This is a genomic window from Halopseudomonas salegens (assembly GCF_900105655.1).
In the GTDB taxonomy this organism is placed as follows: domain Bacteria; phylum Pseudomonadota; class Gammaproteobacteria; order Pseudomonadales; family Pseudomonadaceae; genus Halopseudomonas; species Halopseudomonas salegens.
Window position 1 is genome coordinate 3,275,574 of record NZ_LT629787.1, and the last position, 56,262, is coordinate 3,331,835.

General features: G+C 55.6%; 60 protein-coding genes and 2 pseudogenes (2 of these 62 running past the window's edge). 44 read left to right on the plus strand and 18 right to left on the minus strand.

The genetic code is table 11. The annotated features are described in order from the left end of the window. From istB (BLU07_RS15105) to BLU07_RS15115, 3 genes are all read left to right on the plus strand, one after another. Positions 1-655: the 3' portion of an IS21-like element helper ATPase IstB gene (gene istB / locus BLU07_RS15105; protein ID WP_092385635.1), read on the plus strand. Its footprint begins 143 nt before the window's first position; 655 of the gene's 798 nt are visible here — the last part of the coding sequence; its start codon lies off the left edge, out of view; its stop codon occupies positions 653-655. An 82-nt stretch (positions 656-737) separates the two neighbouring features. Then, positions 738-1,853 (plus strand): IS91 family transposase, encoded by a 1,116-nt coding sequence (locus BLU07_RS15110; RefSeq protein WP_407920115.1) that lies wholly within the window; start codon positions 738-740, stop codon positions 1,851-1,853. Positions 1,854-1,923: 70 nt separating this feature from the next. Further along, entirely contained in the window at positions 1,924-2,475 is a 552-nt protein-coding gene (locus BLU07_RS15115) for a hypothetical protein (protein ID WP_092388581.1), read from the plus strand. Here BLU07_RS15115 and BLU07_RS15120 read toward each other — a convergent pair. Then, positions 2,422-3,627, minus strand: a complete 1,206-nt coding sequence (locus BLU07_RS15120) for an IS256 family transposase (protein ID WP_092382989.1) — start codon at positions 3,625-3,627, stop codon at positions 2,422-2,424. The genes BLU07_RS15115 and BLU07_RS15120 overlap by 54 nt on opposite strands. 163 nt (positions 3,628-3,790) lie before the next feature. On the opposite strand from BLU07_RS15120, the gene BLU07_RS15125 reads away from it, so the two are divergent. From BLU07_RS15125 to BLU07_RS15160, 8 genes and pseudogenes are all read left to right on the plus strand, one after another. Next, positions 3,791-4,015, plus strand: coding sequence for a hypothetical protein (locus tag BLU07_RS15125; protein ID WP_157719216.1), 225 nt, complete (start codon positions 3,791-3,793; stop codon positions 4,013-4,015). An 81-nt stretch (positions 4,016-4,096) separates the two neighbouring features. Next, positions 4,097-4,480: a hypothetical protein gene (locus tag BLU07_RS15130; RefSeq protein ID WP_092388586.1), complete on the plus strand. Its 384-nt coding sequence runs from the start codon at positions 4,097-4,099 to the stop codon at positions 4,478-4,480. 358 nt (positions 4,481-4,838) lie between these two features. Beyond that, positions 4,839-6,044 (plus strand): IS256 family transposase, encoded by a 1,206-nt coding sequence (locus tag BLU07_RS15135; RefSeq protein WP_092382989.1) that lies wholly within the window; start codon positions 4,839-4,841, stop codon positions 6,042-6,044. Between the two features lie 34 nt (positions 6,045-6,078). Then, positions 6,079-6,747, plus strand: a pseudogene (locus BLU07_RS15140) (IS256 family transposase); the annotation flags it as partial. A gap of 129 nt (positions 6,748-6,876) precedes the next feature. After that, the gene (gene istA, locus BLU07_RS15145; protein WP_092383324.1) at positions 6,877-8,397 is read left to right on the plus strand and encodes an IS21 family transposase; all 1,521 of its coding nucleotides are present in this window, start codon (positions 6,877-6,879) and stop codon (positions 8,395-8,397) included. Next, positions 8,394-9,134 (plus strand): IS21-like element helper ATPase IstB, encoded by a 741-nt coding sequence (gene istB / locus BLU07_RS15150; protein ID WP_092383322.1) that lies wholly within the window; start codon positions 8,394-8,396, stop codon positions 9,132-9,134. Before istA ends, istB (BLU07_RS15150) begins: the two co-directional genes overlap by 4 nt. A gap of 502 nt (positions 9,135-9,636) precedes the next feature. Next, entirely contained in the window at positions 9,637-9,993 is a 357-nt protein-coding gene (locus tag BLU07_RS17645; RefSeq protein ID WP_157719218.1) for a hypothetical protein, read from the plus strand. Between the two features lie 135 nt (positions 9,994-10,128). After that, a complete protein-coding gene (locus BLU07_RS15160) occupies positions 10,129-10,533 on the plus strand; it encodes an MAPEG family protein (protein WP_092388592.1) in 405 nt (134 codons plus the stop codon). 120 nt (positions 10,534-10,653) lie between these two features. On the opposite strand, the gene BLU07_RS15165 is transcribed toward BLU07_RS15160, so the two are convergent. Both BLU07_RS15165 and BLU07_RS15170 read right to left on the minus strand, forming a co-directional pair. Beyond that, positions 10,654-10,908, minus strand: coding sequence for a Txe/YoeB family addiction module toxin (locus BLU07_RS15165; RefSeq protein ID WP_092388595.1), 255 nt, complete (start codon positions 10,906-10,908; stop codon positions 10,654-10,656). Then, positions 10,905-11,156, minus strand: coding sequence for a type II toxin-antitoxin system Phd/YefM family antitoxin (locus BLU07_RS15170; protein WP_012137510.1), 252 nt, complete (start codon positions 11,154-11,156; stop codon positions 10,905-10,907). Before BLU07_RS15170 ends, BLU07_RS15165 begins: the two co-directional genes overlap by 4 nt. A gap of 326 nt (positions 11,157-11,482) precedes the next feature. On the opposite strand from BLU07_RS15170, the gene BLU07_RS15175 reads away from it, so the two are divergent. The 17 genes from BLU07_RS15175 to BLU07_RS15255 all read left to right on the plus strand — a co-directional run bounded on the left by BLU07_RS15175 (position 11,483) and on the right by BLU07_RS15255 (position 22,271). Then, a complete protein-coding gene (locus BLU07_RS15175) occupies positions 11,483-11,800 on the plus strand; it encodes a hypothetical protein (protein WP_092388598.1) in 318 nt (105 codons plus the stop codon). Positions 11,801-11,875: 75 nt separating this feature from the next. Continuing rightward, on the plus strand, positions 11,876-12,193 hold the full coding sequence (locus tag BLU07_RS17650; RefSeq protein WP_157719219.1) for a hypothetical protein: 318 nt from the start codon (positions 11,876-11,878) through the stop codon (positions 12,191-12,193). Between the two features lie 84 nt (positions 12,194-12,277). Beyond that, a complete protein-coding gene (locus BLU07_RS15180; RefSeq protein WP_157719220.1) occupies positions 12,278-12,859 on the plus strand; it encodes a hypothetical protein in 582 nt (193 codons plus the stop codon). A 570-nt stretch (positions 12,860-13,429) separates the two neighbouring features. Beyond that, positions 13,430-13,732 (plus strand): hypothetical protein, encoded by a 303-nt coding sequence (locus tag BLU07_RS15185; protein ID WP_172830122.1) that lies wholly within the window; start codon positions 13,430-13,432, stop codon positions 13,730-13,732. Between the two features lie 136 nt (positions 13,733-13,868). Further along, positions 13,869-14,126, plus strand: coding sequence for a type II toxin-antitoxin system Phd/YefM family antitoxin (locus tag BLU07_RS15190; RefSeq protein ID WP_022990189.1), 258 nt, complete (start codon positions 13,869-13,871; stop codon positions 14,124-14,126). Then, positions 14,114-14,416 (plus strand): type II toxin-antitoxin system RelE/ParE family toxin, encoded by a 303-nt coding sequence (locus BLU07_RS15195; RefSeq protein WP_092388608.1) that lies wholly within the window; start codon positions 14,114-14,116, stop codon positions 14,414-14,416. The genes BLU07_RS15190 and BLU07_RS15195 overlap by 13 nt, the downstream gene beginning before the upstream one ends. An 82-nt stretch (positions 14,417-14,498) precedes the next feature. Then, positions 14,499-14,849, plus strand: a complete 351-nt coding sequence (locus BLU07_RS15200) for a DUF6869 domain-containing protein (protein ID WP_092388611.1) — start codon at positions 14,499-14,501, stop codon at positions 14,847-14,849. Between the two features lie 81 nt (positions 14,850-14,930). Then, positions 14,931-15,647, plus strand: a complete 717-nt coding sequence (locus BLU07_RS15205) for an alpha/beta fold hydrolase domain-containing protein (RefSeq protein WP_157719221.1) — start codon at positions 14,931-14,933, stop codon at positions 15,645-15,647. Positions 15,648-15,666: 19 nt separating this feature from the next. Next, positions 15,667-16,044, plus strand: a complete 378-nt coding sequence (locus BLU07_RS15210; RefSeq protein WP_092388617.1) for a hypothetical protein — start codon at positions 15,667-15,669, stop codon at positions 16,042-16,044. A 476-nt stretch (positions 16,045-16,520) separates the two neighbouring features. Then, on the plus strand, positions 16,521-16,907 hold the full coding sequence (locus BLU07_RS15220; protein WP_092388623.1) for a tautomerase family protein: 387 nt from the start codon (positions 16,521-16,523) through the stop codon (positions 16,905-16,907). 86 nt (positions 16,908-16,993) lie between these two features. Then, a complete protein-coding gene (locus BLU07_RS15225; protein WP_092388627.1) occupies positions 16,994-17,548 on the plus strand; it encodes a cysteine hydrolase family protein in 555 nt (184 codons plus the stop codon). Between the two features lie 108 nt (positions 17,549-17,656). Continuing rightward, positions 17,657-18,136 (plus strand): GNAT family N-acetyltransferase, encoded by a 480-nt coding sequence (locus tag BLU07_RS15230; RefSeq protein ID WP_197675025.1) that lies wholly within the window; start codon positions 17,657-17,659, stop codon positions 18,134-18,136. Between the two features lie 192 nt (positions 18,137-18,328). After that, positions 18,329-18,568: a hypothetical protein gene (locus BLU07_RS15235; RefSeq protein WP_092388630.1), complete on the plus strand. Its 240-nt coding sequence runs from the start codon at positions 18,329-18,331 to the stop codon at positions 18,566-18,568. Positions 18,569-18,597: 29 nt separating this feature from the next. Next, the gene (locus BLU07_RS15240) at positions 18,598-19,344 is read left to right on the plus strand and encodes an SDR family oxidoreductase (RefSeq protein WP_092388633.1); all 747 of its coding nucleotides are present in this window, start codon (positions 18,598-18,600) and stop codon (positions 19,342-19,344) included. Further along, on the plus strand, positions 19,341-20,204 hold the full coding sequence (gene bla, locus BLU07_RS15245; RefSeq protein WP_092388635.1) for a class A beta-lactamase: 864 nt from the start codon (positions 19,341-19,343) through the stop codon (positions 20,202-20,204). Before BLU07_RS15240 ends, bla begins: the two co-directional genes overlap by 4 nt. A 241-nt stretch (positions 20,205-20,445) precedes the next feature. Further along, on the plus strand, positions 20,446-21,162 hold the full coding sequence (locus tag BLU07_RS15250) for a hypothetical protein (protein ID WP_092388637.1): 717 nt from the start codon (positions 20,446-20,448) through the stop codon (positions 21,160-21,162). Between the two features lie 8 nt (positions 21,163-21,170). Beyond that, positions 21,171-22,271: a collagen-like triple helix repeat-containing protein gene (locus tag BLU07_RS15255; protein WP_092388639.1), complete on the plus strand. Its 1,101-nt coding sequence runs from the start codon at positions 21,171-21,173 to the stop codon at positions 22,269-22,271. Between the two features lie 67 nt (positions 22,272-22,338). Here the strand turns inward: BLU07_RS15255 and BLU07_RS15260 are convergent, their stop codons facing one another. The 10 genes and pseudogenes from BLU07_RS15260 to BLU07_RS15305 all read right to left on the minus strand — a co-directional run bounded on the left by BLU07_RS15260 (position 22,339) and on the right by BLU07_RS15305 (position 32,621). Next, complete coding sequence (locus BLU07_RS15260) at positions 22,339-23,463, minus strand: aminotransferase class V-fold PLP-dependent enzyme (protein WP_092388641.1); 1,125 nt, start codon at positions 23,461-23,463, stop codon at positions 22,339-22,341. 140 nt (positions 23,464-23,603) lie between these two features. Beyond that, a complete protein-coding gene (locus BLU07_RS15265) occupies positions 23,604-24,113 on the minus strand; it encodes a DUF4334 domain-containing protein (RefSeq protein WP_197675026.1) in 510 nt (169 codons plus the stop codon). A gap of 47 nt (positions 24,114-24,160) precedes the next feature. Beyond that, complete coding sequence (locus tag BLU07_RS15270; protein WP_092388643.1) at positions 24,161-24,766, minus strand: TetR/AcrR family transcriptional regulator; 606 nt, start codon at positions 24,764-24,766, stop codon at positions 24,161-24,163. 246 nt (positions 24,767-25,012) lie between these two features. After that, positions 25,013-25,816 (minus strand): annotated as a pseudogene (locus BLU07_RS15275) (ABC transporter permease subunit); the annotation flags it as partial. After that, positions 25,813-26,718, minus strand: a complete 906-nt coding sequence (locus BLU07_RS15280; RefSeq protein WP_092388650.1) for an ABC transporter permease subunit — start codon at positions 26,716-26,718, stop codon at positions 25,813-25,815. The pseudogene BLU07_RS15275 and the gene BLU07_RS15280, both read right to left, overlap by 4 nt. Continuing rightward, the gene (locus tag BLU07_RS15285; protein ID WP_092388652.1) at positions 26,715-27,851 is read right to left on the minus strand and encodes an ABC transporter ATP-binding protein; all 1,137 of its coding nucleotides are present in this window, start codon (positions 27,849-27,851) and stop codon (positions 26,715-26,717) included. Before BLU07_RS15285 ends, BLU07_RS15280 begins: the two co-directional genes overlap by 4 nt. A gap of 63 nt (positions 27,852-27,914) precedes the next feature. Next, complete coding sequence (locus BLU07_RS15290) at positions 27,915-29,018, minus strand: polyamine ABC transporter substrate-binding protein (protein ID WP_092388654.1); 1,104 nt, start codon at positions 29,016-29,018, stop codon at positions 27,915-27,917. A 99-nt stretch (positions 29,019-29,117) separates the two neighbouring features. After that, complete coding sequence (locus BLU07_RS15295) at positions 29,118-30,491, minus strand: aspartate aminotransferase family protein (RefSeq protein WP_092388656.1); 1,374 nt, start codon at positions 30,489-30,491, stop codon at positions 29,118-29,120. Between the two features lie 22 nt (positions 30,492-30,513). Then, on the minus strand, positions 30,514-31,860 hold the full coding sequence (locus BLU07_RS15300) for a glutamine synthetase family protein (RefSeq protein WP_092388658.1): 1,347 nt from the start codon (positions 31,858-31,860) through the stop codon (positions 30,514-30,516). Next, complete coding sequence (locus BLU07_RS15305) at positions 31,857-32,621, minus strand: gamma-glutamyl-gamma-aminobutyrate hydrolase family protein (RefSeq protein ID WP_092388660.1); 765 nt, start codon at positions 32,619-32,621, stop codon at positions 31,857-31,859. Before BLU07_RS15305 ends, BLU07_RS15300 begins: the two co-directional genes overlap by 4 nt. Before the next feature lie 497 nt (positions 32,622-33,118). On the opposite strand from BLU07_RS15305, the gene BLU07_RS15310 reads away from it, so the two are divergent. The 3 genes from BLU07_RS15310 to aguA all read left to right on the plus strand — a co-directional run bounded on the left by BLU07_RS15310 (position 33,119) and on the right by aguA (position 36,491). Continuing rightward, on the plus strand, positions 33,119-34,405 hold the full coding sequence (locus tag BLU07_RS15310; RefSeq protein WP_231701754.1) for a glutamine synthetase family protein: 1,287 nt from the start codon (positions 33,119-33,121) through the stop codon (positions 34,403-34,405). A 110-nt stretch (positions 34,406-34,515) separates the two neighbouring features. Beyond that, positions 34,516-35,394: an N-carbamoylputrescine amidase gene (aguB, locus tag BLU07_RS15315; RefSeq protein ID WP_092388662.1), complete on the plus strand. Its 879-nt coding sequence runs from the start codon at positions 34,516-34,518 to the stop codon at positions 35,392-35,394. Between the two features lie 2 nt (positions 35,395-35,396). Beyond that, positions 35,397-36,491, plus strand: a complete 1,095-nt coding sequence (gene aguA, locus BLU07_RS15320) for an agmatine deiminase (protein WP_092388664.1) — start codon at positions 35,397-35,399, stop codon at positions 36,489-36,491. Here aguA and BLU07_RS15325 read toward each other — a convergent pair whose 3' ends face one another. Beyond that, complete coding sequence (locus BLU07_RS15325) at positions 36,492-37,793, minus strand: NAD(P)/FAD-dependent oxidoreductase (protein ID WP_092388666.1); 1,302 nt, start codon at positions 37,791-37,793, stop codon at positions 36,492-36,494. A 168-nt stretch (positions 37,794-37,961) separates the two neighbouring features. Here BLU07_RS15325 and alr point away from each other — a divergent pair, with 168 nt between their 5' ends. Together alr and BLU07_RS15335 are read left to right on the plus strand one after the other, a co-directional pair. Then, positions 37,962-39,029: an alanine racemase gene (alr, locus tag BLU07_RS15330; protein WP_092388668.1), complete on the plus strand. Its 1,068-nt coding sequence runs from the start codon at positions 37,962-37,964 to the stop codon at positions 39,027-39,029. Between the two features lie 178 nt (positions 39,030-39,207). Beyond that, entirely contained in the window at positions 39,208-41,049 is a 1,842-nt protein-coding gene (locus tag BLU07_RS15335) for a DUF6531 domain-containing protein (RefSeq protein WP_092388670.1), read from the plus strand. On the opposite strand, the gene BLU07_RS17905 is transcribed toward BLU07_RS15335, so the two are convergent. Then, on the minus strand, positions 41,025-41,249 hold the full coding sequence (locus BLU07_RS17905) for a hypothetical protein (protein ID WP_231701650.1): 225 nt from the start codon (positions 41,247-41,249) through the stop codon (positions 41,025-41,027). The two genes, BLU07_RS15335 and BLU07_RS17905, sit on opposite strands and share 25 nt — an antisense overlap. Between BLU07_RS17905 and BLU07_RS15345 the strand changes: the two genes are divergently transcribed. From BLU07_RS15345 to BLU07_RS15370, 5 genes are all read left to right on the plus strand, one after another. Continuing rightward, positions 41,235-43,238 carry an RHS repeat-associated core domain-containing protein gene (locus tag BLU07_RS15345; RefSeq protein ID WP_092388672.1) on the plus strand — a complete coding sequence of 668 codons (2,004 nt, stop codon included), beginning with the start codon at positions 41,235-41,237 and terminating at the stop codon, positions 43,236-43,238. The two genes, BLU07_RS17905 and BLU07_RS15345, sit on opposite strands and share 15 nt — an antisense overlap. Positions 43,239-44,507: 1,269 nt before the next feature. Then, positions 44,508-44,975, plus strand: a complete 468-nt coding sequence (locus BLU07_RS15355) for a hypothetical protein (RefSeq protein ID WP_092388675.1) — start codon at positions 44,508-44,510, stop codon at positions 44,973-44,975. Between the two features lie 249 nt (positions 44,976-45,224). Further along, positions 45,225-45,554, plus strand: a complete 330-nt coding sequence (locus tag BLU07_RS15360) for a hypothetical protein (RefSeq protein ID WP_092388677.1) — start codon at positions 45,225-45,227, stop codon at positions 45,552-45,554. Positions 45,555-45,628: 74 nt separating this feature from the next. Then, entirely contained in the window at positions 45,629-46,834 is a 1,206-nt protein-coding gene (locus BLU07_RS15365; protein WP_092382989.1) for an IS256 family transposase, read from the plus strand. Positions 46,835-47,023: 189 nt separating this feature from the next. Continuing rightward, entirely contained in the window at positions 47,024-47,716 is a 693-nt protein-coding gene (locus tag BLU07_RS15370; protein WP_157719222.1) for a hypothetical protein, read from the plus strand. 60 nt (positions 47,717-47,776) lie between these two features. On the opposite strand, the gene BLU07_RS15375 is transcribed toward BLU07_RS15370, so the two are convergent. Continuing rightward, entirely contained in the window at positions 47,777-49,324 is a 1,548-nt protein-coding gene (locus BLU07_RS15375; RefSeq protein WP_092388681.1) for a carbon-nitrogen hydrolase family protein, read from the minus strand. Between the two features lie 162 nt (positions 49,325-49,486). Here BLU07_RS15375 and BLU07_RS15380 point away from each other — a divergent pair, with 162 nt between their 5' ends. Beyond that, a complete protein-coding gene (locus BLU07_RS15380) occupies positions 49,487-50,035 on the plus strand; it encodes a cupin domain-containing protein (protein ID WP_092388683.1) in 549 nt (182 codons plus the stop codon). 72 nt (positions 50,036-50,107) lie between these two features. Further along, on the plus strand, positions 50,108-51,517 hold the full coding sequence (locus tag BLU07_RS15385; protein WP_092388684.1) for a dihydrolipoyl dehydrogenase: 1,410 nt from the start codon (positions 50,108-50,110) through the stop codon (positions 51,515-51,517). On the opposite strand, the gene BLU07_RS15390 is transcribed toward BLU07_RS15385, so the two are convergent. After that, a complete protein-coding gene (locus tag BLU07_RS15390) occupies positions 51,518-52,084 on the minus strand; it encodes a DUF4136 domain-containing protein (protein ID WP_092388686.1) in 567 nt (188 codons plus the stop codon). Between the two features lie 120 nt (positions 52,085-52,204). Here BLU07_RS15390 and BLU07_RS15395 point away from each other — a divergent pair, with 120 nt between their 5' ends. The 4 genes from BLU07_RS15395 to BLU07_RS15410 all read left to right on the plus strand — a co-directional run bounded on the left by BLU07_RS15395 (position 52,205) and on the right by BLU07_RS15410 (position 55,619). Next, positions 52,205-52,957, plus strand: a complete 753-nt coding sequence (locus BLU07_RS15395; RefSeq protein ID WP_092389923.1) for a 5-oxoprolinase subunit PxpA — start codon at positions 52,205-52,207, stop codon at positions 52,955-52,957. Next, complete coding sequence (pxpB, locus tag BLU07_RS15400; protein ID WP_092388688.1) at positions 52,954-53,658, plus strand: 5-oxoprolinase subunit PxpB; 705 nt, start codon at positions 52,954-52,956, stop codon at positions 53,656-53,658. Before BLU07_RS15395 ends, pxpB begins: the two co-directional genes overlap by 4 nt. Next, positions 53,655-54,581, plus strand: coding sequence for a 5-oxoprolinase subunit C family protein (locus tag BLU07_RS15405; RefSeq protein ID WP_092388690.1), 927 nt, complete (start codon positions 53,655-53,657; stop codon positions 54,579-54,581). Before pxpB ends, BLU07_RS15405 begins: the two co-directional genes overlap by 4 nt. A 114-nt stretch (positions 54,582-54,695) precedes the next feature. Then, positions 54,696-55,619 (plus strand): hypothetical protein, encoded by a 924-nt coding sequence (locus BLU07_RS15410; RefSeq protein ID WP_157719223.1) that lies wholly within the window; start codon positions 54,696-54,698, stop codon positions 55,617-55,619. On the opposite strand, the gene BLU07_RS15415 is transcribed toward BLU07_RS15410, so the two are convergent. Next, a protein-coding gene (locus BLU07_RS15415) for a hypothetical protein (protein ID WP_092388694.1) crosses the window boundary here: on the minus strand, positions 55,537-56,262 show its 3' portion. The gene runs 213 nt beyond the window's last position; the window shows 726 of its 939 coding nt (coding positions 214-939); the start codon falls outside the window, past its right edge — the gene reads right to left on this strand; the stop codon is at positions 55,537-55,539. The two genes, BLU07_RS15410 and BLU07_RS15415, sit on opposite strands and share 83 nt — an antisense overlap.

Sequence of the window (56,262 nt, forward strand, 5' to 3'; positions counted from 1 at the left end):
GGAACTGGACGCACGGTCCCTGCGCTCCCGTGAGACCTTACTCAAGTTTGCCGGCTTCCCTGGGCGCAAGCTCTTCGAGGACTATGACTTTAAATTCGCCAGCGGAGCGCCGCGCAAACAGCTGAACGAACTGACAAGCTTGGCCTTCGTAGAGCGAGCAGAGAATGTCGTACTCCTCGGCCCCAGTGGCGTTGGCAAGAGTCATCTCGCCATCAGCCTAGGTCACAAAGCCGTCGCTCAAGGCATCAAGACACGCTTCATCGCCGCAGCCGATCTGATGCTGCAACTGGCAACAGCCCGCAAACAGGAACGCCTAGAGCAATACTTGAAGCGCAGCGTGCTAGCTCCGCGGCTGCTGATCATCGACGAGATCGGCTATCTGCCGTTTGGCCGCGAAGAAGCCAATCTGTTCTTCAATGTCATCGCCAAGCGGTACGAGCAAGGCAGTGTCATCGTAACCAGTAACCTGCCGTTCTCGCAGTGGTCCCATGCCTTCGCCGATGACACAACCTTGACGGCAGCGCTGTTAGACCGGTTGTTACACCATGCGCATATCGTGCAGATCCGTGGCGAAAGCTACCGCTTGAAGGACAAGAACGCTGCGGGTATCGCGCCGGTCTCGGGCAGCAGCCAAGGTCTATTAACCAACAATTAATCGCCAAGGGTGGGTCAGTTTTAAACCGACGATATCGCCGATAAGTGGGTCAGTTTTGAACCGTCGTTGACACCTGAAGGCCATTGATGCGCTGGTCAACTGCCGCACGGCTTCCATGGGCACCAGTTACTACGCCTGCGCCGATCAGCACCCCGGCATTGAGGTTCACCATTCCTGCCGTAATCGTGCTTGCTATTTGTGTGCACAACAAAAACGCATGGAATGGGTAGAGAAGCAAAAGCAGCGACTGTTAGATGTTCCCCACTTTCATGTGATTTTTACGTTACCGCATGAGTATCTTTCGCTTTGGCGGTATAACGAATCACTCTTCGCTCAGATTATTTTCAGGGCCAGCCAGACAACGCTGCTTACGCTGCTAGCTGATGACCGGCATGGTGGACTCAAGCCTGGTGTTTTGATGGCGCTTCATACGTGGGGTCGCCAGCTCAATTTGCATCCGCACACCCATTGCCTGGTGACTGCAGGCGGACTTGACCGTCAGGGTAACTGGAGGGCGTTGAACACCTTTTTGTTGCCCGGCAGAGTGATACGGGAGGTATACCGGGGCAAGCTTCAAGGATTGGTGAAAGAAGCTTTTGAGTCGGGTGACCTCTGTCTGCCTCCCGACATGACGCGGGACACCTTCTGGGCGGTGTATCGGAGTCTGTACAAGAAGTCCTGGAGTGTCCGCATTGAAGAGCGGTATGAGCATGGCAAAGGCGTGCTCTTGTATCTGGCCCGGTACTGCAAAGGCGGCCCAGTCAATCCGCGTCAACTCAAGCGCATTGACGCGGGTGGGATTGAGATGAGTTATCTCGATCACAGAGACAAGAGGGTCAAGTCCCAGCGGTTAAGGCCAGAGGAGTTTATTCGTCGAGTCTTGCTGCACGTTCCACCTCAAGGGCTCCATACCCTAAGGTATTACGGGTTTTATGCGCCGGCCGCGAAGCAAGATTATCGCCGTTGCCGGAACGCCTGCGGCACATTGGCGATGGTTCGACCTGCTGAAGATTGCTCGTCGACGGTGTATTACTGCAGTACCTGCGGAGGCGTGTCCCGTCTGACCAGCCGATGCTGGCCATCGCGCGGAAAAGGAAATTCCATTAATAGAGCATCGGTCCTGCGTCACCGTGCAGGCGGCTCTGTCCAACGAGCCGATGAACAGTACCTCGAAAAAAGTTCGTACGATTCATCCTAAGTTCCGAGTGACTTTGTTTTTTGTGTCACGAGGACTGTTATCTAAACGTTAGCCCCTGAAAGGAAGCAGAATGAGGATCGAGCTAGACAAAATACAGGAAAGGGCTCTGAAGGGTGCAAGAAGAGCTTATGTATTTATGGGCTTGGGAGTGAATGCCGCTTTAGATGAGCGACTCAATGATTACCAATTAAGTCATATTACAAGCATTCAGCTTCTGAAGGATGGTCTCGACCAAGACACAGTTACCCAATTCAAAGAGGCCTATTGCGAATGGACAATCAATAGTTCTCTAAGGGAGCTGCTTGAATCCTTTCAATTTTTCATCGAGGAGGTTTATCTCTGTTTGATAATGATAAAGAAGAATGCAGCTTCGCCTCTTCATGTCAAAGCCGACGTCAGACGCTTCGATAAAAAGCCCTTTCCATCGAAGCTGGCATACTTGGAAGAGCAATTCTCAATACCAATTGAGTCGCTAGAAAGCCTCAGGAGCATCAATAAAGCTCGAAATTGTATTACCCATAGAGGCGGTGTCGAGGGTGTTCAAAACTCTGTGTCACCGACAGCAGCGTCACAGACTGATGTATTCGTCCAGGCGCTCGGGGAAGTGGATGGCCATCTGTGACAGCGTCAGGTTCCAGTTCTGAACGGGGTGGGTCCAGCGCTCGGATGCCTTGAGTATACCGGCATAGAGCAGCTTCAGTAAGGCGTTCTCACTGGCAAAGCCGCCCTTGGTCTTGGTCAGCTTGCGGAACTGGCGATGCACAGCCTCCACCGCATTGGTGGTGTAAATCGCAGTGCGGACGTAATCGGGATATTTGAAGTAGGCCGATAGGGTTGGCCATTTGCCCCGCCAAGACTTGATCACCATTGGATATTTCTCGCCCCATTTGGCTTCCAGTTCATCGAGTGCGATTTCTGCGGCGTTCAGCGTTGCAGCCTTGTAGACGGGCTTCAGATCAGCCATGAAGGCTTTCTGGTTTTTCGATGCGACATACTTCAGCGAGTTGCGGATCTGGTGAATCACGCAATGCTGGATTTCCGTTTTCGGGTAAATGCTCTCGATGGCTTCCGGGAAGCCTTTCAGGCCATCTACACAGGCGATCAGGATGTCCTTAACGCCACGATTGTAGAGGTCTGTCAGCACGGAGAGCCAGTGATGGGCGCCTTCCTGGTCGGACAGATACAGGCCAAGCAGCTCCTTCTTTCCCTCGATGTTCAGGGCGAGAATGGTGTAGATGGCCTTGCTGACGTAACGCCCGTTTTCCTTGATTTTGTAGTGAATGGCGTCAAGCCAGACAATTGGATAGATGACTTCAAGATCACGCTCTCGCCATGCCTGTAGCTCTGGCAGAAGTTTGTCGGTGACAGCATTGATGGTGCCGTTGGACAGCTCAATATCATATAACTCAGCAATGTGAGCGCGGATGTCCTGGTAGCTGTTGCCGAGCGCAAACAGGGCCAGGATTTTGCGCTCCAGCTCATCGGTCAGGTGCGTCTGGTGTTTCTTGATAAGCTGGGGCTCGAAGGTGCCGCTGCGGTCACGGGGCGTCTTCAATTCGAAGCTGCCGACGGGGCCTTTCATGGTCTTGCCAGTCGTGCCGTTCTTGCGGTTCGGCGTGGCTTCTTTGGCAAGATGATTGTCCAACTCAGCCTGCATGGCGGCTTCGGTGAGTTGCTTGATCAACGGCGTGAGAATGCCGTCTTTACCGGTCAAATCCTGGCCGTCACGCAGGGCTTGCAGGGCGGCGTCAATGTCGAATGTGGGTTTGCTCATGGTTCACCTCTCTGATGAGTAGATTAAAGAGGTGACACAGAATTATGAACACTACCGCGGTGTCGTTACTCGACGAGACTGCAATGACGAGGAAAAGGAACACCTTTACGTCAAGTGGATGGGGCTCTGTGCCGTTCTGATTGATGAGAATGGAGAGCAAGAAATGGAGTTTAATGAACTCAAAGGCCACCAGGTTGAGAATGAATGTCGCATTGGAATAAAAAAGGTTGAGAGGCAGAAAAGCTTTGGTATTGGGCAAGTCGTGAAATTTGAACCAACCGAATTGGCGGAAATTTTGCTGTTCTGGAGTCGAGAAATCAAAGGCATCACCAAGGGTGTTGCAGATTTTGCCGAATCCAAAGGACGTTTGGTGCAAAACGAGGGCTAACCAGTGAATCAAGCCGACCGTTTTGCGCTGGCGCTCCAAACGGCGGCTTATTCAGGGCGTTAGCGTGCCAAAAGTATAGATATGAAACGATACAGAATATTTTCATTTGATTTTGATTCAAGGGCGCACTGCTTAGAGCCTGTTCAAGACCAATGGGATGAGAAAATAAAAGAGCTGCACATTGAAAACAGAGAAAAGACTATTAAGGAGCTTGCCGAGCAGTTTGGGAGCTGGAGCATAGAACAAAAAGTAAAGAACTTTCATGATTTGAAGTTTAAGCCTTTCTCAGTGACAGCTTTCCATAACAAGTTTCTAGAGCAGATCAGGAACTCGTTTGTGGTAGGGGGCTATTATCCTGCTCTAACAGGAGCGTGCGCTCTCGGTGAGAGGGTTCTTAACCATATGGTGTTGTTGCTTCGGGACTACCACAAAACATCGCCGGAATATAAAAAAATTATATCGTAAACAATCATTCGACTATTGGCCCGTTGCGATAGATGCTCTGGAATCTTGGGGCGAATTATTGCCAGAGGCTGCCGCAAAATTCAGGGAGCTCAATGACAAGCGTAATCATGCTATTCACTTTAATCCTGAAACTGATCGTAATGATCGAGAGCTGGCGTTGCAGGCTATTCATTTGGTTCAAGAAATAGTAAGTGCTCAGTTTTCAGCTTTTGGGAAACAGCCTTGGTATTTCTGTGTTCCAGGTGAGATTTACATAAAAAAGGAATGGGAAGATCGCCCTTTGATCAAGCACATCTTTATACGGTAGTGTTCATAATTCTGTGTCACCTCTTTAATCTACTCATCAGAGAGGTGAACCATGAGCAAACCCACATTCGACATTGACGCCGCCCTGCAAGCCCTGCGTGACGGCCAGGATTTGACCGGTAAAGACGGCATTCTCACGCCGTTGATCAAGCAACTCACCGAAGCCGCCATGCAGGCTGAGTTGGACAATCATCTTGCCAAAGAAGCCACGCCGAACCGCAAGAACGGCACGACCGGCAAGACCATGAAAGGCCCCGTCGGCAGCTTCGAATTGAAGACGCCCCGTGACCGCAGCGGCACCTTCGAGCCCCAGCTTATCAAGAAACACCAGACGCACCTGACCGATGAGCTGGAGCGCAAAATCCTGGCCCTGTTTGCGCTCGGCAACAGCTACCAGGACATCCGCGCTCACATTGCTGAGTTATATGATATTGAGCTGTCCAACGGCACCATCAATGCTGTCACCGACAAACTTCTGCCAGAGCTACAGGCATGGCGAGAGCGTGATCTTGAAGTCATCTATCCAATTGTCTGGCTTGACGCCATTCACTACAAAATCAAGGAAAACGGGCGTTACGTCAGCAAGGCCATCTACACCATTCTCGCCCTGAACATCGAGGGAAAGAAGGAGCTGCTTGGCCTGTATCTGTCCGACCAGGAAGGCGCCCATCACTGGCTCTCCGTGCTGACAGACCTCTACAATCGTGGCGTTAAGGACATCCTGATCGCCTGTGTAGATGGCCTGAAAGGCTTCCCGGAAGCCATCGAGAGCATTTACCCGAAAACGGAAATCCAGCATTGCGTGATTCACCAGATACGCAACTCGCTGAAGTATGTCGCATCGAAAAACCAGAAAGCCTTCATGGCTGATCTGAAGCCCGTCTACAAGGCTGCAACGCTGAACGCCGCAGAAATCGCACTCGATGAACTGGAAGCCAAATGGGGCGAGAAATATCCAATGGTGATCAAGTCTTGGCGGGGCAAATGGCCGACCCTATCGGCCTACTTCAAGTATCCCGATTACGTCCGCACTGCGATTTACACCACCAATGCGGTGGAGGCTGTGCATCGCCAGTTCCGCAAGCTGACCAAGACCAAGGGCGGCTTTGCCAGTGAGAACGCCTTACTGAAGCTGCTCTATGCCGGTATACTTAAGGCATCCGAGCGCTGGACCCACCCCGTTCAGAACTGGAACCTGACGCTGTCACAGATGGCCATCCACTTCCCCGAGCGCCTGGACGAATACATCAGCCTGTGACGCTGCTGTCGGTGACACAGAGTTTTGAACACCCTCCATCTATCCAATTGTCTGGCTTGACGCCATTCACTACAAAATCAAGGAAAACGGGCGTTACGTCAGCAAGGCCATCTACACCATTCTCGCCCTGAACATCGAGGGAAAGAAGGAGCTGCTTGGCCTGTATCTGTCCGACCAGGAAGGCGCCCATCACTGGCTCTCCGTGCTGACAGACCTCTACAATCGTGGCGTTAAGGACATCCTGATCGCCTGTGTAGATGGCCTGAAAGGCTTCCCGGAAGCCATCGAGAGCATTTACCCGAAAACGGAAATCCAGCATTGCGTGATTCACCAGATACGCAACTCGCTGAAGTATGTCGCATCGAAAAACCAGAAAGCCTTCATGGCTGATCTGAAGCCCGTCTACAAGGCTGCAACGCTGAACGCCGCAGAAATCGCACTCGATGAACTGGAAGCCAAATGGGGCGAGAAATATCCAATGGTGATCAAGTCTTGGCGGGGCAAATGGCCAACCCTATCGGCCTACTTCAAATATCCCGATTACGTCCGCACTGCGATTTACACCACCAATGCGGTGGAGGCTGTGCATCGCCAGTTCCGCAAGCTGACCAAGACCAAGGGCGGCTTTGCCAGTGAGAACGCCTTACTGAAGCTGCTCTATGCCGGTATACTCAAGGCATCCGAGCGCTGGACCCACCCTGTTAATGGCCAATTAATCTGACCCACCTCTGGCCAACAATTTTGACCCACCCATGGTGGCATAGGCCACCGATCCATGTAGCGTCCCCCGCCTTATGCACAGGCCGGGGACAGATCATTGAAGGAGTGGGTTGTGATTCACAAGATCAAGGGGTTGTATGACCAGGGCCGTGGCCTGTCGGTCCGTGCCATCAGTCGCGAGCTGGGGATATCCCGGAACACCGTACGCAAGTATCTGCACCTGGATGAGGTGCAAATCAGCACTGCCATTGCTGACCCTTCACGCACCAAGTTGCTCGACCAGCACCGTGATTATCTGATCAATCAGTTGGGTCAGTTTCCAGCCCTCAGCGCGGTCAAGCTGGCCCGTCGTCTGAGGCAGCGCACCGTTGACCTAGCGGTGTCAGACCGGAGCATCCGCCGGTATGTGCAAGAGCTCAAGCAGCAGGTTGCCAGCGGTCAGTTGCGCTATTACGAACCGGTCGTTGAGTCGGTACCGGGCGTCCAGTGTCAGGTCGATCCTGGTGAGCTGCGAGGCGTCATGATCGGCGGCCTGGAGCGTGTCGTTCACTTTGTGGTGTTTGTGCTGTCCTGTTCCCGCTTGATGTATGTCGGCCTCGACTTCCGTCCCTTGCACACCGAGCGATTTATTCAGATGCACGACGAGGCCTTCCGTTACTTCGGCGGCGTCACCGAGGAGTGCATCTACGATCAGACCAAGATGGTGGTGATTAACGAGCAGTACCGTGAGCTGACGCTGAACCAGCGCTTCCACCAGTATGCGACTACCGTCGGGTACCGCATCCACGCGTGCGAGGGCTATGACCCGGAGAGCAAGGGCAAGGTGGAGTCCGGGGTCAAGTACGTCAAGCGCGACTGCTTCTACGGTGAGCAGTTCCAGGACGAGAACGCCGTTCGCCAGCACCTGCATGACTGGCTTGAGACGGTGGCCAACGCCCGCCTGCATGGCACGACGGGCCAGCATCCACGGGTCCATTTCGAGGCGCTGGAGCGTAGCCAACTCAAGCCCTATCTGGTCCCGCAGAGCCTGCTGCACTTGGCGCCGACAAGGGAGACACGCAAGGTCGACAAGACCGGCTTGATCTCCTGGCAGGCCAACAAGTACTCGGTACCCATGGCCTGGCAGCAAGCCCGTGTCGGTGTCAGCGCACAGGACGACCAGTTACTGATCCATGACCTGGAGAGCGGTGAACTCATCGCCACCCATGACCTGTGCAAGGCCAAGGGCCGGATGATCAAGAACAACAACCATTACCGCGACCATGCCCAGCGCATCACCGACTTGGAGCACAGCATCGACTCGATCTTGCCCGATGACCTGGGGGCAACCCTGTGCCAGTTGCTCAAGCGTACTTCCCCGCGCATCTACAAGGACCAGTTGGTCGCCGCACGCGACCTACTCATGGCCCATGCGCCGGTTGATACGACGCTGCTTGGTGAGCTGTGCGGGCGCGGCGAGCTGACTGCCACTGGACTCAAGCGCTATCTCGAAGCCTGGCAGCAAGCCAAGGCGCGGGGGCGGGTCATCAGCGATCAGGACTATGCTCCCGTAACTGGCAGCCAGGTCAGTCACGCCGACCTGAACGCTTACGCCCGGGTTGGCCAGTCGACTGGCCACGGGGTGACCCCATGAGCCTGCTCGACAGCACCATCGCGCAGTACCGCAGCCTTCGCCTCAGCGCGACCGCTGGTGAGCTGGCCACCCTGCTGACCAAGGCCGAAGCCAATGAACTGTCCTACCTGAACTTCGCCCAGTCACTGGTCGAGCATGAGCTGAACGCCCGCTCCAGCAGCCGCGTGAGCCGCAACCTCAAGCAGGCCCAGTTCCCCTCGGAGAAGCATCTGGAGGCCTTCGACTACCGGCACCAGACCACCATCACCAAGCGCCAGGTCAGTGCCTTGCTGGACTTCAGCTTTATCGACAACCGGGACAACCTGGTGTTCATCGGACCACCGGGCGTGGGCAAGACCCACTTGGCCATTGGGATTGGCCACAAGGCGGTCCAGGCTGGCTACAAGGTGCTGTTCCGCACCGCTCTGGCACTGGTCGAGGATCTAGAACTGGCAGAGATGAAGGGCGAGCTGAAGAAGCGTTTGAATCAGCTGAGCAAGTACGACGTGCTGATCATCGACGAGCTGGGCTATCTGCCGATGACACGGCAGGCCCGGTACAACCTGTTCCAGTTGATCAACAACCTGTACGAGTACCGCTCGGTCATCCTGACCACCAACAAGGACTTCACCAGTTGGGGCGAGTTCTTCCATGACGATAACGTGGCCGTGCCCATCATCGACCGCGTTATCCACCATTCACACATTTTTATGCTGGGAGGTGAGAGCTATCGACTGAAGCAGAAAACCGGCGGTTAGCGGTACGCAAGTGGGTCAATTTTATTGGCCAAAAGTGGGTCAAAATTAATGGCCATTGACACACCCCGTTCAGAACTGGAACCTGACGCTGTCGCAGATGGCCATCCACTTCCCCGAGCGCCTGGACGAATACATCAGTCTGTGACGCTGCTGTCGGTGACACAGAGTTTTGAACACCCTCCGTGACCCCAAAGATGAGTTCGCGCTGTATCAGTCGGAAAATTATGAATTCGAGGTCGCGGCTGCATTTATCCAGGCACGCACACAAGACGACTTTCAAGTCCCAATCAAAGATCGTCTCGAAGAGGTTCTAAAAGGAGCTTCAATAGAGAAAGGCAAGCGATACAGGCTATCTTCAAAGGTAGTAGATAAGCCCATGCCGATCGAGTATTGCGTTAAGCCCATCAGCTAACCAGGCCATGCACCGGATGCCAAAACCTCAGCTTCGCTTCGGCTTAGGCACCGGTGATGGCAGCGTTATGTGCAATAGGAAATTAGCATTATGATAACTAACACACTCAAATCATTACTGGCAGCCATCTGTTTAGGTATGTTTTTTTACACTGGGTCAGTCTTTGGTTTTTCTCTCGGCCATTTTCTTTTACCCATTCTTGCGCTTGCCATTATTATCTCTATTGTTTATAAACCGCTCGCGCTGCCCATAAATCATTTATGTAAAGGCGTAGGTATTCTCTCTTTGCTTTCTTTTCTACTACTAATGCTGGCTGGCACAATGGGGGGTTCATTTCACCTTTCACCTTCAAATCAGGTAATTGCCACCTTATTAGCAGGCATCGCATTATTCGGCTTAACATCATTCTTTTGGTCGGAAAAAATAATGCCAGCACATAACAAGTGACTGTGGTGTCAACGTCCAAAACTAGGCCAAGCACAGCGACGGCTTTTTCGTTGCGGCTCCGCCTCCACTACAAAGCCGCGCGTGTTGGCGGCATTTGAGCATACCAGAACATTGAAGCAATGGAGAAAGTAACGGATGGAAATAATAGAGCCTTACAAAGTGACGGTATTTGTTTTGGGCTTTGCTGGATTTCTGTTTTGGGTCCAGTTAGCAATAATGGATTTGGTGGGCATAAGGGCAAAGCACACTCCCGGCTTCTTGATAGAGCAAGACCACGACAGTTTTATATTTCGATCTCACAGGGTGTTAGCCAATAGCAACGAAAGTGCAGCTATGCTGATTTTGTTTGCCTTATTTGGTATTTTTTCTTCCGCAAACCCCGCATGGCTGAATGGGTGTGCATTGGCGTATTTAGCGGGGCGTTTTGGTCACATGATGTTCTACTACAACAATCTGAAAGTTGCTCGTAGCGTCGCTTTTGCAATTAGTTTTTGCGCCTTGCTGGGTATGTTTATCGTAGGGCTTCTGAGCTGGTTGTAGTTTGTGCTCTACAAGACCATCAAGTGGACCCAAAATACTCTGCGGCAACTTGTGCATTCGCTACGCTCATTGTTCCACAAACAACCGCTCCGTATTTTGGCCGGTTACGGCAGCGTTCAATCAGTAGTGATACCGGAGCTGGGCGATAAGCAAAGCGTCATCCATGACCTTGTAAACCATTCGGTGTTCTTCATTGATCCGCCGGGACCAGTAACCGGCGAGGCTGTGTTTGAGAGGCTCCGGTTTACCAATGCCTTCGAACGGTTCTCGCTTGGTCTCTTTGATCAGCTTGTTGATTCGGTTATGGATCTTTTTGTCAGTTTTCTGCCAGTACAAATAGTCTTCCCAGGCGTTCTCGGAGAAGATGAGTTTCATTCAAGAAGTTCCTTTTCTTGACCACCACCTTGCTCGAGCTCGGCGACGGATTCCAACAAACGACGGGCGTTCTTTGGTGCGCGCAGGAGGTATGCGGTCTCTTGCAATGCCTCGTAGTCCTCAAGGGAGATCATTACCACGGACTGCGACTTGCTCCGGGTGATGATCACAGGGGAATGGTCTTCACAGACCTGCTCCATGGTTTTTGCTAGATTCGTTCTAGCGGCTGTATAGCTAATAGCATCCACAAGGCTGCTCCTGTACAGGATATTGATCATGCTCAGGATACCGTACGTCAAATGATTTAACAATCGGCTGCTCAGCCACCGATTTTCCGCCGCTTCCCGGCTCCAAAGTTGCCGCAGAGCGCGGCGTTAGCAAGATGCCAATAGGAGCTCATCCTGCTAGACTCGGCCCATGAAGCAAATTAACTGGAATGCCGAAAAGAACCAGCAGTTGATGATAAGCGCCGAAGGCATTGTCCTCGCCCTGTGCTTTTGCCACCCAACAAGTAGCTGCGCTCCCAATTTTCCGGTAAGCAATGCGTATGGAGATTCAGAAATCGGAGTAATTCATGACCATAGACATTGATCATCTAAGCGAAGAGGAGCTTTGCGATCTCAACCATCGAATAGTTGAGCGCCTCAAGTTCCTGGAAACAATGCATACGCATAAAGAAATGATGGAGTTCCGTCCTGGGGAACGGGTGTGTTTTGATCCTCCGGGAAGAGGAACGCAGTTTGGCACTCTATTCAAGTTCAACAAGCAAACGGTTACTGTCGTTACAGAGTCCGGCCAAAAGTGGAATGTATCACCTCATCTCCTAAAAAAGGTGAAGGAGGTAAAGAGCCAATCTCAAGGCAATGTCGTTGGCATACATGAGAAAAAGTAACTGCCATAACAATGCGCAGCGCTTCGAGCGCCGGACCTCGTTTCACTCGGCCGCGTATGGCCGGCGTTATTAATAATGATGAATTTTTCTGAAAAGTGGCAGTGGGGGCTGGCGTACGCTGGGCCGGCACTGCTAATTGCGGTACCAACTACGGGCCTGGGTTTAGTAATGCTTCCAATAGGTGGTTTTATGGGCGTGTTTGTCGGCTTTACTTCAGATGCTCCATACTTCACCACCGAGTTTAGAGTGCTTCTTGGGGTAGCATGCTTGTTGGCGGTAACATTATTTTTAACAGGTATTAAGTTTCGTACAAAATTCTGGGGTAAGGTTCTAAATTCGATGGGTGTATATTTATGGTGTGTTTCAGGCTTAGTGGGTTTCGGGCCACAATAGTTCATAACAATGCAATTATGTACGCCATGGGCTTCCACCACAGCAAGCTGTGTCCGGACCTCCGTTACGGCGCCAGGAGTAATAATGAGTAATACACCTCCACAAGGTAGTGAAATCAAAATTGATACCTTGAATGGTCATCAACATATTCTTGTACCCCACGGAAAAGGTGGCACAATGAGATACTTCATTGGGTTATTTTTACTATTCTGGATGGGTTGCTGGTTTATAGGATTTACTATTGCTTTCTCACAAATATCATCTGGTGAAGGTGACGCCTTCCTTATCTTTTGGTTGGGTGGCTGGACCGTCGGTGGCCTTTTTGCAGGGTATATGATTTACAGGGTGTTCCAAAAAAGCATCCCGGAACAACTTCTTCTTAATCGCCCGTCCTTGTCTTTGGATACGGGAGTGCCTCCACTGAAAATAGATTTTGGTATGCACAGCCAAAAGGATTATTGGAAATCCATATTTCCCAAGCGCAAGCGCATTGAATTCACTCCATCAGAACTAAAAACAATGGAGTTGCGTGAAACTGATAATGGAAATCGGTTAACTATTGATAAAGGAGCCGAGAGAGTAGAAATAGCAACAGGAGCAACTGAAATTGAACGGGAATGGTTGTTTGGATATTTGCAAAGAAACTACTCCATACAAGTCAATTAACTTCGCGCCTACGGCGCCGGACGCAGCGAAGCTGCGCCGGTTATTGAGGCATTATGCATTTTAGAGGTCTAGCTTGGTGAGTATGGACATGATTCCAGGCCGGTTTGGTTCCATGCCTGTCGTCTTGAAAGTTGGATGTCTGGCGTCTGGGACTTTAGGGTTATTGCAGATCGTTGCGTTGATTTATCCGGCTCTTTCGCCCAGCATAGATGGTGTCGCTCTCACATCGCCAAGCTTAGCTGCGGTGATGGGATTAATCCATTTGGCAGTGGCATGGGCTATTTTCAGCCGGGGGGCTTGGGTCATCCCAGTCATTATTTTTTCAACGCAACCTAATCAATAGTTTCAGTTCGTTCCGGGCCTGAGGGCCCGCCACCGGGCAGCCTTATCGCCGCTTCGCTCTGCCAAGGCTGCCGCTGTACAATGGCGTTAGCACTGCGAGTACTCATGCTAAGATTAATATCCGTAGCTTTTATATTCTTCATGCTGGCTGGGTGTGCTCGGCAGCCCAGTACTGTTGAAGACTTCGATCAGTTCTTGTCACGTTTCATGTCTGACAAAGATTTCGAGATGAGCCGAATTGAATTTCCTTTGTCGTCTTATAGCTATGAATACGGTATAGACGAACATGGCCGTGAAGAGGCTGGCGTCATTAAAACGGATGTGAGAGAGGAGTCCATTATAGAAAAAGCCACATTGGAAAAATATATTACGGAGAATGGCTTGAAATTTCACGTGCTTCCAAGTGGAAAACCTGACTTCTCTCAGTCAGTGAAAATTTATAAAAACGGGACTGACTGGCTGATTGAGTATCAATTTGAGAGGCTAAGAGGGTATTGGCACCTTATTGCCATGCGCGATTATTCACTATGAAAACCCCTGCGGCGCTGGGACGGCCTTTCCGCCGCTGCTCGGCTACAAGTCCGCCCCAAAGCCGGGCGCTAGTTGGGATTGCCACCCAGAAAAGTGCTACTATAGTAGCACTGCCAGTCTGATTCCGGGTGAACCCATGAAAGTTGAGCTTGTTACGAACCTCAAACGCCAGGCCACAAAGATTCTGGCAGACCTGCACTTGTCCAAAGAACCGGTGCTGATTACGGAGCATGGTCAGCCGTCCGCATATCTTGTTGATGTGCAGGATTACGAGTTCATGCAGCGTCGACTTGAGCTGCTTGAGGGGCTCTCACGGGGAGAGCGTGCTGTACTTGAGGGAAGAACGTACAGCCAGAGTGAGGCCAGGGAGAAAATGAGTAAATGGCTGAAGTAATCTGGACGGAGCCCGCCCTTCAAGAGTTGGATGCCATCGCCGAGTACATTGCTCTGGATAATCCTGCCGCCGCCAGTCATCTTGTTCAGGACGTTTTCGATAAGACCGAGCGCTTGGAAGATTTTCCCCAATCCGGACGGATTCCTCCTGAACTCCCTAATTCCGTATACAGGGAGGTGCTGGTTCCACCGTGTCGCATTTTTTATCGTGAGGATGAAAAGCGGCTTCTTGTCCTCTTCGTCATGCGAGAAGAGCGGCAGCTTCGTGCATTCATGCTTGGAGGCAGCTAACCAGGCATGTCACGCGGATGCCTTTGTCTTCGCTACGCCATAGTAACCGGTGCGCTTTACGTAATAAATATCTAGGTGATGCATGGACGAAAGCCTGAGTACAAAATGGATTGAGTACCATGCCACGGGCAATAAGGATCTATTCTGGGCCTGGGAAGAGCTTGAGAGTATGGTTCGGAAGGCACCAGAACACGCATGGCTGCAAATATTGGACATTGCGGCTGCGACGGAGAATCAGGAGGTACTTTCGAGCTTAGCTGCAGGTCCGCTTGAAGATCTTATCGCCCTGCACGGCCTTAATTTCATTGAGCGCCTTGAAACAAAAGCACGCCAGAACCCTGAAATTGCGCGACTCGTCACTGGAGTTTGGCGGAACAATATCCCCGATTCTGTGTGGGAGCGTTTGCATGCGATCCAGACAAAATATTCATAACCAATCGTTTTTACCGGATAATTTCTCCGCCGCTTCGCGGCTACACAATGCCGCAAAGCACTACGTTAATTGGCTAGAAGCATGAAGCTCGTATTATTGCCAGGAATGGATGGAACAGGAGTTCTATTTGAACCACTCCTGAATCAGCTAGACGATGTGAACATTGAGGTCCTCCTGCTGCCTGATAAAGGCCCACAGGACTATTTGTTCCTCGCAGAATACGTGGCTTCTCGTTTGCCGGAGCAAGAGCACATTATTCTGGCTGAATCCTTCTCTGGAGGCATAGTCGAGGCGCTATTGAACAAAGATCCCGCCAACTTGAAAGGCGTCATCTTTGCTGCCTCCTTTTTATCTAGCCCGTCCAGGGTGCTATCTAGACTGGCAGCTTTGCTTCCCATAAAGCTTTTGGTGGCAGTGCCGGTGCTTGCACCATGCATCCTAAGAGCGTTCTTGCTGGGGAAAGGGGCCTCGCCGGAAATGGTCGCTTTATTCCGGGCCGCTATAGCGCAGGTTCCGAGCGAAGTGCTTAGGTCGCGGCTGAGGCAAATAGCCACGTACAGGGCATCAAATAGTGTGTTTGATATTGAATCCTTGTACCTTTGTCCTGAGGGTGATGTGCTTGTTAGAAACAAAGAGCACGAGCTGAAAAAGGCATTTCCTGGAATGCAGGTTGTAAAGCTCGCAGGCCCCCACTTTATACTTCAAGCATCTCCTGAAGCCTGTGCCGGGTATATCAGGGACATGCTGGTTCATTTAACAAGTACAGGCACCGGAGCGCCTCCGGCGCCGGCGCTTTAAACGTTATGCGTGAGCGAGCATGAAGCACCTACTTACGGAAGAAGAGCTAACGGGCGATCCAGAATTTATGGTCGCGGTCATTGAAGCGGGTTCTGCCAGTGGGGTATATCCCGATTCTGAGGTGAATCTTGTCTACGTTCCCGAAAGGGTCATGGAGAGAATCTTGGGCGTAGCGAAAGCGTATCAGCTCAAATTCCCTGAGCATGCGTCAAGAGATCCTTCTGTTCGTTGGGTATACAGGAGCACCCAAGTCGAGTGGGTGATTGATGAACTGGAATTTCTGCACTCGCTGCTTAATGACCAGCTTTTGAATGGCTACATTTCAAAGATGTTGGTCTTGGCGTCAACAGTGCTGTCGAGGCCTCATAAATTGGAGCTGGCTTTTGAGGGACCGTAAATCGCATAGCCAGCCGGCCAACCGGACACCAAAAGCGTGCCGCTTTTGGCACCCTCCGCTAGCGCTCCGGTGCTGATCTTTTACCTCTTTAGCGGAGCTTTAACTGTCAATATGAGCACAGCACTAGCCGTCATTGGGAATATCCTTGCTTTCCTCATTTTTGGACTGGGGCTTATAGCACCCCTTACACCATCCGAAGGAATGCCGTCTATCGGCTCGCTCATTACTTTCGTAGGCTTACCCTTGGTGTTTATCCTAAACGCCTGGCGTCATTACACACATCAAATATCAAAATATGCAGTAGTGATCCAGGCCATGGGCATCATAGGCTTTACCGGGTGGCTGCTGTTGACTCAAGCGGGGGCGTTTGCCAGCTCCAGTTAACAAGCGCTGGCACTACGACAGCCTTCCGCGGCGGCTGCGCCTACACTACAAGGCCTCGCGTGCTGCGGGCGTTACACATTGCAGGAGGCATCGTGATAGTCATCTATGGAATCAAAGAACACCTCAATCCGATCAAGGCTCAGCTATCCGAGGTCATTCACGGATGCATGCAGTCAGTTTTGGGCATGCCGGAAGACAAGCGGGCTCATCGTTTCATCCCAATGGATGCCGAGGATTTTTATTACCCAGGCGGCAGAACACCAGCTTACACTGCCATCGAGATCAATATGATGCAGGGGCGAGCTTCCGAGACCCAAAAAACTCTGATCAAGGAGCTCTTCAACAAGATTGAATCTGTGGTTGGCATATCACCAATGGACATAGAAGTGACGATTAAGGAACAGCCTGCCCACTGCTGGGGATTTCGGGGCATGACTGGGGACGAAGCGCGCGACCTCAAGTACTCAGTCAATGTGTAAGCATGCAGTCACGGCGACAGCTTATTCGTTACGGCTTCACCGTCACTACATAGCCTCGCGTGCTGGCAACGTCAGAGCTGAAAACAATGAACAGTGAACCAGTCGCTCTCATCATCATCGACATGCAGCGGGGCATGCAGAAGCCCGAAGCCGGGGAGAGAAACAATCCTGGCGCTGAGCGAAATATCCAAAGCCTCCTCGAGGCCTGGCGTCGCGCTGGGTGGCCGGTTGTGTCCGTCCGCCACATTTCACGGACTCAAGGCTCACCATTCTGGCCTGGGCAGACAGGTGCGGAGTTTCAGCCCGAATTGGCTCCGCTGGATACTGAGCATGTGGTAGAGAAGTGCGTACCCGACGCTTTTATACATAGTGGCCTGGAGCGATGGCTGCACGTTCGTGGAATTCGAAGTGTGGTGCTTGTCGGTGTAAGCACCAGTAATTCCGTGGAGTCCACAGCCCGTACTGCGGGAAACCTCGGTTTCAACACCATCGTGATTTCTGATGCCACTTTTACCTTTGCCAAGAAGGATTTTGCAGGAGTTCAGAGACCTGCTGAAGAGGTGCATGCAATGTCTCTGGCAAACCTGGATGGCGAATACGCCTCAATTATGAGTACCGCGGATGCGATTAACCTGCTCTAACTACCGGCAGTGCAGTGCCCACTTCTCCGCCGCTCCAAACCAGCGCGTCAGCCGGGCGCTATGCACAGGGAGAAGATGGTGAATATTTGTGAAACGGAGAGGCTGGTAATGCGGCAGTTGTCCCTTGAGGACGTTCCTGCATTGACCGAAATTCTCAGTGACCCTGAAGTAATGAAGTACTCCGTCCGCGGTGTGTGTGATGAGATTGCAACCCGCGAATTTATAGCGTGGTGTATAGCCTGCTACGATTCATATGGCTTGGGGCCATGGGCGCTAATCGATAAGGAAAGTTCTGCCCTCATTGGATTCTGTGGTGTTTCCCCAGAAATTGTCGCTGATGTCGAGGAGCCAAACCTCGGCTATCGACTAGCGGCGAACTTCTGGAATAAGGGCCTGGCGTCCGAGGCGGCTATAGGAGTCCTGGATTACGTGTTTGCACGGACACAGTATCAGTCGGTAGTGGTAATTATTGAGCCTGAGCATGTCGCGTCATTGAAGGTGGCGCAGAAAGCCGGTTTTGCTGACTACGAGACTCTTGAGTTTCATGATCGTCCTGTGCGGCTGTATCGGTTGACTCGAAAGTGGTGAGATACATTTATGCATAACTCTATGCCCCGACATTCGTTGTCGTACGGTATTCAATAAACATCGCCATACGGCTTCCTACCAAGCTATAGGCATGTTTCAAACGCAAGCACGCGGATCAGTTTTCCGCTGCGCTTCACATTGCCCAATGCTGCGAGCGTTACAGACGATTTGACCACATCCAGGGATAGACTTATGAAATGGTTTCTCATCTACGCAATCCTGCTCTTCAGCCTTTGGCATGCAATAGATCTGCAGTCGGATTCCGTTTTCCCGGCTGTTTTCGCTCCACTCGCTTTCTTTTTTGTGCTGCTGGCATTTTTGGTCTGGCTCGTTACAAAAATGAGTGGGCATTCGTCGTCAACCGGAGATATTGGCTCTGGGGGATTTTTTGGCGGCGGTGGAGATTCCGGTGGAGGCGATGGTGGCTGCTGAACTTTTAACAGGTCACGGAGGTGCATGCATTGAAGAAGGTACTGGTCGTTACCGGCGGTAGTCGTGGAATCGGCGCGGCTACAGCGCGCCTGGCTGCGCAGTCTGGTTATGCCGTTTACATCAGCTTCCTCCGTGACAGGGCCGCCGCTTTCGCCGTTGTCGATGAGATTTGCCGAGCTGGTGGCGAAGCGGTGGCATTCGCAGCTGACGTGAGCATTGAGGCAGAGGTGGTTCGCCTGTTCGAACAGGCAGATGAAACACTCGGTTCAGTCACGGCATTGGTCAACAATGCTGGCATCCTGGAGCAGCATATGCGCGTAGAGCACATGGATGCCGCTCGTCTCAGCCGTGTCTTCGCAACCAACGTAATCGGCAGCTTTCTCTGTGCACGTGAGGCTGTCCGTCGGATGTCTGAAAAGAATGGAGGGGCGGGCGGCGTGATCGTGAATCTCTCTTCGGCTGCCTCCCGGCTTGGCTCTCCAAATGAGTATGTGGACTATGCCGCGTCGAAAGGGGCCATCGACACTTTTACTCTGGGTCTGGCAAAAGAGGTCGCCCCCGAGGGAATCCGGGTCAACGCCGTGCGCCCGGGCGTTATCTATACGGACATTCATGCCAGCGGCGGTGAGCCGGACCGGGTGGATCGGGTGAAAGGGGCTGTACCGATGCAACGTGGCGGCAGCGCTGAAGAGGTGGCCAAAGCCATCCTTTGGTTGCTGTCGGACGACGCCTCTTACTCAACTGGCGCCTTGCTTGATGTGGCGGGTGGAAGATGAAGGCGGCTTTGTTTTTATTCCTTTCAGTATGGCCAACAATCGCCCTTGCTGACGTTAACGACCCTGTTGTCACAGCCCTGGATCGAGTCGCCGAGCAGCTGGATGCTCGTGTCGGCTTTTCCGCTTATGATCTGGAAACGGGGCAGCGCTGGGAGTATCAGGCAAACCAGAGATTTCCCTTGTCCAGTACCTTTAAAACCCTCGCTTGTGCCGATTTGTTGCGTCGCGTAGACAAAGGGGAGATGGATTCAAGCAGTAAAGTACACTTTTCGGCGGCCGATCTGGTGACCTATTCTCCCGTCACCGAACACTTTGCTGGCCGCCAGGCAATGACGCTGTCGGCATTGTGCGAGGCAACCCTGACACTGAGCGACAACACAGCCGCAAATTTGATTCTACGCGCGCTGGGCGGGCCTGCATCAGTCACGGCTTTCGCCCGTTTTCTGGGGGACGGTTCAACCCGTCTTGATCGCTGGGAAACGGATCTCAATGAGGCTCAGCCAGGCGATCCCAGGGATACAACAACGCCAAACGCGATGGTGAACAACCTTCACAAACTGTTGTTGGGCGACGTGTTATCGGTCGAGTCCAGAGGGCAACTACGCAATTGGCTGGAAAGAAATCAGGTAGCGGACGGACTTTTTCGGGCAGCCGTGCCTGAGGCCTGGGTTGTTGCTGACAGAACCGGGGCTGGTGGTTTCGGATCGCGGTCAATAACTGCCGTCATGTGGCCGCCGGACCGTCAGCCAATTATTGTGGCTCTATATATCACAGACACTGCAGCTTCCTTCTCGGAGCGAAATGACGCGATTGCAGACATTGGTATAGCCATTGTGAAAACAGTGAGTTCAGGATATTGAGGCATAACCCCTGATTGCCGGCGGGTGTATGTGGCCCCTGGAGAAATCGAGTCTAAACTCAATTCGATGAAGGGTTGGCTGCATACGGATTGGATGCATTGAGTGCAGCACCTCACGTAACGGAATGAATACAGATAGGCCCGGTTGCGGCACTCTGTTGATTGGTTTTTCCTTCTCATATTATATATTGAGTGGTATAAACCTCATAAAACAACCCAGCACGACAACAAGGAAGACTGCAGTGCGCATTAATAATTCCGTCATATTTGGGTACGGCTTTTTTAGGCGGTTTTTGCTTGCCTTGGCCAGTGTGCTTTTTGTTCCTGCAGCTTTAGCCAATTTTGCAGTCCCTCCCGGTTTCAACTTTTCTCTCCCTGACGGCAGCAGTTTTGATGTCGGTTGCGGCCTGCTAGACGTTCAGGGTGAACTTATCGTCAACAGCGCAAACGTCACTGGAGCCAATGTAGTCGACATTGGCAGCACCGGAGTGATTGACGCGGGCTCAGGAACTCTGTTCGCGGGTGAAGGCTGGAATAATAACGGCACCTTTATTCCAGGCAGCAGTACTTTGATCATTGATGACAGCTGTGGTGAAACGAACCCCTTCGTTTTCACTGGCGACACGATATTCAATAATCTCACCATCATCAGCACTACTGGACGCGTCATAGAGCTTCCCACCGGAAGTCATCTGCAAGTCAACGGCACCTTGACTCTTCAGGGAAGCAGCGCACAACCCCTGGAATTGGTCTCTGCCGGGGCTGGACAAGCAATTATTCGACTTGGCCCTGATGCGCAGGTTATTTCCGATAATGTCAGCCTGTCGAGCGTCAGAATCGGCAATCAGGTTGAAGCGATTCCCAGCTTGGGCACATTGAGTCTTTGGCTCTTGACTCTTATGGTCGTTATTCTGGGACGCTCAAGGCTTGTCTCTCGCTCATCATTCCGTAACCGCTAGGAACCCCCATGTTCAAACGTTTATTTGTTACCCCGTTAATTCTGCTGGTTATGTCCGGGATGAGCATCTCGGCAGTTTTGGCAGCAGATATCACTGCGACGCTTCCTCCCGCTGGCGGGTTTGTCATCAAAGGTTCTGGTGGTGACGAGCGATTGCGGGTTGATGATAACGGGACTGTCACCCTCCCTGCTGTACCCGCATCCACCGCAGGAAATGAAGTCATGTGCTTTGATGCTTCTGGTGTGCTTGGGCCTTGTGCAGCAGGTGTCGCTATAGGACCCGAGGGACCGGAAGGGCCAATGGGGCCAGCTGGACCAGAAGGGCCGGAAGGGCCAATGGGTCCTGAAGGACCAGCCGGAGCAAATGGTGCCGAAGGAGCGGTGGGGCCAATTGGACCAGAAGGGCCACAAGGACCACCAGGGGCTGATGGGGCCGCAGGAGCGGTGGGGCCAACTGGACCAGAAGGGCCACAAGGACCACCAGGGGCTGTTGGGGCCGCAGGACCTCCTGGCCCAGCAGGCGTCCCGGGGCCAGTAGGCCCACCTGGCCCACCTGGCCTCACGGGAGCCCCTGGCTCTCCGGGTCCCGCTGGCCCGGCTGGTCCCGCCGGTCCGCAAGGCCCGCAAGGCCCGGCCGGTGATGGTGGAACCTTTTTTTATGAATTCAGCGCCTTTTCAAACAGCTCCTGTTGTAATAACAGGATCATACAAGCGACCTCAAGCAATGTCGCTGCGGCTATTTTTCAAAACTCGACACAACCAAAACATGCGTATGGCAGACCTTTTCCGTTCGATGTTGAGGTTGTAAGTGTTCAGTTCTTTCACTCTTACGACGATTTTTCACCCGGTGGTACCACGGATATTAATGTCAGGCCAGCCATTGCCAATTTTGTTACCGGCGCTCTTGATCGTAACCTTACTGGTTTGATTGACCTGCGCACTACACCGCAAAATGTCTGGGTAGATGTGCCGCTTTCGTCTGCAAGCGCCACTGATAATCTCGTTGATGCTTCTGCCAATCAGTATGTGGTCTGGCAATTGAACTCAGCCGTGCCCAGCGGAATCCTTGACGGCTATGCAATTTTAAGAGTTGAGGTGAAGATTCCCTGATGGTGTTGATTTAAGTAAGATCGTTACGGCAGCCAGGCACCCTTTCGGGTGCCTTTTTGTTGCCGGTTTACAGGCTGTCCAGCGCTTGCTGCAGGTTGGCTACGCTGCGCTCGACGTTGTGCAGCTTGTCCAGGCCGAACAGGCCGATACGGAAGGTTTTGAAGCTGGCGGGCTCATCACACATCAGCGGGACGCCGGCGGCGGTTTGCAGGCCCTGGGCGAGGAACGCCTTGCCGCTGTGGATCATATCGTCACTGGTGTATGAAACGACTACGCCGGGGGCTTCGAAGCCTTCGGCGGCGACACTGACAAAGCCTTTTTCCTTGAGCAATGCACGCACGGCGCGACCCAGTTCCCATTGCTCGTCACGCACGCGGTCAAAGCCGTAATCATAGGTTTCCAGCATGGTGTCGCGGAATTGCTTGAGGGCATCCGTGGGCATGGTGGCATGGTAGGCATGGCCACCGTTTTCATAGGCTTGCATGATCTGGTGCCACTTTTTCAGGTCGGCGGCAAAACTGCTGCTGGTGGTCTGTTCCAGCCGCGCCAGGGCGCGCTCGCTGAGCATGACCAGGGCGCTGCAGGGTGAGGCGCTCCAGCCCTTTTGCGGGGCACTGATCAGCACGTCGACGCCGGTATCCTGCATATCCACCCAGATGGTGCCGGAGGCGATGCAATCAAGCACAAAGAGGCCGCCAACGGCATGGGTGGCTTCAGCCACCTGACGCAGATAATCATCCGGCAGGATGATCCCGGCGGAAGTCTCTACGTGCGGGGCAAAAACGACCTGGGGCTTTTGCGCATGGATTTCTGCTACTACTTCTTCGATCGGTGCAGGGGCAAAGGGGCTCTGGGCGTCAGTCCCGGTCTGCCGCGCCTTGAGCACGATTTCTTGTGCCGGCAAACGGCCCATCTCGAAGATCTGCGTCCAGCGATAGCTGAACCAGCCGTTGCGAATCACCAGGCAGGTCTGGTCCTGGGCGAACTGGCGCGCCACGGACTCCATGCCATAGGTACCGCCACCGGGCACCACGACCACAGCCTCGGCGTTGTAGACGCCTTTCAGGGTACTGGAAATGTCACGCATGACCTGTTGAAAGGTCTGTGACATATGGTTCAGGGAACGGTCGGTAAAGACCACGGAATATTCCAGCAGACCTTCTGGGTCAATCGCAGGGTGCAGTGTCGACACGGCAAGACTCTCCAAATCGTTCTGGCTGGCCAGTTTGCGTCAGGCAGGCCAACCGGCAGGCAGCAGTTCATGGGCAAAACCGGGCTGGCGCCCGGTGATCAATTGCCCATGCTAACCCGAAATGGCTGCTGGCTGCAGGGTCAATCCGCCGCTTCGCGTTCAAGCCAGAAAAAGAAACTCAGCGGCTGACCCTTGATATCGCCCAAGCCGATGATGACGTCATCATTGATCTTGCGGAAATAATCCATGATCGGCTGACGGTCGTAGATCAGTGCTGCGGAGCTGACGCCGTCGAATTCCATCATGCGCATCTGGGCTGCACCGAGCTTATCGTAGGTAACCACCTGGCCTTCGTCGTCACGCACCAGCAGGGGTTCAACATCATTGGGGGATGTGAAGCGCTTGCCGTACCAGTTGATCGGGTCCGGCTCTCCGCCATCAAATTTGCCGCCTTTCCAACTACCGAGCATAAAGTCCAGATCAACCGGTTCAAGCTGTTTGAACAGGGGCATCAGGGTGTCGACGGAATAGGCTTCGCCGCTTTCGATTTTGGCCAGCAGTTGTTCTTCGGGGCTATCGGCCAACAAGGGCAGGCTGGTTGCGCTAGCCATGACAGCGACAGCAGTAAGACGGGTCAGTTTTTTAAGCATGAAAACATCCTCTGATAATAAGTGATCAGAGGCGGTACACAATTGGATCAGCCAGTGCACAAGCTCCAGCAGGCATCGCGGGCAGAGTCAATGTCCTGTTGGCTGAGCTCGATGTAACCATCGCGCTCGGCGCGTACCAGATTGACAAAGGCACCCCAGACCAGTGACAGCAAAACCTCCGGCCGAATATCCTGACGGAAGATGCCCTGGTTCTGATAACTGCGATAATGCGCCACCACGTTGCGCAATTGCTTGCGGTCGAGGGTGCGGCTGCGGTCATCCAGATATGGGCGATGATCCTGCAACTCGAGAAAGCGGTAAGCCGCTGGATCTTCTCGCGTGAACTCGATCATGCGTTGCCAGACCAGATCAAAGGCAACATGCGGCTCCACCTCAGGACCAATGTCAGCAAAAAAGCGCCGGGTAACCGTATGCTTCAGTTCACGAAACAGCTCATTGACCAGCGCTTCCTTGCTGACGAAGTAGCGGTAAATGGTACCGGTACCCACACTGGCTCGCTCGGCCAGTACCGGCATGGGCACACCATTGACACCGCCCTCGGCAAATACCTCAAGGGCGGCGCGCAAGATGGCTGCACGCTTGTCCTTGATGCGGGGTTTGCCTGGTTTTTTTGCTGTCGATTGTGAAGTCATTTGGCCATTTTATGTACTTTTTCCAATGTGTACAGCCACTTCCGATATTTAAGTTCGGTTCTGCAGCGCGGGATGATGACCAGCCCAGGAAGAACAAGCCCTGATAATCACATAAAATGACTAACCAGTCACCACTAACGCCAACAATGAATGAATATTCATTCAAACCCATCTTATAGCTTGTGAAGCAGCTTGCCAAGGGGCTGTCGGTTTTTCGGGACTGAGTACCTATTCGCCAGGCTGCGGACGATTGCGCTTTTCGGCACTGCGCACAACCAGCCAGACCAGCAGGGTAAATACCGACACCACCAACAGGATAAGACTGGCCACGGCATTGATTTCCGGCTTGACCCCTAGCCGCACCGACGAGAAGACTTCCATTGGCAAGGTAGTGGCCCCCGGGCCGGAGACAAAACTGGCCAGTACCAGATCATCCAGCGACAGGGTAAAAGCCAATAACCAGCCGGCCAGGATGGATGGAGCAATCATGGGTACGGTTATCAGCAGAAAGGTTTTCCAGGGCGGCGCGCCCAGGTCCATCGCCGCCTCTTCCACCGACTGGTCCAGTTCGCGCAAGCGACTGCTGACCACGACGGCAACATAAGCCGTACTGAAGGTCGTGTGCGCTATCCAGATGGTCAGCATGCCGCGCTGCTCGGGCCAGCCGATCAACTGCGCCATGGCCACAAACAGCAGCAGCAGGGACAGACCGGTGATCACCTCGGGCATCACCAGTGGCGCCGTGACCATGCCGGAGAACAGGGTACGCCCCCGAAAGCGGCGAATCCGGGTCATTACAAAGGCTGCCAGGGTACCCAGCGCCACGGCTGCGGTGGCGGTGTAGAAGGCAATCTGCAAACTGCGTTTGACCGCGTTCATCAACTGGGTATTGTCCAGCAGGCCTGCGTACCAGTGCAATGAAAAACCACCCCAGACGGTAACCAGGCGCGAAGCATTGAACGAATAGAAGACCATGATGATCATCGGGATGTAGATAAAGGCCAGCCCGATCCAGAGCAACGAGGTGGAAAACAGATAGCGCTCTTTCATTCGTTCTTCTCCATTTCCCGTGCCTGCGCATAATGGAAGAGGGTAATGGGTACAATCAGGATCAACAGCATAATGACTGCCAATGCTGCCGCCACCGGCCAGTCCCGGTTATTGAAGAACTCCTGCCAGAGCACCTTGCCGATCATCAGGGTTTCCGGGCCGCCGAGCAGCTCGGGGACGACGAACTCACCCACCACCGGGATGAACACCAGCATGGCACCGGTGATGATGCCGCCCTTGGACAATGGCACAGTGACCCGCCAGAACGCCTTGATGCGCCCTGCGCCCAGATCCATTGCCGCTTCCAGCAAGGTGTTGTCATGCTTCACCAGGTTGGCATACAGCGGCAGTATCATGAACGGCAGATAGGCGTAGACCAGGCCGATATATACCGCCACATTGGTATTCAGGATCTGCAGCGGCTCAGCAATCAGCCCCAGCGACAGCAGGGTATTGTTGAGCAGACCGCTACTGCTGAGAATTCCCATCCAGGCGTATACACGGATCAGGATCGCGGTCCAGGTCGGCATGATGATCAGCAGCAGATACACCAGTTGCCGTTCACGTGGCGCGCGGGCAATCGCATAAGCCATCGGGTAGCCGAGAAAAAGGCAGATCAGGGTGGTGAACAGGGCGATCTTCAATGAGCTCAGATAGGCGGCAAGGTACAGGCCATCCTGACTGAGGAAAATGTAGTTGCCCAGATTGAGCACCACATTCAACGTTTGCTGGCTGTATTCCAGTAACGGCTGATACGGCGGTATGGCAATTGCCGCAGCGGAAAAACTGATCTTGAGCACGATGGCGAAGGGCAGCAGGAAAAACAGCAGCAACCAGACAAAGGGCACACTGATAACCCAGGCACGGCCACTGGGCAGAACCCGCGCCAGTAATGCCCTCATGCCTGCAGCACCACGCCGGCACCGTCTTCCCAGCTGATGAATACCGGATCATCCCAGGTCGGGCGTGGCAATCGGCGCTCGGTATTGGGCACAAAGGCCTGCACAATCTGACCGCTGTCCAGCTTGAGATAATACACTGAATGGCCGCCGAGATAGGCGATATCATGCACGATGCCATGGGCCCAGTTGTACTCGCCATCCGGTTGCACCAGACTCATGAAGACCTTTTCCGGGCGCAGGGCATAGGTCACCCACTTGTCTTCAGCTCGGGTACTGACGCCGTGACCGATATAGATGGGCCGGTCCAGCTGTGGGCTCTGGATGATCGCATGGTCTTCCATATCAGCGACCAGCTCGCCCTCAAACACATTGACGCTGCCAATGAATTCGGCGACATGCCGACTGTTCGGGCTTTCATAGATATCCACCGGACTGCCGACCTGGGCAATCCAGCCCTGATGCATGATGGCGATGCGCTGGGCCATGGTCATGGCCTCTTCCTGATCATGGGTCACCATGATGCAGGTCACGCCCACGCGTTCGATAATTTCCACCAGCTCCAGCTGCATCTGACTGCGCAGTTTCTTGTCCAGCGCCCCCATGGGCTCATCCAGCAGCAACAGTTTGGGGCTTTTTGCCAACGAACGTGCCAGTGCCACACGCTGACGCTGACCACCGGACAGCTGATGCGGTTTGCGTTTGGCATATTCGCTCATCTGCACCAGCTTGAGCATCTCCGCGACGCGCGCATCCACATCCGCCCGACGCATGCGGTCCTGCTTGAGGCCAAAGGCAATATTCTGCGCGACCGTCATGTGCGGAAACAGCGCATAAGACTGAAACATCATATTGATCGGCCGCTGGTAGGGCGGCAAATCGGTAATATCCTGACCGTCGAGAAATACCCGGCCCTTGCTGGGCCGCTCGAAGCCGGCCAGCATGCGCAGCAAGGTGGACTTGCCCGAGCCCGAGCCGCCGAGCAGGGCAAAAATCTCGCCACGGTTGATACTCAGATTGACATCATCTACGGCCAGGGCGTCATCGAATTGCTTGCTGACTCCCTCAATGCGCACGAACTCGACCGCGCCGGCCTTTTCCTGCGCCTGCTTCATTGCCCCTACTGCACCTACCATAGATGAACTCCAGTCAATCGTTGACAAGGGGGCGGGGCTGCCGCTGGCAGCCCCGCATGGCCATCAACGGCCAGACTTGACGCGGTTCCAGGACCGGGTGACTTCCCGCTGGGTTGCCTGCGGGCGGGGTACCACAACAAACAGCTTCTCCATTACTTCATCGGTCGGATAGACCTCTTCATTGGCCAGAATCTCGGGATCGAGCAGCTCGTTGGAGGCCTTGTTGGGGTTGGCATACACCACATACTCGGTGATCGGCACGATCACTTCCGGGCGCAGGATGTAGTTGATGAAGGTATGCGCGTTCTCGGGGTTCGGAGCATCCGCCGGGATGGCCAGCATATCGAACCACAGCGTGGTGCCTTCCTTGGGGATGATGTAGCCGATATTGACGTCGTTTTCCGCTTCGTCGGCGCGGTCAGCAGCCTGGAAGATATCACCGGAATAACCGACGGCAACACAGATCTCGCCATTGGCCAGGTCGGAGATATAGCGCGAGGAGTGGAAGTAGGTGATGTGTGGACGCACATCCATGAGCACTTCCGTGGCCTTGGCAATATCTTCACTATCGGTACTGTTCGGGTCCAGACCCAGGTAATTGAGCGCCACTGGCAGCATTTCATCCCCGGAATCCAGCATGGTCACGCCGCAATCGGCCAGCTGACTGACAATCTCCGGCTTGAATACCAGATCCCAGGAATCAACCGGGGCATCGTCACCCAGAATGGCCGTCACCTTGTCGACGTTGTAACCAATACCATTTGTGCCCCAGAGGTAAGGCACCGAGTGGGCATTGCCGGCATCCACACTTTCCAGATCATCCAGCAGGGCCGGGTCGAGATTCTTCATGTTCGGCAGTTTGCTGTGATCGAGCTTCTGATACACCCCGGCGCCAATCTGCCGGGTCAGGAAATTGTTCGACGGCACCACAATGTCAAAGCCGGAGCGGCCGGTCAGCAGACGCGCCTCAAGCATTTCATTGGAGTCATACACGTCGTAGGTTACCTTGATGCCGGTTTCTTCTTCGAAGTTGGCAATGGTGTCTTCGGCAATGTAATCCGACCAATTGAAGATTTTCAGTTCACCAGCTGCCTGCGCACTCAACGAACCGGCCATTAGGCCGGCAGTGGCTACCGCCAACAAGGTCTTTTGGGTCAACACTTTCATGGTCTCTCCTTGCACAGACACCGGCCGCCGGCCTGGTCTGTTGTCTGGGTTGTTACTGGCCAGGCCAGTGGGTTTGCTGCCTGTCGGCAACAAGTATAGCTATTCCTTCAGCGCTGCCGCCGTCAAGTCCAGGCAACGCCAGATCAGCTCAACCAGCTGATCGATTTCAGCGCGGCTGATAATCAGCGGAGGTGACATGATCATGGTGTCACCGACCGCCCGCATCACCAGCCCGTTGCGTACACAGATATCACGGCACAGGCCACCGGCTCGGCCATCGCCCGCAAAGCGGGCACGACGGGTCTTGTCACTGACCAATTCAAGGGCACCGAGCAGACCGACACCCCGCACCTCACCCACCAATGGGTGGTCAATCAAGCCAGCGATTCTTTCTTGCAAGTAAGGTGCCGCATCCTTGCGTACATAATCGACAATTCGCTCATCACGCAGGATGCGCAGGTTTTCCAGGCCGACCGCTGCCGCTACCGGGTGCCCTGAATAGGTATAGCCATGGAAAAACTCGCCACCTTCCTCGATCAGGGTATCCGCCACCCGGTCACTGACAATCACGCCACCCATCGGCAGGTAGCCCGAAGTCATACCCTTGGCAATGGGCATCAGATCCGGGGTCAGGTCGTAGTATTGACTACCAAACCACTCGCCGGTGCGACCGAAGCCGCAAATCACTTCGTCGACCACCAGCAGGATCTCGTAGGCGTCGAGGATGCGTTTGACCTCCGGCCAGTAGGTCGCTGGCGGAACAATCACCCCGCCTGCGCCCTGAATCGGCTCGGCAATAAAGGCGGCGACCTGATCGACACCGAGTTCCAGAATCTTCGCTTCCAGTTGCTGCGCCGCCCAGATACCGAAGTCCTCCGGGCTCTGCTCGCCCCCTTCACCAAACCAGTATGGCTGCGGAATATGCACGATGCCCGGAATCGGCAGGTCTCCCTGGGCATGCATGGGTTTCATGCCGCCCAGACTGGCGCCGGCGACAGTCGAGCCGTGATAGCCATTGATGCGTCCGATCACGGTTTTCTTCTGTGGCTGCCCCTTCAGATCCCAGTAACGCCGCACCATGCGCAATACCGTATCGTTGGCCTCAGAGCCCGAGCCGGCAAAGAACACGCGGTTCATATGTGCCGGGGCAATGTCCGCAATCGCACTGGCCAGGCGTACCGCAGGCGGGTTGGCGCACTGGAAAAAACTGTTGTAATAGGGCAGCTCCAGCATTTGCCGATAGGCCGCTTCGGCAAGCTCGGTGCGACCATAGCCGACATTTACGCACCAGAGCCCGGCCATGGCGTCGAGAATGCGGTTGCCGTCGCTGTCCCACAACCAGATACCCTCGGCACGCTCGATAATCCGCGTACCTTGCGCGCCCAGCGCCTTGTGGTCGGTAAAGGGGTGCAGATAATGCGCCCGGTCCATGGCCTGCAATTCGGCGGTATTCAGTGGTGGTGGCTGTATCATCGTAGTCTCCTTGACCCGCCGATCAGACGGACAACAACAGGAATTCACGCTCCCAGGAGCTGATCACCCGCTTGTAATTCTCATGCTCGACGCGTTTTACGGCGACATAGCCGCGGCAGAAGTTCTCGCCCAGATATTCCTGTACTGCCAGGCACTGCTCCATACGCTCCAGCGCCGACTCCAGCGTAAGCGGCAACAGCAGGTTGCGGCGTTCATAGGCACGCCCCTTGACCGGCGGCGACGGCGGAATCTGGCTGATCATGCCCAGATAGCCACACAGCAGGCTGGCGGCAATGGCAATGTAAGGGTTGGCATCAGCGCCCGGCAGGCGATTTTCCACCCGCCGGTTCTGCGCATCGGAATCCGGCACCCGCAGCCCGGCGGTGCGGTTCTCTTCACCCCATTCCACATTCACGGGCGCCGAAGTATCCGGCAGGAAGCGACGGAAGGAGTTCACGTTGGGCGCAAACAACGGCAGCACCTCAGGGATATACCGCTGCAGACCGCCCAGGTGGTGCAGGAACAGCTCGCTCATGCTGCCATCCGGGTTGGAAAACAGGTTCTTGCCGGTCTTGCGATCAATAATGCTCTGGTGCAGGTGCATGGCACTGCCCGGCTCATTGGTGATCGGCTTGGCCATAAAGGTGGCGGTCATGTCGTGTTTGAGGGCTGCTTCACGCATGGTGCGCTTGAACACCAGCACCTGATCGGCCAGTTGCAGCGGGTCGCCATGCCGGAAGTTGATTTCCATCTGCGCCGTGCCTTCCTCGTGGATCAGGGTATCCAGATCCAGGCCCTGGGCCTCGCACCAGTCGTACATATCTTCGAACAGCGGGTCGAATTCATTGGCGGCATCGATGGAAAACGATTGGCGGCCGGTTTCCTGGCGACCGGAACGGCCAATCGGGGGCTGCAAGGGCAGGTCCGGGTCTTCATTGCGCCGGGTCAGATAGAACTCCATTTCCGGCGCGACCATTGGCTGCCAACCCTTGTCGGCATACAGCTTGAGCACCTTTTTCAACAGATTGCGTGGCGACATATCGATCGGATTGCCACGCTTGTCGTAGGTGTCATGGATAATCTGCGCGGTCGGCTCCAGCGCCCAGGGCACCAGGTAGATGGCGTTTTCGTCCGGCTTGCAGATCATGTCGATATCCGCCGGATCGAGCAACTCGTAGTAGATGTCGTCGTCGACATAATCGCCGGTGACCGATTGCAGCAGGATACTTTCCGGCAGGCGCATACCCTTCTCGGAGATGAACTTGACCGTGGGCGCAATCTTGCCGCGGGCAATCCCGGTCAGGTCGCTGACCATGCATTCCACCTCGGTAATCTTGTGCTCTTTAAGCCAGTCTTCGATCTTGTTCATGACACCCTCTTGGCAGCCCATTGGCGACAGGCGTCACCAAAGGCAGTAAATATGGCTTGGTAAAACGGATTCTCGCGCACCTTCCACTCCGGATGCCATTGCACGGCAAAGGCAAAGCCAGCGGCATCACCCACACGAAAGGCTTCCACCAGACCATCATCGGCACGCGCTTCAACCACCAGGCCATCTCCCAGCCGGTCAAGACCCTGGGTATGCAGACTATTGACCATGGCGGTCTGTAGCCCGGTCCAGCGCGCCAACCACCCTTCCGGTTCGATATTCACCGCGTGGGCAGGGCCATATTGCTGTTCCACCGTTTGCGACTTGTCTTCGCGGTGCTCCTGGTAGCCGCCCACTTCATGCAGCTTCTGATGCAGACTGCCACCGTAGACCACATTCATTTCCTGGAAACCGCGACAAATGGCCAATACCGGCAACCCGCGCTCGACCGCCGCACGAATCAACGGCAGGTTGGTGGCATCGCGCTGGGGATCATGCTGGGTTCCCGGATCACTCGGCGGGCCGTTGTAATGGTGAGGTTCGACATTCGACGGCGAGCCGGTGATCAGCAGACCATCCAGGCGTTCCAGCAGCTGGTCGCTGACCAGTTGATCGCCCAGCGCCGGAATCAGCACCGGCAGAGCGTCAGCTCCGTCGACCACGCCCATGATGTATTTGTCACCCACCTGATGAAAGGGATGCAAACCCTGTTGCGTAGTGCAGCAAGGAATACCGACAAGCGGCTTACGTGTGGCTGACATGGAGCAAACACCTGTAGTGAATAACGGACACAAATCCATTGTTGTTCAATTTTTCGTACAATAGCAACAAAAACTCAATGAGACAAAAAGCCCCGAGCGGACACCCGCACAACCCGCTGCGAGAGCGGCTCGAGCGCCGACAACTGCAGCGTTATGCCCCAAAACATGGCGCATGCACCGACACAGCACAGCACGCTTTTTATTGACTCATTCCGGGCTTTGAGATTAACTCGACAGCAGCGCCATGCGTGATTGATATTTTTTACAACCAACAGGTGAACCCCATGCAATCCCGAGCCGGAGCGGATCATGCAGCAGCAAAGTCTGCCGCAACCGGTGCAACTCAGGCTGAAGCCCTTGCCGCCGCCGTCGCCGCCAGCAATCCTGACATCGCCACCGCCGCAGCCGCCGCCTTACGCCCGGCCAGCGTTCAAGAAGCCGAAGACTTTCTCACCGCCAACCCCGACATCCACTTTATTGATCTGCTGATTGCCGACATGAACGGCATCGTCCGCGGCAAGCGTATTGACCGTTCAGCACTGATCAAGGTCTATGAAAAAGGCATTTCATTGCCCGCTTCCATCTTTGCCCTGAATATTCAGGGCACTACCGTGGAAGAAACCGGCCTGGGGCTGGAAATTGGCGATGCTGATCGCATTTGCCTGCCGATTCCCGGCACATTGAAGGTCGAGCCCTGGCAGAAACGCCCGACGGGCCAGCTGCTGATGACCATGTACGAACTGGACCGCGAAACGCCTTTCTTTGCCGACCCGCGTTTTGTGCTACAACAGGCCGTCGATCGCTTTCAGGCGCTGGACCTGACTGTGGTGTCAGCCTTCGAGCTGGAGTTTTACCTGATCGACCAGGAAAACATCAGTGGCCGCCCGCAGCCGCCACGCTCGCCGATCTCCGGCAAACGGCCCAACTCGGTGCAGGTCTATTCCATCGATGATCTGGACGAATACGCCGAATTTCTCGAGGACGTCATCGAAGCTGCCCACGAGCAGGGCATCCCCGCTGACGCCATCGTCGCCGAATCCGCCCCCGGGCAGTTTGAAGTCAACCTGCGCCATGTAGATGACCCGGTGCAGGCCTGTGATTTCAGCGTGCTGCTCAAGCGCGTGATCAAGAGCGTTGCCTATGACCATGAAATGGACACCACCTTCATGGCCAAGCCCTATTACGATCAGGCCGGCAATGGCATGCATGTGCATATCAGCCTGCTGGATAAAGACGGCAAAAACATCTTTGCTCCGGATGCCGATGGCAACCTGAGCGACATGTTGCGCTGGGCGATTGGTGGCATGCTGGAAAGTCTGCCGCAGTACATGGCGTTTCTCTGCCCCAACGTCAACTCGTACCGCCGCTTCAGCCCCAGCTTTTTCGTGCCCTGCGCACCGACCTGGGGCCTGGACAACCGCACCGTGGCAGTACGCGTGCCGACCGGTGACCCGGAAGCCATGCGTATCGAGAACCGCCTCGCCGGTGCCGACGCCAACCCCTACCTGTTGATGGCTGCGCTACTGTCTGCCATACACCATGGCATCAGCAACCGCATTGATCCGCCACCGATGACCGAAGGCAACGCCTACGATCAGCATGAGGCCTCACTGCCGACCAACCTGCGCGACGCCCTGCGCGAGCTGGAGCACTCCCCGGTGATGCAGCAATACATCGGCGAGGAATACCTCGACGTCTTTGTGCTGTGCAAGGAAAACGAGCTGGCCGAGTTTGAACAGACCATCTCCGACCTCGAATACATGTGGTACCTGCATACGGTGTAACGCGCTGCAGGCCAATGACCGGCATGCTGAACCCATGAACCGGCGCGTTTGCAGCACGCGCCGGCTTCACCTATAACTGTGCACTGTCCCCCTGTTTTGGAGCCCTGACCATGTCCCGACCCGTTACCGTTGCCGCCACCCAGATGAGCTGTTCCTGGGATCGCGCCGATAATCTGGCCAAGGCCGAACGGCTGGTGCGTCAGGCGGCCAGCCAGGGCGCGCAGATCATTCTGATCCAGGAACTGTTCGAGACGCCCTATTTCTGCCAGAAACCCAATGCGGACTATCTGCAACTGGCGACCAGCGCGGAAGACAACCCGGCAATCCGGCACTTTCAGGCGGTGGCCAAAGAACTCAAGGTGGTGCTGCCGATCAGTTTTTTCGAGCTGGCCGGACGCGCGCGCTTCAACAGCGTGGCCATCATTGATGCCGACGGCAGCAATCTGGGTATCTACCGCAAGAGCCATATTCCGGATGGCCCCGGCTATCACGAGAAGTATTACTTCAATCCCGGTGATACCGGTTTCAAGGTCTGGCAAACGCGCTATGCCAGGATCGGCGTGGGTATCTGCTGGGACCAATGGTTCCCGGAATCAGCCCGCGCCATGGCGCTGCAAGGGGCCGAGCTGCTGTTCTACCCGACCGCCATCGGCAGTGAACCGCATGACCACTCGATCAATTCCCGTGAGCATTGGCAGCGCGTGCAGCAGGGCCATGCCGGGGCCAACCTGATGCCGTTGATTGCCAGCAACCGTATTGGCCGTGAAGAGCAGGACGATTACGACATTACCTTCTACGGCAGCTCCTTTATTGCCGATCAGTTCGGCGCCAAGGTGCAGGAACTGGACCAGCAGGAAGAGGGCGTGCTGGTGCAGCGCTTTGATCTGGATGAACTGGAGCATATCCGCAGCGCCTGGGGTGTGTTCCGCGACCGCCGGCCAAACCTCTATGGCCCGCTGAAATCGCTGGATGGCAGCCTGGAATCCTGAGCATGCAGACGCTGACCTCGACACCCGGCGCGGACGGTTTTGCCATGCCCGCCGAATGGGCAGCGCATGCGCAAACCTGGATGCTCTGGCCCGAGCGCCCGGATAACTGGCGGCTGGGGGCCAAACCGGCGCAGGCCGTCTTTTTGCGCGTGGCCGAGGCGATTGCCGACTTCGAGCCGGTGACCATCGGTGTGTCGGCAGGGCAGTTTGCCAATGCCAGCATGCGCTGCCGCCACCCGAATATCCGCCTGGTCGAAATCAGCAGTGATGATGCCTGGGTACGGGATACCGGGCCGACCTTTGTGCGCAATGCCGCCGGAGAGCTGCGCGGCGTCGATTGGCAGTTCAATGCCTGGGGTGGTTTCAACGGTGGGCTGTACTGGCCGTGGCAGCGCGATGATCAGGTCGCGGAAAAGATCCTGCGGCTGGAACGCTGCGCCCGCTATCGCACCGAGGGCTTTGTACTCGAAGGCGGCGCCATTCATGTCGATGGCGAAGGCACCTTGATCACCACCGAGGAATGCCTGCTCAACGCCAACCGCAACCCGCATCTCGAGCGCGGTGCGATCGAACAGCAGCTGGCTGATTATCTGGGTGTGCAGAAGGTCATTTGGCTACCGGAAGGGCTGTACAACGACGAAACCGATGGCCATGTCGACAACTTCTGCTGCTTCATCCGCCCTGGTGAAGTGCTGCTGGCCTGGACCGATGATCCGCAGGACCCCAACTACCCGCGCTGCCAGGCGGCCTTGACGGTACTGGAGGCCACCACTGATGCGCAGGGCCGGCAGTTGACCGTGCACCGCATACCGATTCCCGGCCCCCTGCATGCGACTCAGGACGAATGTGCCGGCGTGGATGCCCAGCCCGGCAGTCAGCCGCGTGACCCGTCAATCCGACTGGCCGGCTCCTACGTGAACTTTCTGATCGTCAACGGCGGCATTGTCGCGCCCTGTTTTGATGACCCGCAGGATGCCGTGGCCGAAGCGATACTGCGTGAGCTGTTCCCCGAGCGTCAGGTGGTCATGCTGCCCGGCCGCGAGATACTGCTGGGTGGCGGCAATATCCATTGCATTACCCAGCAGCAACCGGCCTGATCAGAACACTTCTTTCAGCTGCACCCAGGCCATGCCCAGCGCGAGCAGAGGCGTGCGCAGGTATTTGCCGCCGGGGAAGGTGATATGCGGCACCTGGCTGAACAGCTCAAAACCCCGGCTGGCCTGACCACTTATGGCCTCGCCGAGAATCTTCGCCGCCAGATGGGTGGCATTCACGCCGTGGCCGGCATAGGCCTGGGCATAAAACACATTGGGGTGCTCGTCCAGCTGACCGATCTGCGGCAAACGGTTGGCCCCGATGCCGATCATCCCCGCCCACTGGTATTCGATGCGCACGTCTGTCAGCTCCGGGAATACCCGCAGCATCTTGGGTCGCATATAGGCAGCCACATCTTTCGGGTCACGCCCGGAGTAATGGCAGGCACCACCGAACACCAGGCGATAATCGGCTGAGAAGCGGTAGTAATCCAGTGCCACGCGCTGGTCACACAGTGCCATGTTCTGCGGGATCAAGCGGCGCGCTCGGGCTTCGTCCAGCGGTTCAGTAGCAATCACATAACTACCTGCGGGCAGAATTTTGCCACTCAATTCCGGCTGCAGGTCCTGCAGGTAAGCATTGCAGGCCAATACCAGCTGTTTTGCGCTGACCGTGCCGCTGGCGGTATGCACTTTGACTGTCGTGCCATGCTCAATGCGCTCAACCCGTGAATGCTGATGCAGGCGCGCACCCAGCTGCTGCGCCGCCGCCGCTTCGCCGAGTAACAGGTTCAGCGGGTGCAGGTGACCAGACCCCATATCGGTCATGGCACCGGCATAGACATCCGACTGCACGATCTGGTGCACCTGATCCGCCTCCAGCAGCTGCATGTCATGGGTATACCCCAATGCCTGCAACTCCTCGCGCTCGGCACGAAAATCATCCAGATGCTTCGGCTTGTTGGCCAGATCGGCATAGCCCCAGGTCAGATCGCAGTCGATGGCAAATTCAGCCACCCGCTGGCGCACCATCTCGACCGCCTCCAGCCCCATCAGCTTGAGGGTGCGTACACCATCCTCACCCAACTGATGGCTGAACTGGTCGAGGCCATGGCCGACCCCGCGGATCAATTGCCCGCCATTGCGCCCACTGGCGCCCCAGCCAATCTCACCCGCCTCCAGCAGCACCACCGACAGCCCGCGCCGGGCCAATTCGATCGCCGTATTCACCCCGGTAAAGCCGCCACCGACAATGCATACGTCGGCCTCGACTGTGCCTTGCAAAGGTGGGCAGTCAAGCTGGCGATTGGCGCTGGTGGCATACCAGGAGGCAAGCGGCTGGGCGCCGGGCAAGGGCAGTGGCATTGAAGAAGACTCCGTTTGAAATCACGATAACTGTGTCAATAAAAACACACAGCAGCATACCCCAGCCGCATAGTCTGCGGATAGCCCGGCGGCACAGTGACAGCAGATGACGGCAGCGCCGGAATCCCTTATTGTGCAGCCATAACCACCCGCTGCCAGATGAGCACCATGCGCCCAGCCCACGCCCTGATCGACCTTGCCGCCCTGCGCCACAACTACCAGTTGGCCAAATCCCTGTCTGGCCGCAAGGCATTGGCAGTGATCAAGGCCAATGCCTACGGGCATGGTGCGGTAGAGGCTGCAGCGACCCTGGCGGATCTGGTCGATGGCTTTGCCGTGGCCTGCCTGGAAGAGGCATTGGAGCTGCGCCGGGCCGGTATCCAACAACCGATCCTGTTGCTGGAAGGCTGGTTCGAGCCGGCTGAACTGGAACTGATCCAGCAGCATGATCTCTGGTGTGTCATTCACCATCACGGTCAACTGCGCGATCTGGAGGTGGCTGATATCCGCCAGCCGTTAACCATTTGGCTGAAGCTGGATACCGGCATGCACCGGGTCGGCTTCATGCCGGATGAGTATCCGCTGGTCTGGCGGCAGTTAGAGTCCAGTGGAAAAGTGCGGATGCACACCCACATGACCCATTTTGCCCGCGCCGATGAACTCGACTGCGCCGCCACCGAGGATCAGCTGCGCCTGTTCCAGCACAGCATCAACGGCCTGCCCGGTGAAACCAGCCTGTGCAACTCACCGGCCACCCTGGCCTGGCCGCAGGCACATGGCGACTGGCTGCGCCCGGGCATCATGCTCTATGGCGCCACGCCGTTCAGCGAAGCGCAGGAGGCTGCCGACCAGTTGCAGCCAGTAATGCAGCTGGATTCAAGGGTTATCGCCGTACGCCAGGTACCCGCCGGCGAACCCATGGGGTACGGCGCACGCTATATCACCCGTCGCCCGACCCGAGTGGGGGTGGTCGCCATGGGCTATGCCGACGGTTACCCGAGGCATGCCCCTGACGGCACCCCGGTACTGGTCAACGGCCAGCGCACCCAACTGATCGGGCGGGTATCCATGGATATGCTGACCATCGATCTGACCGACCTGCCCGACGCCGGCCTCGGCAGCCCGGTACGCCTCTGGGGCCAGGGCCTGAACGCCAGCGAAGTGGCCGAAGCCGCCGGCACCATCGCCTATCAGCTGTTCTGCAACCTGAACCGGGTGCCGCGGTTTTATCGCTAACTGGGTTTAATCCAGCCATGAAGGCCGAGCCCCCAAGAAAAACCGTGAACTGCATCGCAGTTTGAACATGATCTGATTCCATCACTGGTGGTTTTTGTTATTGTGCCCGTGTCCGCCATGGTCGGCGGTAGTCTGCACAGACTTTTCTGTTTACCTGCAACAACTACAAGGATGTGTCATGTCTGAGTCCAGCGGCATGCCGGCTGGCCATGTCGGCCAGCAAGTCAAAGGCGGTGCCATTGTCACCGGTTCACCCAACGTTTTCATCGGTTGCACCGCCCTCGGCAAGGCCGACAGTGCTTCGGCCTGCAAGCCTCTGTGCGGCGATCCGGTCAACCCGCTGCTCGGTGCCAAGCTGCTGCCTGGCGAAGTCGACTTTGCCTTGCCCGCCCCACGCGTGTTTGCCTTCAGCCGCAGCTACCTGTCCCGTGATGCCCGTGTGGGTTTGCTCGGCCAGGGCTGGTCGGTCACCGGCGCCGGCCTGGAACTGGAATTGCGCGATGACGCTTGCGTACTGACCGATATGCAGGGCCGCAAGCTGACCTTTCCGGTACTGGACCCCGGGCATTATTACTTCTCCGCCACCGAAACACTCTGGCTGCGCCGTGGCGGTATCCCCGAAAGCGCGCCCAATGGCCAGGCCGTTGGCGTCTTCACCCCGTGGGGCCCCAACTGGGCCGGGGTACCCACCGCCCTGCAGCAGGACCCCACTGCGGTTATTCTGCTCTCCGGCGACAGCTTTCTGCACTTCTCGCCCAGTGCCGAAGGCCCCTGGCGCCTGCGCAGCCAATTCGACCGCAATGGCTATGCCACCCGCTACCGCTGGAGCCAGGACGGCTTGCTCACCAGCGTGCAGGACAGCGCCGATCGCAGCTACGCGATGATCTACCAGCCCCGTTCCAGCGTTGGCAGCGTGGGTGATGAGCCGCCCGAGATGCGCCTGGCCGGGGTGATTCTGGCCAACCCCTGCGGCCCGATCCCGGACGACTTCGACCCCACCGCTAACGGGCACGACTGGCTGGTGCGCTATCAGTACAACACCCAGGGCGATCTGATTGGCGTCTACAACCGCGCCGGCGAACAGGTCCGCCACTTTGCCTGGGACCAGCACATGATGGTCAGCCACGGCCAACCCGGTGGCGCTAGCACCGATTATGAGTGGGATACCCTGAGCCCCGAGGGCAAGGTCATCCGTCAACAGAGCCACTCTGGCCTGACCCGCACTTACCATTATCACAGCGACCACACCGAGGTAATCGACAGCCTCGGCCGCCGCGAATGCTACGAATTCACCGGCGAAGGCCCCGACCAGCGCTGGAGCGCCCACCTGCGCGCGGACAACACCCGTATTACCTACAATTACAACGCCGCCGGCCTGCTCAGCGCCATCCATGATCCACTCGAGCGCTGTTTACGCTATCGCTTCGATGCCCGCGGCCACCTGCAGGCCATCACCTACCCCGACCGCAGCTCGGAAAACCATACCCGCGACGAGGAGACCGGCTGGCTGCTGGAATGGTGCAGCCCCGGCAAGCGCCGTACCAAGATCACCCGTGACGAACGCGGCAACCCGATCAGCATCACCACCCCCAGCGGCGACATCACCCGCTACCATTACGATAATCCGGCCCTGCCAGACCGGCCCACCCGCCTGGAAGACAGCAGCGGCGGTATTCGCCAGCTGCAGTGGAACCGCCTCGGCCAGCTCAGCCAGTACACCGACTGCTCCGGCCACAGCACCCGCTACCAGTACGATGGCGAAGGACGCCTGACGGAAGTCCGCAGCGCCCTCGACCAACCGGTGCGCTACCACTACGACAGCGCCGGCCGCCTGATCCGCCTGCAACGCCCGGATGAGCAGAGCCTGCAATACCAGTACGACGCCCTGGGCCGCCTGATCCGCCAACAGGGCCCCGGCAACCAGCAGCGCAGCCTGCGCTGGAACCCGCGCGGCCTGCTGCTGGAAGAACGCGACAGTGCCGGGCGGACCCTGCACTATGAATACGACCAGGCCGGCTGATCCAGCTGACCAACGAGAACGGCGCCCACAGCCGTTTTAGCTACGACGCCCTCGACCGCCTGATCGAAGAGGTCGGCTTCGATGGACGTACCCAGCGCTACCACTACAACGACGCCGGCGAACTCATCGCCCAGGAAGACAACAACGGCCAGACCACCCATTATGACTACAACCGCGCCGGCCGAATGATCGCCAGACACCTGCCCGCCACCGACAGCGCCCCGGCCCAGACCGAAGCCTTCGAATGGAACCCCGATGGCCAACTGCTCGGCGCCGAGAACACCACCCTGGGCATCCGCATCGAACGGCACTACAACCGGCTAGGCCAGCTCAGCCTCGAAGCCCAGCACCTGGGTGACCACTGGAGCTGGCAAGCCAGCCACCAGTACGATGCCCGTGGCCGCCGCGAACAGAGCCAGCTGGGCGACATCCCTCCCATCGACTGGCTCAGCTACGGTCCCGGCCACCTGCTGGGGATCAGCAGCGGCCCGCTGAGTATCCACTTCGCCCGCAACGCCCTGTACCAGGAAACCCAACGCGAACTCTACACACGAGGTGAGACCGACACCCACCAAGTGCACCTGCACCAGCGCCAGTACGACGCCCTCGGACGCCTGGAACAGAGTCAACTCAAACCCTCGCCCGACAGCCCCGGCGCCCTCCACTGGAAACGCCGTTACCAGTACGGTAGCCAGGACCAACTCCAGCAGCTGCAGGACAATCGCCACGGACGCATCGACTATCAGTACGACGCCAGCGGACGACTCACCGGCAGCCTGCATCAGCAGTCAGAACAGTCCAAACAGACTCAAGCTTATCGCTTTGATGCCGCCGGCAACCGCCTTGATCACGGCCCGCAGGCCGGGGCCAAACCCGAAGACTGGGCCGCCACCGTCGCCGCCAACCTGCACAACCCCGACTTCAACCTGCTGGGTGAAGGGAAAAGCCAACCAGCCCCCACCGCCGCCTGCTGGCCGGACAACCGCATCCTCAGCCACGAGGGCGAGCAGTACCACTACGACCGCATCGGCAACCTGATCGAACGGCTCAGCCCCGACGGCAGCCGCTTACAACTCGGCTACGACGGCGCCAACCGCCTGATCCGGCTGGAACGCACAGCAGCCAACGGCGAACGCTGGACCGCCGACTACGGCTACGACCCCCTGGGCCGACGCCTCTGCAAACAGGTCGAGTACACCGACACCAGCGGCCAAACACACCCCACGCAGATCACCTGCTACGGCTGGGATGGCGACCAGCAAAGCGCCGAAGCACGATTAACCGAGGACGGCGAATGGCAAATGCGCACCACCCTGTACGAACCCGGCAGCTTCGTACCGCTACTGCGCATCGATCAGGACAAAACCAACAACGACCCCATGCTGCTGCAGGTCAAACGCCAACTGGCCAGCGCCGGCGAACCCATGCCGGATATGCTGCGCCAGGCCCTGGCCGAAGACGCCAGCGAACCCCGCTACGCCAGCTACCACACCGACCACCTCGGTACCCCGCTGGCCCTCACGGATGAACAGGGACAACTGCTCTGGGAGGCCAGGCCGGATGATTGGGCCGCCATCAAGAACGAACAAGGAAACACCGAACAGCCGATACGTTTTCAGGGGCAGTACGAAGACGAAGAAAGTGGGCTGTACTACAACCGCCATCGTTACTACGATCCAGCACTGGGAAGGTATGTGAATCAGGATCCGATTGGGTTATTGGGCGGGATTAACCATTACACTTATGTCGCTGGAAATCCAGCCAACCTAGTCGATCCCTTTGGATTATTAACTCGGGACAACTGTGAAGCACTAAAACGGCTGATTGAATTTGATGATAAGCAGTCAAGCCCTCGCGGGGTTTTGTATTCAAGCGATTATAATGCATTGAGTTTTAGTGAAAACATACTGGCTTTAAATGCAGACTTCCCTTCTATAGGAGGGCTAGTGGATATTGACTGGATGCTTCGCAGTGCAGGCGGCGGGCTGGGGGTGGTCCCAGGCCTAGCGCATGGCATATATGGCGCAGGAAAGGGGGTGTGGAATATTGCGAACATCAAGCCACCTTGGTTTAATATGTCACAAGAAGGCAATGCGAATGCGCCAAATGCAGCAATGATGTGGTTAATGAACGGAATCCCACTACGTGAAATTTTTGCACCTGCGTTAGAAGAGTGCAGCTGCCCATGAGTGATATAAATTTTAAGTGCAAGCACCGATCTAAAATAAGTTGGCTTGCTCTTTGGGTCTTGGTGGAACGCGGACATGGGAAATGCCCTGCTTGCGGGAGCCATATAAAACCCTCCCCAGTGCAAGTGATGATGGCGAATATTATCTTAGTAGTAGCTGTAATATTTTCAGTTGCACTCAGCATCCAAGCCCGAAGTTGGATGCCATATCTTCTTGTACCCGTGCTTTATGTTACAGGTCGGATTGTACTGATAAATTTTGGTAGCATAGTCGAGACCGAGAGGCCAGATAAATTTTCAGTGCTTTGGTTTGCTATGTTTGCTGGCTTTATACTGTTATTGCTCCTGATTGCCAAGTCCATATAAAAGAAATCGCAAACTCTTGTCGTCAAAACTTTTCTTTACCTACGCTCTACACTGTTGAAACCACTAAAAGCAAGTGCAATACAGCACCGCAGCTTTGTACCGCTATATTATGAATTTTTTCAAAAAACTAGAATGCCCCAACTGTGGAAAGCGAGCAATGCCGGCTTTTAAAAAAGCACTTGTATCCCCTGCACGTGTATACAGATGTAACTACTGCTCCGCTTATATCCGAGTTGAGATCAAGCATGCCCTAGGGATTACTTTTGCTGGAATTGGAGCCGCGAAATCAGTGGCAGCCCTGACGGGGTCATCAGAGGCTGGATTCTTCTTTGTTTTGCCTTTTTTAGTTCTTTCATATGTTCTTTTAGTGCCATTTAAAGTTACAAAAAATCAATAAAAATATTTTAGAGTCAAAAGTAAAGCATGAGCCTGGAATCACCAACTCTTGGTCAGGGGCTTAATGCATGGAACGACATTTTAATAGATGCGATTTGGTGAGGTCGTGAAAATAATAATTAAATTATTTATAGAGATATTTGCAGTTATCGCATTTTCTTCAATGCTGATATATTCCATTTTTTACGGCGGTGAGCTGTACAGCTCTCGAGGGGAGCCTGCGTCATTCGATTCGTCACCAATCAAGTACATATTTAATTTTTCTATTAATCTTCTGATTATCATTGCTTTTGGTTTAAGTGGTTACTTTTCGTATAGAAAGATCAGCAAGAATAGAAACAGAAAGTCAAGGCTACGCAATCTGAGTTCTGGTCGAGGAGAGTGCAGGTGAAACGGTGTAAGCTGTCTATCATTACACCCTGACAAGAGACAGTATTCGTGACCTGCTGCGCTCCTTGGAACAAAAATCTCTGTGTTACAGGAAGCTACAATTAAAAGGCGTCATAAAATGAACTTTAAAATTTTTTTAATATGTTTGATTTTAGCCTTTCAAGGATGCAGCAATAGCGAAGAACTTGAAATAGCAATGAGATTCTATGATGGTTATTATCCTGAAAACGCCAAAGAAAGACCCGCCTTGCACGAGCGTTTTTCCGAAGAAGAAATAACACTTTTGCTAGAAGCGTTTTCGCCAGAAATCTACTCAACACTATCGGTTATAGATACTCTCGGCATGCCCAATATTGCGCTAACATATTTAACAAAAAATATATCCAAGACATACACAACAACTGTATATATCTATCTGGATGAAAAGCTGGAGGTGGTCAATGGAAAAACAATCACAGAAAAGAAATCCGTCTCCATGTATTTTGACGAGGAAGGGCGGCTCATTTGGCTTCGAGCGGAGCATTACGACATCTCTGAAGGGAAAGAAAATGTGGAAGCTAGAGGCAAATATTTCACCTACCTATAGTGCGGCTGTCTCAGGCAGTAGCTTTCAACTCCTTTGAAGGTTCAAGTTTACCATCCTATGTCAGCTTAATTTCCAGTTATCCGGTTTGTCTGAAATCACATCACAGGGCTGAGCGAAGTCTAAAGGATCAACTGAAAAAAGAGCCGCAGGGTTTTCAAAACTCTGTGTCACGCACGCCATCCTCACAGGGTGACGTGATTCTCCAGTCGCCCACCTTTCTTTCTTGCCATTAAAGACACGGAGAGCGCAGTGAAATATTTGATTAAATCAGTACTTTATTTAGTTGTTTTTGCAGCGCACTCTGGGTGTACCGAACACCAGACGACGAGTAAACAAGTTGAAAACAAAATCAGAGAAAGTCTTGCTATTGGCGATCCGCAGAGTGACATCGAAAGTTTTATGGAAAGCCACAATATTGGTTTTACATATGATGACTTTATGAGTCGTTATCAAGGTATTATACGGGACCCTTCTTCATTCAAGCCCAAGGGCTACCATAGCATGGTGATTCATATTTATGTTGATGACAGTCAGGCCTTTGAGCGAGCTGAAGTCAGGGATTCATATACATTGCTTTAGGGGCATACTGAGAGCTAGGGTAGTATTCATAATTCTGTGTCACCTCTTTAATCTACTCATCAGAGAGGTGAACCATGAGCAAACCCACATTCGACATTGACGCCGCCCTGCAAGCCCTGCGTGACGGCCAGGATTTGACCGGTAAAGACGGCATTCTCACGCCGTTGATCAAGCAACTCACCGAAGCCGCCATGCAGGCTGAGTTGGACAATCATCTTGCCAAAGAAGCCACGCCGAACCGCAAGAACGGCACGACCGGCAAGACCATGAAAGGCCCCGTCGGCAGCTTCGAATTGAAGACGCCCCGTGACCGCAGCGGCACCTTCGAGCCCCAGCTTATCAAGAAACACCAGACGCACCTGACCGATGAGCTGGAGCGCAAAATCCTGGCCCTGTTTGCGCTCGGCAACAGCTACCAGGACATCCGCGCTCACATTGCTGAGTTATATGATATTGAGCTGTCCAACGGCACCATCAATGCTGTCACCGACAAACTTCTGCCAGAGCTACAGGCATGGCGAGAGCGTGATCTTGAAGTCATCTATCCAATTGTCTGGCTTGACGCCATTCACTACAAAATCAAGGAAAACGGGCGTTACGTCAGCAAGGCCATCTACACCATTCTCGCCCTGAACATCGAGGGAAAGAAGGAGCTGCTTGGCCTGTATCTGTCCGACCAGGAAGGCGCCCATCACTGGCTCTCCGTGCTGACAGACCTCTACAATCGTGGCGTTAAGGACATCCTGATCGCCTGTGTAGATGGCCTGAAAGGCTTCCCGGAAGCCATCGAGAGCATTTACCCGAAAACGGAAATCCAGCATTGCGTGATTCACCAGATACGCAACTCGCTGAAGTATGTCGCATCGAAAAACCAGAAAGCCTTCATGGCTGATCTGAAGCCCGTCTACAAGGCTGCAACGCTGAACGCCGCAGAAATCGCACTCGATGAACTGGAAGCCAAATGGGGCGAGAAATATCCAATGGTGATCAAGTCTTGGCGGGGCAAATGGCCGACCCTATCGGCCTACTTCAAGTATCCCGATTACGTCCGCACTGCGATTTACACCACCAATGCGGTGGAGGCTGTGCATCGCCAGTTCCGCAAGCTGACCAAGACCAAGGGCGGCTTTGCCAGTGAGAACGCCTTACTGAAGCTGCTCTATGCCGGTATACTTAAGGCATCCGAGCGCTGGACCCACCCCGTTCAGAACTGGAACCTGACGCTGTCACAGATGGCCATCCACTTCCCCGAGCGCCTGGACGAATACATCAGCCTGTGACGCTGCTGTCGGTGACACAGAGTTTTGAACACCCTCAGAGCTAGTGTTTGAAGTAATCCCTCGAGCATCTTTATTCTATAGTACAGTACGTCAATACGCTCCACACTTTGTACATGGTATTTTAGGCTCCGCCTGGTGGTATTTCTTAGGCTTGTCCATACAATTCTTGCTCTCTCGGATAGGAAAACAATGAGTCCAAAAACAATAACCTGCATTCCCTTTACAGCCATGGTTCTGGGTTTGTATGCGTGCCAAACAACCCGCATCGAACTAGAGACAGCAAAAGAAGAAACCCGCTGGTTTAATCTTGAGCAGTTTGAAAGTGCTGACTCCATTGGCACTACCCCTTACGACCTGGAATTCGATATTGCCTATACTGGCATTGATGGCGACATCATTCATATTACGAATTGTTTTCAAGCAACTTCCTTGGGAAATAGTGGTATAGCGGAAAGAGAATTTGCCCGCTGGAATTTGCTTAACGTTAACTGCGAGGCAGCAAAGCGCTTTTATGAAGCTCCTGAAAGTGCGGTTACTTACTGGCCTTCAACATTTGACTTTTCATTAATCAAAACATTTCCTGGCACGGCCATCCCTTACCTTGGTGGCCAAGGTTTGGATGGGCGCAGTGAAACGCTGGGCAAACATGCATCAAGCCTGGCCTTGATACAATCCGGCAAAAACAGCATCGAGGTTTCTCATGATGGGCTGGTAGTCAAGTATGTGCTGTTGGCGCAAGGAGACTTCAATCGTGATGGCTACCAGGATTTGTTTGTGCGCATGGACTGGTATACAGAGGGTGCTTTTGGTAAAGGTCATGATTGGGTGGTATTGACGAGGACATCGCCCAATACGGCACCCATGATGCTGTGGAGGAAATAATAGGCTGTAGATGGGGACCACAGCCTACGGCTTCGCGATGAGGCGGAGTTGGACTAACCGTTATTTCTTCGATTTCTTGCCTTTCTTGCGCCATTTCAGGCTGAACAGGTCAGTGCGTCGGTCCTTGAGGTTGGTGACCGAGCCTTCGCTGCGCACCAGTTTGAGACGCGTGTAATCGAGGTCGGAGAAGAAGATCATCTCGGTGTTCGGCGTGGTTTCGTTGAGCACGGCATCATGCGGAAAGGCAAAGTCGGAAGGCGAGAATACTGCTGATTGAGCATACTGGATGTCCAGGTTTTCGATCGAGGGGACATTCCCCACGCTGCCGCAGAGCACTACGTAGCACTCGTTCTCGATCGCCCGCGCCTGGGCGCAGTGGCGTACCCGCAGGTAACCATTCTTGGTATCGGTCCAGAAGGGCACGAACAGCAAATCCATGTCCTGATCGGCGAGGATGCGTCCCAGTTCCGGGAATTCGACGTCATAGCAGATCAGAATGCCGACGCGGCCGGCATCGGTTTCAAATACCTGCAGCTCTTCACCCCCATCGATCACCCAGTCGCGGCGCTCCTGGGGGGTAATATGCAACTTGGCCTGGCGCTCTTCAGTGCCATCACGACGCAGCAGGTAGGCAACGTTGTACAAGCGCCCATCATCGCCTTCTTCAATCATCGAGCCGGCGATGATATTGATGTTGTAACTGACCGCCATACGCAACATTTCACTGCGAAAGCGATCGGTAAAGTTGCTCAGAAAGCGGATCGCTTCCAGGTCATCACTCTGGTCCCGCAGCCCCATCAAGGGCGCGTTGAACAACTCGGGGAACACCGCGAAGTCGCTCTGGTAGTCCGACAGCGCATCAACGAAGTATTCCACCTGTTCAAGCACATCCTCGACTGAGGCGAAGCGACGCATCTGCCACTGCACCGCACCAACGCGCGACTGGGTTTTGGTCGATTCCAGCAGTCGCTCTTCCGGTTCGTAGAGAATGTTGTTCCATTCCAGCAGGGTGGCGTAACCGAGGGATTTCTTGTCCTCCGGCAGGTAACCACGCATCAGGCGCTTGACCTGAAAATCATTCGACAGCTGGAACGACAGAATCGGATCGTGGATTTCCTTGCGCGCGACCTCATCGATATATTCTGTCGGCTTCAGGCTGTCAGCATGCTCGTGGTAACCCGGGATACGCCCACCCGCCAGGATTGCCTGCAGGTTCAATGATCGACAAAGCTCTTTGCGCGCTTCATACAGGCGCCGGCCCAGACGGTGGCCACGGTACTCCGGGTCAATCAGCACATCCAGCCCGTACATGGCATCGCCAGCAGCATCATTGTGGATGATTTCATTCTTGCCGATCAGGTCATCATAACGATGCCGCTCGGAGAAGGTGTCGTAATCGACCAGAGCACTCAGCGCCACCCCGACCAGGATGTCGTCATCGACAATCGCGATCTGACCTTCGGGAAACTCCTTGATCAGACGCTTGATGGTTTTCAACGGCCAGGCGCCACCGATGTCGTCATACACCTTGTCCATCAGGATCTTGAGTTGCGGATAGTCGTCCGCTTCCAGGTTGCGCAGATTCAAGTGCAGGTCTTCTGGATCCATTAACCGGGCCTCGTGTCAATTCATTGGTATCCATCATAACACCTCGGACAACCAGCCCCGATCACGTGTTCAAACATTCCGTGTCGGCGTTGAAAATTCTGCACAGCCATGCAATGATTCGCTGCACATGCCCGCCACCCGGTCACTCTGGAGGACTGCAGCTTGGACGTCGGCGCCCGCCTGAAAACAATACGAAAGCTCAAAGGCCTGTCACAACGCGAACTGGCAAAGCGAGCCGGGGTAACCAACAGCACCATTTCGATGATCGAAAAGAACAGCGTCAGCCCTTCGGTCAGCTCGCTGAAGAAGGTGCTGTCCGGCATTCCGCTGTCATTGGTGGAGTTCTTCTCCCTGGAGCTGGAACAGGACAACCAGCACCCGGTGATCTATCGGAGCCATGAGCTGCTGGAAATCGGCAGTGGTGAAGTCAGCATGCAACTGGTCGGCAAGGCTTTCCCCAATCGGGCATTGGCCTTTCTGCGCGAAACCTACCCACCCGGCGCCGATACCGGCCCGGACATGCTGCAACATGATGGTGAGGAAGCGGGCACCATAGCCGGCGGTCGACTGGAGCTGACCGTGAATGGCGAAGTGTTTGTGTTGGAAAATGGGGACAGCTACTACTTCGACAGCAGCCTGCCGCATCGCTTCAACAATCCCTTCGATGAACCTTGCCTGCTGATCAGCGCCACCACCCCAGCCAATTTCTGATCCCTGACGGCTTGCGCCCGAGGCCATGGTCACCATACCCTTATGGGTATATTCCAACCCCGGAGTCCTGGCATGCCCTCAACCATCAACGTCGATGTTGCCATTATTGGCGCCGGCACCGCCGGCATGTATGCACTGCGTGAAGTCATGCGGGCGGATAAAAGTTTCGTACTTATCGACCAAGGGCCGCTTGGCACCACCTGTGCCCGCGTCGGCTGCATGCCCTCCAAGGTGGCGCTGCATGCAGCTCAACTCTGGGCGGGACGCAAACATATGCCTGCCATGGGCATAAGCGGCAGTGAAAACCTGCTTATTGACTACCGGCAAACCTGGCAAGCCCTGCGTGCTCAACGTGATCAATTCAGCAACGGCGCCGCCAGCAAAGCCCGCAAGGCAGCAGGGGATAACCTGATCATGGGCAAGGCCCGCATGCTCAGCCCGACCCGGATCAGCGTCGCCACCGCTGCTGGCGAACAGCTTGTCGAAGCTCAACGCAGCATAGTTGCCACCGGCTCGCGCCCGGTCAGGCCGCACTGGTTACCCAGTGCCGCGCAAGGCGTCATAACCTCCGATGAACTGTTTGAGCTTGACGACTTGCCGCCCCGCATTGGTGTCATTGGCCTGGGTGCCGTCGGACTTGAAATGAGCTTGGCTCTGGCGCGCCTGGGCATTCAGGTTACCGCTGCGGGAACCGGTACCCTGGCTGGCAGCGCTGACCCGGACATTGCACAGGCCGCGGAGCTGCGCTTCAGCAAGGAATTTGATCTCTGGCTCGGCGAGCCCGCCAAACTGGAACCCAAGGGAAAAGGCTGGGTTTTGCATTCCGGTAGTCGACGTGCCGAGGTGGATCTGGTGGTTGCTGCCCTGGGCAGACAAGCCAACAACGACCAGTTGGGCCTGGCCGAAGCAGGCCTGCCGTTGGACAGCAAAGGCCAGCCGGTATTTGACCCGCAGACGTTGCAGGTCGGACAACTACCGGTGTTTATTGCCGGGGATGCGAACGGGGATCGCCCGTTGATGCACGAGGCCGCTGACGAGGGAGCCATGGCCGGTTTTAATGCCTGCCAGCCCAATCCGACGGCCTTCCGTCGCAAGACTCCGCTGGCGATTGCTTTCAGTGATCCGGATTTATGTACCATCGGTGCCAGATATGACCAGCTGGACCCGGAACAGATCCTGGTCGGCAGCGCTCAAGGCAGCAGCAATGGCCGCGCCCGCATTCTGGGCGGCGAGGAAAGCCTGATCCGTCTGTATGCTGACAAACGCAGTGGGACATTACTGGGCGCCAGTTTGCTGTGTACCGCTGGCGAGCATCTGGCTCACCAATTGGCATGGGCCATCCAGCGCAATGAAACCGCACTGGATCTGTTGCAAATGCCTTTTTACCACCCGGTGATTGAGGAAATGCTGGCCAGCGCGCTGCAGGAAATTGCCAAACATTTTGCCGGCACCGCGCAGCCGCTGGGCATACCGCTGGACTGATCAGCCCGGCGGAAATGTTCCCAGTATTCGCGTAACCAGCCGTTGAATCTGTTGATTGCGCTGATCCGGTGATTGCGGCTTGTCACGCAACAATTCAGTATCGCTGCCACGCCAGAGCAGTTCGCCGGTCTGCGGATGCAGGAGGTCGACCTGCAAGGTCACTTCACGGTAATCCACCGCTCGGGTTTCGCTGTAAGCCGGGCCACCGGCCCAACCGCCACCCCAGTAGGCACCAAAAAAACCACCATGGGTGATCGTCACCACATCCTGCTTCGGTTCATTGATCAGATAGGTGCGTACCAGCAAGTCTGCAGGGGCATTCTCGGTCGCTGGTCGCAGGCCGCTGGTAGCCAGCTGCGCGGATACCGCTTCTCGAATACGGTTGGCGGTCAGGTCCGACATGATCCGCGGGTCTCCCTGGGGACGAAATTCCACCGCTGGATCGGCCCAGTCCCAGACCTGGTAATCCTGAAACGAATGCGTCGGATTGAAATCCCGTTGCACCGTGCTGGTTGACTGACAACCGAGCAACAGCGCAAATACGGCAAGCAAAGCAAACACGCGCATAATTCAACCACCTGCAAGAAAACGGAATGAGTAATTGTGTGACCGCAACTCGGCCGACAGGTTCATTGCCGGCTTGCGCAGTGGCTGGCCTTGTGCGGCAAGTTGCGCAACAATCAGGACATGAAAACACTGTTGCTCAACTGCGACATGGGCGAAAGCCTCGGGCCCTGGGTGATGGGACTGGATGCCGAGGTCATGCCCTATGTCGACTGCGCCAATATAGCCTGCGGCTTCCATGCTTCGGACCCCAGCACCATGCGGCGAACCGTGCAGCTGGCGGTGCAGCACGACGTGCGTATTGGTGCTCACCCGGCGTACCCGGACCTGGTCGGCTTCGGTCGCCGCTCGATGGCCTGCTCACCAGCGGAAGTGGAGGACCTGGTGCTCTATCAGCTGGGTGCGCTGGATGCCATCTGCCGTGCGGAAGGAACACGGGTCGCCTATCTGAAACCACATGGTGCGCTGTACAACGATATGCTGCATCAGCCGGAATTGCTGCGAGCCGTCATGACCGCCTGCGCTGCCTTTAACCCGCAACTGCCACTGATGCTCCTGGCCCGACGCGATAACACAGTCCCGCAGACGATGGCCTCCGAGCTTGGCCTGACCCTGTGGCAGGAAGCGTTTGCCGATCGCACCTACACACCTGAGGGTTTGCTCACACCGCGCAATCAGCCGGGCGCGGTGCTGCATGATGCCGAGCACATCCTCACGCAAGCGCTGACCCTGGCCCGCGGCGAAACGCTGCGCGCCAGCGATGGCAGTGCCTTGCAGCTACAGGTGGATACGCTCTGCGTGCATGGTGACAATCCACATTCTGTCGCTATCGTGCGCCAATTGCGCAGCGCGCTGGATAGTATTCAGCCACCATGAAACCCCGTATTGAGCGGGTAGCGGTCGATGCGCTCTGCGTGCACCTTGGTGATTCAATCGATGCGGACTTGCTGCCCTGGCTACAAGCCGCCGACCAGGCTCTGCGCCAGCGATTTGGTGCCTGCCTGATTGATCTGGTGCCCGCCTATACCACATTGCTGCTGCACTACGATCTGATGCAGCTGAGCGACAACCAGGCCCGCGCATGGATTGATCAGGCGCTGCATGCGTTGCAACCGATCAGTGCCAGCGCCGGCAAGCAGCATGAGTTGCCGGTCTGGTATGACCCCAGCGTAGGTCCCGATCTCGCCCAGACCGCTGGTCACCTGGGTTGCTCACAGAGTGAACTGATACGCTTGCACAGCCGGCCCGTCTATCAGGTCTATGCGCTGGGATTCGCCCCCGGCTTTGCCTATCTCGGTTTGCTCGACCCGGCTCTGGCTCTGCCGCGCCTGGCAACACCCCGCCAGCAGGTGCCGGCCGGCAGTGTTGCCATTGCCGAACGACAAACGGCGATTTACCCGTTGCCATCACCTGGCGGCTGGCACCTGCTTGGACGCATGCCCCTGCCGCTTTTCGATCCGCATACTGCGCCCTACAGCCTTCTGCAACCGGGGGATCAGGTAAAAATGGTGCCAGTCGAGCGCGATGAATTCATCCGGCTTGGTGGCGACCCGACACCCTGCGGAGAAACAGCATGAGCCAGCTGCGGGTGCTGAAAACCCTCGGCCTGGCGCAACTGCAGGATGGTGGCCGTTTCGGTTGCCGACATCTCGGGGTGACTCAGGGTGGTGCGCTGGACTGGTTGGCCGCCGGGCAGGCCAACCGCCTGCTGGGCAACCCACCCGACGCTGCTGTCGTTGAAATCCCCTGGGGCGGGCTCAGCCTGCTGATCGAAGAGGACAGCACGCTGGCACTATGTGGCGCCGATCTGGCCGCGACCCTTGACGGCGAAGCAGTCGAGAACAACACCAGCTTTGCCGTGCGCGCCGGACAGCAGCTGGATTGCCACAGCCCCCGCCTCGGAGTACGGGGCTATCTCTCCGCCCCCGACGGTTTCAGCGCCCCAAACCTGCTTGGCGCCTGCGCGACCGTGAGCCGCGAACGCCTTGGCGGCCTGCATGGTGATGGTCGAGCCCTGCAAACAGGTGATCTGCTGGCATATGGTATCCGTGCTGTGCGCCCGACCCGACTGCCCCAGGACAATTATTTTGACCTGTCCGCACCAGCCAGTCTGGACCTGTTGTTTGGCGCTGAATATGCTCGCTTTGCCGGCCCCAGCCTGTTCGCTCTGGTCAATCAGGCCTGGCAAGTGGATCGGCGGGCCGACCGCATGGGGGCGCGTCTGAGCGGCCCTCGTCTTGATTATCAAGGCCCGGGGCTGGTGTCGACGGGGATCCCCCTGGGGGCGATACAGGTACCTCCCGATGGTCAGCCGATCATTCTGTTGCAGGACAGACAAACCATTGGCGGCTACCCGCGTATCGGCGCCTTGACGCCCCTGGCGGTTGCGCGATTGGCGCAATGCTCGCCTGGGCAGATGCTGCATCTGCGTACCATTGGTCAGGAGGCCGCCCTTCAACAGACACTGCACTGGCTGTACAAACTCCAGCAGCAACTATAATGACCGATAACACCCGACATGGCTGTCGCCCCCAACACTCCTACAAGAAGCCAGCCAATGTGCCCGATTACCCGACCAACCGTTGTTCGGTCAGTTTTACTGGGGCTGCTGCTCTTGCTGACGAGCCCGCTGAGCCAGGCCGAACCGCTGAAGTGGACCGTGTGGCCAATACCCGGCGTCGTGAATGTTGCCGATGGCAAGCCTACCGACGGCATCACCATGCTCGCGTTGCGCCAATTGATGCAGCGCCTGCCGGAGCTGGAACCCGATTACCGGCTGGCCAATCGCTTGCGCCAGCAGCGGGATATGGAATATGGCCTGCAATTCTGCTCGACGCCACTGTTCAAGCGCCCGGATACCGACCGTTACGCCTATTTCGTGCCTTTCCTGGTCAGCACGCCAATTCAGGCCGTAGTGCGCCGCGACCAACTGGAGCACTTTCCACTGCGCGACAACCGTCTGGTGCTGAGTGATTTGCTTGAAACAACCGATTCTCATGTTGCGGTATCCGCCTTTCGCACCTACCCGCCGTTGATTCAGGACTGGCTGGCTGTCGCCGAGCCACTCGGCCGCGCTGAGCGCATCAGTGGTAGCCTGAGCGGATCAAATCTGTTGCTGATGGTCAGTCATGGCCGCATTGATCTGACCTTCGAATTTGCCACCATCACCCGTGCGGTCAGCAGCCAGTTGCAACCGCCCGAGCCTCTGCTCAGCCTGCCACTGGCCGAAGAAATGGAGCTGGTAGTGTCCGGCATCTACTGTTCAGGCAGTGACTGGGGGCGGGCCATGGCCGAACAACTGGATCAGGCCATTCGAGAACTGCTCCAGGACCCGCAGGCACTGGAGCAACTACTCGCCCTGTATGCTGACTATTTGCCTGCGGAAACCTGGGCAGCCTTTGACAAGAAGATCATCGCCTATTACCGCGAACGCGCCGAACACGTTACCCAGTGGCCTAGTCCAACCGTTGCAGACAGCGTGCCAGAGTCGCCGACTCCCGCTGAAACCATTCCGCCGCCACCGGAGCCTGATCAGTAGTCGCCTGTGGCTGCCAATCCGGCAACCAGGTATCCAGTTGCCAGCGCCGCTGCAGCAATTCACCGGCTTCCACACACTCCTGGGATAGCTGCCCACTGGCCATATCGTCCCAGGCAAAACCATCAAGGCTCAACAGTGGCTGGCATGCACGGCCCGGATGGGTCGAGCGCTCAACCTGATACCCCTGTTGCCAATCACCTCGCGCCAGCGCCGTATCACATCCCAGGAGGGCGGCCAATTGTTCTGCCTGGCCAACCGCTGCCGCCACGGCGGCGGGCAAGCGCCCCTGGGACTCAACCATGCCGGCCCGGCCGCGCACCAGGGCCGCCACATCACCGGCGATAATCAACCCACCCCCTTGATGGCGCAGGTGACCGGCATCATCGCGCTCCTCCAGCAAACGCAAACCCACCAAAGGGCCTGGGCCGGGTGGTTGCAAGCGCCAGTCCTCTACATAGGCCCCACTGGGAGCAAATTCCAGCATGCAGTTGCCGATCCGTTGCAATAATGCCGGTTCCGGCCAGGGGTTGTGCAACTGCAAACTGACGCCGCCCTCCCAGGCCAGGGCTTTACCATCCCACAGCGTGTCTGCTTGCCAGCCTTCACGCGTGGCAATCAACGCCAATTCATCGGCACGGTAATC

What these genes read in the sequence shown, in the direction of transcription:
- BLU07_RS15355 (WP_092388675.1), top strand. Translation starts at nt 44,508, where the DNA reads ATGAACTTTAAAATTTTTTTAATATGTTTGATTTTAGCCTTTCAAGGA.
- BLU07_RS15235 (WP_092388630.1), top strand. Translation starts at nt 18,329, where the DNA reads ATGAAATGGTTTCTCATCTACGCAATCCTGCTCTTCAGCCTTTGGCAT.
- aguA (WP_092388664.1), top strand. Translation starts at nt 35,397, where the DNA reads ATGCAGACGCTGACCTCGACACCCGGCGCGGACGGTTTTGCCATGCCC.
- BLU07_RS15305 (WP_092388660.1), bottom strand. Translation starts at nt 32,621, where the DNA reads ATGTCAGCCACACGTAAGCCGCTTGTCGGTATTCCTTGCTGCACTACG.
- BLU07_RS15375 (WP_092388681.1), bottom strand. Translation starts at nt 49,324, where the DNA reads ATGGATCCAGAAGACCTGCACTTGAATCTGCGCAACCTGGAAGCGGAC.
- BLU07_RS15165 (WP_092388595.1), bottom strand. Translation starts at nt 10,908, where the DNA reads ATGAAACTCATCTTCTCCGAGAACGCCTGGGAAGACTATTTGTACTGG.
- BLU07_RS17650 (WP_157719219.1), top strand. Translation starts at nt 11,876, where the DNA reads ATGATGAATTTTTCTGAAAAGTGGCAGTGGGGGCTGGCGTACGCTGGG.
- BLU07_RS15225 (WP_092388627.1), top strand. Translation starts at nt 16,994, where the DNA reads ATGAACAGTGAACCAGTCGCTCTCATCATCATCGACATGCAGCGGGGC.
- BLU07_RS15325 (WP_092388666.1), bottom strand. Translation starts at nt 37,793, where the DNA reads ATGCCACTGCCCTTGCCCGGCGCCCAGCCGCTTGCCTCCTGGTATGCC.
- BLU07_RS15345 (WP_092388672.1), top strand. Translation starts at nt 41,235, where the DNA reads ATGATCGCCAGACACCTGCCCGCCACCGACAGCGCCCCGGCCCAGACC.
- BLU07_RS15255 (WP_092388639.1), top strand. Translation starts at nt 21,171, where the DNA reads ATGTTCAAACGTTTATTTGTTACCCCGTTAATTCTGCTGGTTATGTCC.
- BLU07_RS15160 (WP_092388592.1), top strand. Translation starts at nt 10,129, where the DNA reads ATGGAAATAATAGAGCCTTACAAAGTGACGGTATTTGTTTTGGGCTTT.
- BLU07_RS15265 (WP_197675026.1), bottom strand. Translation starts at nt 24,113, where the DNA reads ATGCTTAAAAAACTGACCCGTCTTACTGCTGTCGCTGTCATGGCTAGC.
- BLU07_RS15285 (WP_092388652.1), bottom strand. Translation starts at nt 27,851, where the DNA reads ATGGTAGGTGCAGTAGGGGCAATGAAGCAGGCGCAGGAAAAGGCCGGC.
- BLU07_RS15135 (WP_092382989.1), top strand. Translation starts at nt 4,839, where the DNA reads ATGAGCAAACCCACATTCGACATTGACGCCGCCCTGCAAGCCCTGCGT.
- bla (WP_092388635.1), top strand. Translation starts at nt 19,341, where the DNA reads ATGAAGGCGGCTTTGTTTTTATTCCTTTCAGTATGGCCAACAATCGCC.
- BLU07_RS15190 (WP_022990189.1), top strand. Translation starts at nt 13,869, where the DNA reads ATGAAAGTTGAGCTTGTTACGAACCTCAAACGCCAGGCCACAAAGATT.
- BLU07_RS15125 (WP_157719216.1), top strand. Translation starts at nt 3,791, where the DNA reads ATGGAGTTTAATGAACTCAAAGGCCACCAGGTTGAGAATGAATGTCGC.
- BLU07_RS15180 (WP_157719220.1), top strand. Translation starts at nt 12,278, where the DNA reads ATGAGTAATACACCTCCACAAGGTAGTGAAATCAAAATTGATACCTTG.
- BLU07_RS15175 (WP_092388598.1), top strand. Translation starts at nt 11,483, where the DNA reads ATGACCATAGACATTGATCATCTAAGCGAAGAGGAGCTTTGCGATCTC.
- BLU07_RS15270 (WP_092388643.1), bottom strand. Translation starts at nt 24,766, where the DNA reads ATGACTTCACAATCGACAGCAAAAAAACCAGGCAAACCCCGCATCAAG.
- BLU07_RS15370 (WP_157719222.1), top strand. Translation starts at nt 47,024, where the DNA reads ATGAGTCCAAAAACAATAACCTGCATTCCCTTTACAGCCATGGTTCTG.
- BLU07_RS17645 (WP_157719218.1), top strand. Translation starts at nt 9,637, where the DNA reads ATGATAACTAACACACTCAAATCATTACTGGCAGCCATCTGTTTAGGT.
- pxpB (WP_092388688.1), top strand. Translation starts at nt 52,954, where the DNA reads ATGAAACCCCGTATTGAGCGGGTAGCGGTCGATGCGCTCTGCGTGCAC.
- BLU07_RS15365 (WP_092382989.1), top strand. Translation starts at nt 45,629, where the DNA reads ATGAGCAAACCCACATTCGACATTGACGCCGCCCTGCAAGCCCTGCGT.
- BLU07_RS15385 (WP_092388684.1), top strand. Translation starts at nt 50,108, where the DNA reads ATGCCCTCAACCATCAACGTCGATGTTGCCATTATTGGCGCCGGCACC.
- aguB (WP_092388662.1), top strand. Translation starts at nt 34,516, where the DNA reads ATGTCCCGACCCGTTACCGTTGCCGCCACCCAGATGAGCTGTTCCTGG.
- BLU07_RS15290 (WP_092388654.1), bottom strand. Translation starts at nt 29,018, where the DNA reads ATGAAAGTGTTGACCCAAAAGACCTTGTTGGCGGTAGCCACTGCCGGC.
- BLU07_RS15335 (WP_092388670.1), top strand. Translation starts at nt 39,208, where the DNA reads ATGTCTGAGTCCAGCGGCATGCCGGCTGGCCATGTCGGCCAGCAAGTC.
- BLU07_RS15390 (WP_092388686.1), bottom strand. Translation starts at nt 52,084, where the DNA reads ATGCGCGTGTTTGCTTTGCTTGCCGTATTTGCGCTGTTGCTCGGTTGT.
- BLU07_RS15310 (WP_231701754.1), top strand. Translation starts at nt 33,119, where the DNA reads ATGAACGGCATCGTCCGCGGCAAGCGTATTGACCGTTCAGCACTGATC.
- BLU07_RS15395 (WP_092389923.1), top strand. Translation starts at nt 52,205, where the DNA reads ATGAAAACACTGTTGCTCAACTGCGACATGGGCGAAAGCCTCGGGCCC.
- BLU07_RS15115 (WP_092388581.1), top strand. Translation starts at nt 1,924, where the DNA reads ATGAGGATCGAGCTAGACAAAATACAGGAAAGGGCTCTGAAGGGTGCA.
- alr (WP_092388668.1), top strand. Translation starts at nt 37,962, where the DNA reads ATGCGCCCAGCCCACGCCCTGATCGACCTTGCCGCCCTGCGCCACAAC.
- BLU07_RS15295 (WP_092388656.1), bottom strand. Translation starts at nt 30,491, where the DNA reads ATGATACAGCCACCACCACTGAATACCGCCGAATTGCAGGCCATGGAC.
- BLU07_RS15230 (WP_197675025.1), top strand. Translation starts at nt 17,657, where the DNA reads ATGCGGCAGTTGTCCCTTGAGGACGTTCCTGCATTGACCGAAATTCTC.
- BLU07_RS15205 (WP_157719221.1), top strand. Translation starts at nt 14,931, where the DNA reads ATGAAGCTCGTATTATTGCCAGGAATGGATGGAACAGGAGTTCTATTT.
- BLU07_RS15405 (WP_092388690.1), top strand. Translation starts at nt 53,655, where the DNA reads ATGAGCCAGCTGCGGGTGCTGAAAACCCTCGGCCTGGCGCAACTGCAG.
- BLU07_RS15120 (WP_092382989.1), bottom strand. Translation starts at nt 3,627, where the DNA reads ATGAGCAAACCCACATTCGACATTGACGCCGCCCTGCAAGCCCTGCGT.
- BLU07_RS15130 (WP_092388586.1), top strand. Translation starts at nt 4,097, where the DNA reads ATGAAACGATACAGAATATTTTCATTTGATTTTGATTCAAGGGCGCAC.
- BLU07_RS15185 (WP_172830122.1), top strand. Translation starts at nt 13,430, where the DNA reads ATGAGCCGAATTGAATTTCCTTTGTCGTCTTATAGCTATGAATACGGT.
- BLU07_RS15200 (WP_092388611.1), top strand. Translation starts at nt 14,499, where the DNA reads ATGGACGAAAGCCTGAGTACAAAATGGATTGAGTACCATGCCACGGGC.
- BLU07_RS15210 (WP_092388617.1), top strand. Translation starts at nt 15,667, where the DNA reads ATGAAGCACCTACTTACGGAAGAAGAGCTAACGGGCGATCCAGAATTT.
- istB (WP_092383322.1), top strand. Translation starts at nt 8,394, where the DNA reads ATGAGCCTGCTCGACAGCACCATCGCGCAGTACCGCAGCCTTCGCCTC.
- BLU07_RS15195 (WP_092388608.1), top strand. Translation starts at nt 14,114, where the DNA reads ATGGCTGAAGTAATCTGGACGGAGCCCGCCCTTCAAGAGTTGGATGCC.
- BLU07_RS15280 (WP_092388650.1), bottom strand. Translation starts at nt 26,718, where the DNA reads ATGAGGGCATTACTGGCGCGGGTTCTGCCCAGTGGCCGTGCCTGGGTT.
- BLU07_RS15300 (WP_092388658.1), bottom strand. Translation starts at nt 31,860, where the DNA reads ATGAACAAGATCGAAGACTGGCTTAAAGAGCACAAGATTACCGAGGTG.